The following is a 57,671-nucleotide window of genomic DNA, read 5'->3' as shown; positions in this document are numbered from 1 at the left end:
AATCCAGCATGTGGGCCGATAAGGTTTACTTATGGCTGCCCTTGCCGGCTCTTGCAATACGTTGCGCAAGCAGGGCAACGGTGCGAACCGTATGGTCGTCCGATGACGACATCCACCGGGCATAAAAGCGTAGCGTGTCGGGCGCGTTTTCGACATCCAGCACGCACAGCTTGCCTTGTGCTATTTCTTCGGAAATCACGGCGGGCGCAATGACGCTCGGTCCGATTCCCCTGCACGTCATCTGAACAATCGTGCTCAAGGAACCACAACCATAGATTCGGGGCGCCCTGATGCCGGCTTGCGTCAGCAAGGTCTTGACCGATTGGTACGGGAGGCTGGCCGAAGGGTAGGTGATGACCGGATGCTTGCCCAATTCGGTGACCGACACCCTCCTGCCATGCAGTTTCAAGGCGGGGCTGGCCACCCAGGCAAGCTCGTAATCGCATAAGTGCAGGGATTCTTCTTTCCCGTCATGCGACTCGCCCACAAGCAAGGCGAGATCGATTTGATGGGCAGCCAGCTGGCTGCTGAGTACATGGGTTGTGTCCACGTGTATTTCGACAACCAGAGCGGGGTATTTTTGATGCAGCGCTTCAATGAGGTGGTGCAGCCACGTTTGCACTAGCGTTTCGGCGGAACCCAGGCGCAATGTGCCGCGTACCGCGTTTTGGGCCTTGGCTACCGTAAGCATCTCGTTGCGCAAGGCAAGCATGCGCCGGGCATGGGACAGCAGCTCCTGACCCTTCTCTGTCAGCTTTATACCGCGTGCGCCCCGTTCGAACAGTCGAACGGCCATGGCGGCTTCCATCGCCGCTATCCGTTGCGAAATCGCGGGTTGGCTGGTATTGAGTTTTTCCGCAGCGGCACGAAAGCTGCCTAATTCCGCAACCCAGACGAAGGCGTCAATTTGCTTGAAATCCATTGAATTATTGATTGGCCCTGCCCCTCCACAAATTCATTGCCAGGCTGCTTTGTGTACTCACGACCTCAGTCGAATTTCAGGATATCGAATGTGAGGCGGTTTTGCTCGTCGCGCGAGACGCTATACCCCAGACGCTCATTGATGGAATTATCGGGATTGAACGTCAGGACAACCGGCTTGATCTCTTCAATCTCTTTTTCTGTGACATACGCGGAATTGCAGATGATGACCTCATCGCCGCGCTGGCAGGTGCGCGCCGCGGCACCGTTCAGTATGCAGCAGCGGGACCCGCGCAGGCCGTAGATGACATAGGTGCTGATGCGGGCGCCGGAGTTCTTGTTCCAGATGTCCACGAACTCCATGGGCAGGATGCCCGCGGCTTCGCAGTGGTCGGGGTCCAGGGTGATGGAGCCATGATATTCCAGGTCGGCACCGGTGACACGGATCCCGTGCAGCTTGCCGCGGACAACTTTTCTCACTTTCGTTTCTCTATGGGGATACAGGCGGGTATTGTAGTTATTTTTGAGTCATCCGCCTTGCTCGTGCCACGCGCGCTGGGCGGACGCATGAAGAAAGGACCAGGCCACGTAGCGGCTTTTTTTCTGACCCTGTGCCATTTCCACAGTCCGCACGAATGGAGCGCCGACTTTCTTGAGATCGCGTAAGACCGCTGGAAGGTTGCTTTCTTTGGATACCAGAGTGCTGAACCAGTAGACTTGATCATGCACCTCACGACTTTCCTGAATCAGTCGTCGTATGAAGAGAGCTTCGCCGCCCTCGCACCAAAGTTCAGTGCCCAGGCCGCCAAAATTCGATGACTGCGGCTTATTTCCAGGACGTGTTTTTCCCAGGCCTCGCCATTTGCGTTCAGAGCTGTTCTGGGCGTCGTAGGCCGAGGCGTGGAAGGGCGGGTTGCACATGGTAAGGTCGAATCGCTCACCGGCATTCACCACACCCGCCAATATATGGTCGGCGGTCTTTTGACGCCGTAATTCGATGGCATCGTCAAGTTGGTGATTGGAAGCTATGATGGATTTGGCTGATGCCAGCGCTACGGGGTCGATATCCGAACCGACGAATCGCCAGCCGTACTCCGCATGACCGATGAGCGGATAGATGGCATTGGCGCCGACACCGATGTCCAGTACGCGCACTCTTGGGCCGCGAGGTATGCAACCGGCGTTGCTGTCTGCCAGCAAATCAGCCAGGTAATGGATATAGTCGGCGCGGCCAGGAATGGGCGGGCATAGATATCCCTTGGGTATGTCCCAGTGGCCAACGCCATAATGCGCTTTCAGCAGCGCTCGATTCAAGGCCAGGACCGCGGCGGGGTCTGCAAAGTCTATGCTGGGCTCGCCAATCGCGGTTGCGATGACGAAGGCGGACAACTGTGGGCTATTGGCGGTCAACACGCCAAAATCGTATCGACCCTGGTGGCGATTGCGGGGATGTAGCAAGGCGGCTCGGGGATAATAAGGTTCATAAAAAAAGCCCGCTCGAAAGCGGGCTTTGACCAACCTAGTTATATTTAGATAACTTGGATGTTCTTGGCTTGTGGGCCTTTTTGGCCTTCAGCTGCTTCGTAAGAAACACGTTGGTTTTCTTCGAGCGACTTGTAACCTGTGCCGACGATGTCGGTGTGGTGAGCAAACAAATCTTTGCCACCGGCTTCAGGCGTAATAAAGCCGAAGCCCTTTTCGTTGTTGAACCATTTAACAATACCAGTTTCTGTTGCCATTTCTTGCGATCCCTAAAAAGACGAGCGACATGCTCTGCAAAAGACTGTCAAGGCGTGGAGATATGAGCAAAAAAGTACAGTTTTTTCTGGTACTGGTTTGTGCTAACTTCAACGAACTTGAAAACCTAAGCAGGAATGTAATCCCTTCGGAGCATAATGTCTACTCGGAAAAGCTACTTTTCGTTATCAAGTCGTAAAATTTACAACGGTCTCGGCTTTAATCGTTATTCATACGGATTCATCACTCTTTCCAAGGCCGGCATAAGGCTTGGCTTTACAAGGGTTTCAGGTGTGATTTCACGCCAGTGCCTCCCGGACTTCATCATCGCTGACCTGGGGAAAGTCCTGATACCACAATCCCACCGCTCGAAATATTTCCGGCGTGGCCAGGCAGATCACATCGTCCGCCTCTTGCCGGATCATTTCGCACGTTTCGCTGGCAGCTACAGGCACGGCGACCACAACGGCCCGAGCCAGACGCCGTTTGACGCTGGCGATGGCGGCACGCATGGTTGATCCCGTGGCCAGGCCATCATCCACCAGTATCACGGTGCGACCTTCTATAGTGCTGGAGGGCTCGCGGCGATAGAGTGCTTCCCGCCTGGCCAGTTCCTTTCGCTCCCTGGCCATCACCGCATCAAGGGCTTGCGCGCTGACACCCATGGTCTGTATGACTTCGTCATCCAGCACGGTGACACCGCCGCTGGCGATAGCTCCCATGGCGTATTCAGGCTGTTTCGGCAGGCCGAGCTTACGTACGAGCAAGACATCAAGGGGTGCACGCAGCAGGCTGGCCACTTCACGAGCAACCGGTACACCGCCACGGGCCAGTCCAAGAACCAATATATCGTCACGCCGAGCGTCGCCACGCCGAGCGTCGCCACGCCGGGCGAAATGATCGACCAATGCCAGACCCAATTGGCGGCCCGCGTCTTTACGATCTTTGAAAAGTGCGCGCATAGGCGAACCTCTATGACTTGGTGCATATGCCGGCGCAAGCGGCCGTGCTGGGCCAGCGTGGTGCATGGCCGTGGTTTCCGGAGGTGCCGCAAGCCATGGGACTCATGCGGCGCCATTGGAGCTTTCGCTTGCGCAGACATAAAGGATAGCACTGCATGCCACACTTTACTTCGGTTCGCCAGCCGCGTGCCGTGCGCGCAATTGCTCGTCCGGCAATCCGCGCGAGTCCGCTACGGTAGACCATGCGGTTGATTTCCGTCTTTATTCCCCAGCCGGTCAGCGATACGCTGTCGGTTAATGGCCAGGGCTTCTTTCGTAGGTGCCCAGTCTCCCCACAATTCAGCGGGAATGTCGGCATGGGACTCTTGCAGCGATGCGGTGAAGTTGGGCGTGTAACCTCGACGCTGCATCTCACTCACCAGTTCGGTGTGACGCCGTGCCAGGTAGCCCAGACGTGTGTAGAAAAACAGAACGTGGCCTTTTCCGAGCGTGTACAAGTCAATTTTCTTGATGTCTTTACGCTCAGCCGCCTTTCTTGCAAGCGCGAACACGCGCGGCAATTCCCGGTATTCCGCAATAAGATGCTCGCGGCTAAGCTCTTCGACAGGAACGCAATTGATCCGCGTCATGGTGTATTCCTATTCGCGATGAAGACGTCTTTTTTATGGACGGCGGCACGAGCCGCTATTGCGTGATCGATATGGATTGAGTCCGGTGCCTAGTGGGGCAGAGGGCTTGTGCATCTTGCCGCGCCTACCTTGCTCCATAATCGGTCGTGCAATGGCAGCAACAGGACGTTGCAAATCGGTTCGAGGACGGCGGCCATCCCGCCAGTCGCCAATGAGCCGGTAAATGCATAGGTGACGCCAAAGGCGACCGACATGTGCAGCATGACCTGGCTGGTCTTTTGAGCGACTATAAACATGAGAAACTCCACAATCAACTAAGCTTTGATGATAATGATTATCATTAGTCAGGGACAGTTGATTGTGTGTATTTGTTTGATAGCGTCAGGCTATGCCACTTTATTTCTGTATGGCTTCGATCTGAATCAACAGGCGTACGCGGTCAGGAACGCCCATGTCTATACCCCAGTTCATGCTCCAGTCGCTGCGTTTGATGTCGGTTGTAAAGTCTCCACCGCAGACATATACCTTCAAGACCGGCTGATCGTAGCAGTTGAAATTGCTTGCGGCCAGCGTTACCGGCGCCGTCTTGCCCAACATGGTAAGTTCGCCAGCGACGGATTTGAGCTTGTCGCCGTCATAGCGAAAGTCAGTGCCGACGAAACGGGCCTGCGGAAATTTTGCGACGTTAAAGAAATCGGCACTGCTCAAGTGTTTGTCGAAGTCGGGCGTGCCAGAGCTTACGGAACCGGTATCGATGACGATTTCGGCCTTGCCTTTGCCTGCCTGGCGGTCCAGTTCCACGAAGCCGTCGACCTTGTCGAAGCGGGCGCGCACGGTGGACGTGTTGAAGTGCTTGACCTCGAAATTGACGAAGGTGTGCGTGGGTTCAACCTCATAGCGGACCGCTGCGGCCGATGCCGTGCCAGAATGGAGGGCGGCTAGTGCTGCGGTCATTGCAATAATGGCTTTTGACAGAAAAGTAGGCATGTTGGTCCTCGGCAAGAAAACAAGTGTCAGGGATGCTCGCGCTGCAGGTATTGCAATTTGTCCTTTACGGTTGCCCACCGTTCATGGTTGGGCAGGGGCGACTTGACGCGCAAAATACGTTTCCACCCGGGATTCTGCGACAATTGGCGGTTGATGTCGATGAAATGCTGTTGATGGCCGGGAATCTCGTGATCGCTGACAATTGCGTTCACCGGGCACTCCGGCACGCATATCGAACGTCTATGCATTCATCGGGGTTGATCACCAGGTAGTTTGGGCCTTCCATGAAGCAGTCCATGGGGCAAACGCTGACACAATCAGTGTACTTGCACTGAATACACGCCTCGGTTACCACGAACGTCATCTTATTTCCTGTAGGTAGATACCCTAGGATAACATTCCTGGCAGGCCGGGCTTATCGGGCATAAGTGACCAAGTCGGGATGGTCGACGTTGGCCAGGATTTTTCCGACCCGTTCCTGCCAGGCGGCGGCAAACTGGCGTTTTTCATCGGGGTTGGCCTTGCCCGCGAGGATTTTTTGCAGCATCGGCATCAAGCCCGGTGCGGCGGGCACTACGCTGGCATTGAAATTCACGCCTACCTTGGTTCCAGTATCGCGTCGCTGAAACTGGATTTCGGCGCCAATCGGCGCATTGAACGACATGAGGTTGCGGCGGTCGTATTTGCCCGCCAAACCCTTGAATCCGCTGTCGGTGGTGGCCCCGGTCATAAAGCCCACGACGTTGGCCATGACACCCGTGACTTGATGCAATTGGTCGTCACGGAATTCGACATTTATGTCGCCTCGTTGCGGATACTCGTCTCCGTAAAGATGTTCGAGGGCCTTGATGGTCATGAGGTAGGCGCCGGCCACGGTAGGGCATGAATGCCCGGCCAACTTGACGATATCGGTGTAGGTGTATTCGATGAGTCCTTTCTCGGCCGCTCCCAGAAGCTCGGCGAGCGGGTCGTACATGGTCAGGCTGATGGCGGTCTCGAAGAAAAGAGGATAGCTCATGGATGTTCCCGTGGCGTGAAGAGAGGGTTTGTCAGAATATAACGACTATGGCCGCCCGCTTGCTGATTGCCCGGATTGGCGGTGGGGACAATGCGGGTTTTCATCCAGGCGTGCGTGCGATCCAGTTGGTCTTGGGCGTTGCTCGTGATAAGGTGAATGCTGGCCTTACCCAGCAACGGACAGACAACTAAACTACAGGAGATTCATCATGGCTAGTGTGAATAGTTTCGGGTCTCGCGGCACGCTTGACGTCAACGGCAAGCCTTATGAAATTTTCCGGCTCAATGCCCTTGCAGGACCTGGACTGAATGTGGCTAGCCTGCCGTACAGCCTGAAGATCTTGCTGGAAAACCTGCTGCGCACAGAAAATGGCACCGACATCACAGGCGACGATATCCGGGCGCTGGCCGCCTGGGACGCCAATGCAGAACCCAATCGCGAAATCGCCTTCACGCCTGCACGCGTTGTCTTGCAAGACTTCACAGGTGTGCCGGCCGTAGTCGACCTGGCCGCGATGCGCGAAGCCATGCAAGCGCTGGGTGGCGATGCCGCCCGGATCAATCCATTGGCTCCGGTCGAACTCGTCATTGACCACTCGGTAATTGTTGATACATTCGGATCCAAGTCGTCGTTCGAGCAAAACGTTGATATCGAATACGGACGCAATCTCGAGCGCTACCAGTTTTTGCGGTGGGGACAGAGTGCTTTTCATGACTTCAAGGTTGTGCCGCCGGGCACCGGCATCGTTCATCAGGTCAATCTTGAGCATCTATCGCGTGTGGTCTTCACCCAAGAAAACGACGGCGTGGTCAGCGCTTACCCCGATACCTGCGTGGGAACCGACTCGCATACGCCCATGGTCAATGGCCTGGGCGTCGTTGCATGGGGAGTGGGCGGGATCGAGGCCGAAGCCGCCATGCTGGGCCAGCCCATTTCAATGTTAATTCCACGTGTCGTAGGGTTCAAGCTTACTGGCTCATTGCCGGAAGGGTCCACGGCGACCGACCTTGTCTTGACCATTACAGAACGCTTGCGTCAGCACGGGGTTGTCGGGAAGTTCGTCGAGTTTTATGGCCCTGGCGTAGCGGCGGTGCCGTTGGCCAACCGCGCCACCATCGGCAATATGAGTCCGGAATACGGATCCACCATCGCCATTTTCCCGATCGACGATGTGACATTGCGTTATCTGGAGCTGACTGGACGTAGCCCAGAGCAGGTAGCTCTTGTCCAGGCATACGCCAAAGAACAGGGACTTTGGCACGATCCCCAGGTGGAACCGCGCTATTCCGAAAGGTTGGAACTGGATCTGTCCACCGTAGTTCCGTCCATCGCCGGTCCCAAGCGGCCCCAGGACCGCATATCGCTGTCGGAATCCAAAAAGGCTTTCCGCGGTGCTTTGGCCACCTTCGTGGATGAACCCAAACAGAAGCCGCAGGGATACGATAAGGAAGTGGCAGAGTCCTTTCCAGCTTCGGACACTCCATCGCGCAGCGAGTCCGATTCCCGGTCGCCCCAGCCTACTGACCATGTGGACGAAGCGCCTGTCAGCGGCCTGCGGGCACGCGACCCCATCTCGGTCACTTTCCCCGACGGTTCCCATGGCCAGATAGACCACGGTTCGGTAGTCATTGCGGCAATCACATCTTGCACCAATACATCGAATCCCACCGTCATGCTTGCCGCCGCCTTGCTGGCCAAGAATGCTGTCAATAGAGGCCTTAGCCGTCGTCCATGGGTCAAGACCAGTCTTGCGCCCGGATCCCGCGTGGTCACCGACTACTACGACCGTGCCGGGCTGACGCAATATCTGGACGCCCTCGGGTTCAATCTGGTGGGTTATGGCTGTACCACGTGTATCGGCAACTCGGGTCCGCTGATTCCGGAGGTCAGCGCGGCGGTCAACGAACACGATCTCTCCGTCGTGTCGGTGTTGTCCGGCAATCGCAACTTCGAAGGTCGTATCCATGCCGAAGTAAAAATGAATTACCTGATGTCGCCTCCCTTGGTGGTGGCGTATGCCTTGGCAGGCACCATGGACATCGACCTGTTCAACGACCCGATCGGCACCGATGGGGATGGGGAAAATGTTTACCTGAAAGATATCTGGCCGTCGGCGGCCGACGTAGCGGCGGTCGTCGAATCGTCGATCGTGTCCGATATGTACAAAAGCGGCTACGCCGATGTCTTTGCCGGCGACGAACGATGGCGCCAGTTGCCCACGCCCAAGGGGGACATTTTCGACTGGGACGCCACGTCGACCTACGTGCGCAAGCCGCCTTACTTCCACGACATGCCTCGTAACCCCGAGCCCGTGTCCGATATTGCGGGTGCGCGCGTACTGGCCAAACTGGGCGATTCGGTCACCACCGACCACATCAGCCCTGCGGGCTCCATCGCCCGCAATTCGCCCGCGGCCAAATACCTCACCGACCATGGCGTGGCGCCGGCAGATTTCAACTCCTACGGATCGAGGCGGGGGAATCACGAGGTGATGATCCGCGGCACCTTTGCCAATGTCAGGTTGCGCAATCAATTGGCGGTGGGCACTGAAGGTGGCTATACCCGGGATTTCACGCAGGATGGCGGCCCTGTCGTTACCATTTTCGAGGCATCCAGTGCCTACCTGGCAGCAGCCACGCCACTGGTTATTCTGGCGGGCAAGGAATACGGATCAGGTTCGTCTCGCGACTGGGCGGCCAAAGGTACTGTCCTGCTGGGAGTGCGCGCCGTCATAGCCGAGTCCTATGAACGCATCCATCGCTCGAATTTGCTGGGAATGGGGGTGCTGCCGCTGCAATACGTGCCCGGCGAGCATGCACAATCGCTGGGGCTGACGGGCGAAGAGGTGTTTGATATCGTCGGGATCACCATCCTGAACGAGGGGCGCATACCTTCCACCGTTAAGGTCAGGGCGGGTGACGTCGAATTTGATGCTCTGGTGCGCATTGATACGCCAAGCGAGGCTTCGTATTATCGCCACGGTGGCATCATGCAATACGTGTTGCGCAATTTGCTCGCCAGGTAGGTCTGGACCAAGGCGTGACGCCTACGGACTTGGTCTGGTCAGATAATAGATCAAGTCCAGCTCGGGGCTGTCATGACCATGGCGGGTCAGTACTGCGGTGATTTGGCCGCGGTGGTGTCCTGTCCCGAACTATACCTGCGTCACGCTTTCCGGCGCCACCGGTGCGCCGGTCCGCCGGTTAGAATGGCGCCTTCCATGCAGCAGGGGAAAATATGAATATCGAAGAACGCCTTATCGACATCGAAATCAAGCTGACCGGCCAGGACGATTTGACGCAGGAGCTAAACCGCGTGGTTTACCAGCAGCAAAAGCAGATCGACGAGTTGCGTCTGCTTTGCACTGCACTCATTAAGCGGCTTGGCGAGGGCGGCGGCGATGCGGGCGACCCCCATCCCGATGCCGGCAGCTACACGCAGGAAAAGCCGCCGCATTACTAACCAGCGGGAACACCGGATTAACCGGCTGCTATACGAGTCATTTCGCTTTTATGCACACAAAACAGGCAGCATCCTGGTCTGAGCTACTTTCGGGCCGCAACGGTCTGCGGTCGTTGGCGTTGTCAGGTGGCGTCGCGCTGCATGCCGTCAATGTTTACATCGTCACTACCATACTCCCTTCGGTCGTGCAGGACATCGGCGGATTGGAATACTACGCCTGGAACACCACGCTGTTCGTGGTCGCATCCATTCTCGGATCAGCGTTGTCGCCCAAGGCGATGGATTCCTTCGGCCCGCGAAGAGCGTTTCAGCTGGCCATTCTCGTTTTTGTCATCGGTACGGCGGGCTGCGCGTCGGCGCCTTCCATGCCCTGGATGCTGCTGGGCCGCAGCGCGCAGGGCATGGGCGGTGGTCTCCTGCTGGGACTGAGCTATTCGTCGGTCCGCCTGGTGTTCGAAGAGCGCCTTTGGTCGCGGGCCATGGTGCTGGTGTCGAGCATGTGGGGCGTGGCCACTTTGTCGGGGCCTGCCATAGGCGGCATATTTGCCCAGACGGGGCACTGGCGTTTGGCGTTCTGGATGGTGTTGCCCCTTGCCGCGGTGCTGGGCTGGCTGGTGTCTACCCAGGTTGTCGATCATACGCCCGTCAAAGACAGACCGGTCGAAGCACCGTTGGGCAAGATCTCTTTACTGGCCGTATCGGTGCTGATGGTATCGGTGGCCAGTCTTTCGCCGCAGCCCGTCTGGAATGCCGTTGGAATTGCGGCGGGCTTGCTGATGACCGTCCTGATTGCATGGGCCGACAAGCATGCGCGCGTCAGGCTGTTTCCGGAGGGAACGTATTCCATGCATTCGGCTCTGGGCAGCTTGTATGCATGCATTTGCCTGCTGAGCGTGGGCGTGACCACCGAAATATATATTCCCTATTTCTTGCAGATTATCCATGCCAAGACGCCGCTGGTAGCCGGCTACTGGACTGCCTTGATGTCGGCCGGATGGACGCTGGGTTCGTTCATCAGCTCCAGCAGGTCCACGGCGACGGTAAATCGCCTTATTGTAGGGGGGCCCGTTCTGTCGGCCATGTCGCTGCTGATGCTAGCCTATGTCATGCCGTCGACCAGTTTGTCATTTGGAGGGTACGATTCCGAGTGGTTGATTCCACCGTTATTGGGCGTCGGTCTGGGGGTGGGTCTTTGCTGGCCCAATTTATTGACGCGAGTGTTCAAGTCGGCGCCTCCCGGGCAGGAGAACATTGCATCGTCGGCCATCACTACCTTGCAACTGTACGCCATGGCAATGGGTGCCAGTTTGGCCGGCATGGTCACCAACGCAGCGGGATTTATCGAGCCTGGAGGCATTGAAGGCGCACGGCACGCCGCCCTCGCGTTGTTTGCAGTGTTTGCATGTGCTCCCGGGCTGGCTGCTTTCTTTAGCCGCGGCGCGCGTCGGGCGGCAGGCGTATAGCGCGTGCCGCTCGGCCGCGCCTTGTCGCCGTCAGGCTTTCAACAGACGAAAGAGCTCTGGATCGGGGCCATCCCGGCCATCGGGCCGGTCGAGGCGTGCAATGGCGGCCATGTCGTCGTCATTGAGGGTAAAGTCGAAGATCCGCCAGTTCTCTTCCAGGCGGCTGGGGGTGACTGACTTTGGAATGACCATGTTCCCAAGTTGTATATGCCACCGCAGCATCACCTGAGCCACGGACCGTTGACGCTTGCGTGCAATGTCGTTGAGGGTGGGGTCATCCCACAGACGGCCGCGGCCCAGAGGGCTCCACGCTTCGGTGACGATGTCGTGTTCTGCATGGAATTCGCGCAGCTCGGCCTGTTGAAATTGCGGGTGCAGTTCGATTTGGTTGACGACGGGCAATACGCCTGTCTGGTCCAGCAATTGCTCGAGGTGGTTGACGTTGAAGTTGCAGACCCCTATGGACTTGGCACGCCCTTCATCACGAAGCTGGATCATGCATTCCCAGGCGTCGACAAAGAGTCCGACCTTGGGAACCGGCCAATGAATCAGATAAAGATCGACATAGTCGAGCCCCAATTTTTCCAGGCTCTCTTCGAAGGCGACTTTGGTGCTATCGTGGCCGTGGCGATCATTCCATAACTTGGTTGCAATAAAAAGTTCTTCACGTTTGACGGACGATTCGGCAATACCGCGGCCCACACCTGCTTCATTGCCATATATCGCCGCTGTATCGATGGAGCGGTAGCCGATGTCGATTGCTGTTTTCACGATCGAGCTGGCAATATCGTTTTCGACTTGCCACACGCCCATTCCCAACTGAGGGGCGCTGCGCCCGTCATGAAACGATACGGTCTTCTGGCTGCTAAGCATGTTGATTCTCCATGGTTGCACAGGAAGCATGGCGCTGCGATCGTGACGAGGCCACGATGCCATGCGGTACGGATGGGTCGAACTGGCCGGCCGGCGGTTTAGTCTATAGTTGATCCTGATTGATTATACGGTGCTTGTCAGGCGGCAAAACCTTCAACCCGCTCCGATTGCGATGTTCAATTTAAAGGGAGTAAAGAAATGAGTGTGCATAGCGAGGCACGGCGCATCAGCGTGCCGCAGCTCATGGCGTATAAAGGCCAGAAAAAGATTGCGGCGCTTACAGCCTATGGTGCGCCCTTTGCGCGCTTGCTTGACGACGTGCTCGACATGATCCTGATCGGTGATTCGACGGCAATGGTTGCCTATGGGCTGCCCAATACGCTGTCGATCACGGCCGACCAGTTGGCGGCGCATGCGGCAGCAGTCGTGCGGTCGACCAGTCATGCCTGCATTATTGTGGACATGCCCTTCGGCAGCTACCAGGAATCGCCGCAGCAGGCATTTTCGAATGCGGCGCGAGTACTGGCGATCAGCGGCGCCGACGGCATCAAGCTGGAAGGCGGCGTGGCTCTTGCCGACACCACGCGGTTTCTCGTCGACCGCGGAATTCCGGTTCTGGCGCATGTGGGTCTGATGCCCCAGTATGTGAACACCATGGGTGGATTCAAGGCGCAGGGCATGAACGATGAGTCGGCCGAACGCATATTGGAGGATGCGTTGGCGCACGAGAAGGCAGGGGCGTTCGGCGTGGTCCTTGAGGGCGTCGCCGAGGCTTTGGGACGGCGGATCACCGAAAGCCTTGGAATTCCTTCCATCGGCATCGGCGCTTCGCCTGCCTGTGACGGTCAGATACTTGTCACGGAAGATATCCTGGGCTTGAGCGGGTCGCGCATACCCAAGTTTGCCCGGCAATATTCCGATGTGGGCGCGGTGATCCGATCTGCGGTGGAACACTACGCGGCCGACGTACGCAACGGCACCTTTCCCGCGCTTGAAAATTGCTTCGGAGTCAAAAGGCCGGAAACGCCACAGTGACTATGCGGATTGTGTAAGATAAATATAATAATAATTTCAAAAAGTATAATATGCGTCTGATGCAATCCGCATTCACCCTTATCCGGCTTTTGATTGATTTATGGAAATCCGCCAACTCGAGGCATTTGCCGCAGTTTATTCCGCGGGCAGCGTAACTTCGGCCGCACGGGTGCTCGACCGTTCGCAACCTGTCGTCAGTCGGCAGCTGCAAGACCTGGAGCACGAATTGGGCTTCGTGCTCTTCACGCGAACCCGCCCCCAAGTCACACTGACGGCTCAAGGGCGTGAATTCTACGAAGAAGTGCACAATGTGCTGGCAGGCTTGCAGCAACTCGACACCCGGACGCGTGAAATCGCCCGAGGCCAGCCTCGGCCGCTGCGTCTGGCTGCCAACATGTCGTTGTGCACGTCGCTCGTGGCGGAAGTTGTGGGCAGACTGGAGCGCATCAACCCTATCTTCGAAGACAAGATGCAGATCGAAGTGGCGCACCCCGCCGAAGTTGCACGCCTTGTGGAAGACGGTTTGGCGGATATCGGCATCACGAGTCTTCCTATCGATCTGGGCCGCTGCCATCTGCATTGGTCAGGCCAGGCACCTTGCCTGGTGGCGCTGCCTGCCGGTCATCCCCTGGCGGGCAACGACGTCATCAAGCTGGCCGACCTGGGTTCACATACCGTGATCTCCCTGTCAAATGCGTCCGGCTTGCGACACCGCCTGTCCACGGCCCTGCTGCAAAACGCGGGAGCTAACCCGAGACGACATATCGAAACGTCTTCATATATGAATGCCCTGGCGCTGGTTCGCGCAGGCGTTGGAATAGCGCTTATGGACCCGTTCACATCGACCGCTTTTGCTCCGGTAGGCGTGGTGTACCGGCCCTTCAATGCGCACATTCCCTACATGATGGGCGTCATCACGCATCGCGACCGGGTTTTGCCCGAGGAAGGGCAGCGTCTTATTCAAACCATGTGGGACTACGCCAACGAAAGCATTCCCGACTTTGCACGCGGCGACCTCAGCGGCTTGCCGACAATTCCGCAACCGGTCCCGCTGTCTTCAGATCGGGTTAGTGATACGCTTTAGGCCGTAACAGCACTATTGCCCTTTCATGACCAGTATCATTCTTTCAAACCCTCAGGGTTTGCTCGCCCTTGAACAACGCCTGGCCCAGGATCTCGCCTGGCTCGACCTGCCTGCCAAGGGATGGGTGCCCGCAGGCATGGTTAACGGTCAGCCTCTGCTCGAAGTGGCGATCGTCGGCGCTGGTATGGCCGGCCTGGCTGCGGCCGCCGCATTGGGCAACCTGGGTATGGTTGCACGCGTGTTCGACAGCGCGCCCGAAGGTTTCGAGGGACCCTGGGCGACCACTGCCCGTATGGAGACGCTGAGGTCCCCAAAACAACTGACCGGCCCGGCGCTTGGCTTGGCGGCTTTGACGTTTCGTGCCTGGTACGAGGCGCAATTCGGGACCGACGCATGGAATGACCTCGACAAAATTCCCCGCCTTCTATGGATGGACTACCTGCGTTGGTACCGGCGTGCAATGAAGATCGATGTTCGCAACGAGCACGTGGTGACCAACATAGTTCCCTTTGCGGACTACGTCGAACTGCAGATGCGGACGCCGTCAAGAACATTATCGGTGTATGCGCGGCGCGTGGTGCTTGCCACAGGGCGCGCCGGCCTGGGCGGCGCAAGCGTTCCGGAGTTCATCCAGTCCGCCTCGCGTGAACGCTGGGCGCATTCGTCCGACCCGCTGGATTATTCCATGCTGAGCGGCCGGCGTGTCGGCGTTGTCGGCGCAGGCGCTTCTGCCATGGACAGCGCGGGCACCGCGCTGGAGAACGGTGCGGCACGCGTGGATGTGCTGATACGCCGTAGCGATATTCCGCGCATCAACAAGGCCAAGGGAGCCGGAAATCCTGGTTTCATCCAAGGGTATGTCGACCTTCCTGACGAATGGAAATGGCGCATACGGCATTACATCAATGCCCAACAGGTGCCACCTCCGCGCGCAAGCGTATTGCGCGTGACACGGCACGCTCATGCCCATTTTCATCTCGGTTCGCCTGTTCTGCGGGTCATTGATCAAGGGCAGACGCTACGGGTCGAAACGCCCCGCACAAACTTTGAACTGGATTTCCTTATCCTGTCCACCGGATTCGTGATTGACTGGCATAGTCGGCCGGAATACGCAACCATTGCTCCGCATCTGCGAGTATGGGGCGACCGCTACACGCCCACAGAAGGTGTGGACGACCGCGAACTGCTCGACTCGCCAGATCTGGGTCCCAGTTTTGAATTCCAGGAGAAACACAAGGGCGAGCTGCCGGGTTTGTCGCGTATCCATTGTTTCTGCTACCCGGCAACACTGACACACGGCACGGTATCGGGCGATATCCCGGCCATCAGCGATGGCGCTACGCGTCTGTCCCAAGGCATAGCCAGTTTGCTATATGGGGAAAATATTCAGGAACATTACGCGCAACTGCTCGCTTTCGACGATCCGGAAGTCTTTGGCGACGAATGGCGTGTTGCCGGATAAGGAAGGAAAATCATGAACGATACCAACAACGCGTCGCCCGGCGGCGACCTGATAGACCGTGTGGTGGGTTTGACACCAGACGACACCCTCCATGCAATGCGCCATGTGCGCGAAAAAGTTGCGGTCGCCACACAGGGCAGTTATGAGCTGTTTTTTGATCCCGCGGCCAGCGGTTTGACTATCCATGAAAGGCTGCTGGTGGCGTATCAAGCTTGTGTCCTTTCCGCAGCTCCTGGCCTCGAGCGCCATTATCTGGACATGCTTCGGCAGTATGACGTCGATGCGGCCATTCTGGATGCCGTGGCCCGGAATCGGTTGGAGAACTTGCAGCCGGGCCGTCTGCCCGCGCTACTGGCGTTTACCGCCAAGCTCATTCTCAAACCGATCGAAGGTGACCGGGCAGCAGTGCAGGCACTACAAAGCGCCGGCATTGCCACGCCCGATATCATTACGCTTGCTCAATTGATTGCCTTCCTGTCTTACCAGGTCCGCTTGGTCGCAGGCCTGCAGGCCATGAAGGCGCTGGGGTCGCAATCATGAATGACGTGATCAGAATCAAGGGATACACCAACGAGACGCTGGACTGGAAGGCCTGGCTGGACGTGGTCGACGTAAACACAGCAACACCTCAGCAAATTGAGGTGCTGGAAATGAGCCACCCCAAGGCCAAGGAGTCTGATTACTACCTGCTGCTTGCGCATCAGCCAGCCATACTGAAACAACGTTCCGAGGCCTATAACGCCATCATGTACGCGCCCGGCGGACTGGCTCGCGCCGAGCGGGAACTGGGCGCACTGACGGTGTCGCGGGTCAACGGTTGCGTGTATTGTGCATCGGTGCATGCACAGCGCTTTGAACAGTTGGCCAAGCAGAACGAAACCGTCAGGCAGGTATTCGAGGACCCCTGCACGGCGGGAACCGGCGAACGCCAGAAGGCAATAGTGCGTTTTTCCATACGACTCACCCTCGAGCCCGGGCAGATTGGACCTGATGATATCCAGTCGTTAAAAGATGTAGGCATGACCGATGCCGAGATCCTGGACCTTCTGCATGCCAGCTCGATTTTTGCCTGGGCCAATCGCCTTATGTTGAATCTGGGCGAGCCTCTGCCGGCCGCGCCTATGCCGGCCACGCAGTAAGGCGCCGGTTCAGCTATCCAGCTGGCTTAGCATCTGCACTCCGGCATGCGGGCCGAAACGTTCGCACGCCCGGTCCAGGCACTGGACGGCAAATTTCAAAAACAACGAGGGTTGTTGCTGATATTCGGCCTCAGCCTGTGCCAGACGCAAATCCTTGCGCAGCATGCCCAGTGTGAAGGTGACGTCGCCACTGCCCTGCATCATGCGCTCCGCGTAAGCATTGAACAGCATGCCCGAGGCCGTGCCTTTGCTCAGCGCGTCAGTCAGTAGGCCGAGATCGAAGTTACTGGAACGGGCCAAGGCGATGCCTTCCGCCAGGCCCAGGAAGGTGCCGGCGATGATTGTTTGGTTGACAAGCTTCATACGGTAGCCGGACCCTGCCGGGCCGCAATGGATGGCGCGTTGGCCCAGGCTCTCCAGCAGCGGTCTGCATTTTTCAAGGATGGCGGCGTCGCCGCCTATGAAGAGTGTCAAGGTGCCTTGCGCGGCGCCGGCAACGCCCCCCGTAACAGGTGCGTCCATGAATCTGGCATCCCGCGCGGCGACCAGCTTGGTCAGCGTCGAGGCAGTTTTCGGCGCCACGGTGGTCATGTCAATGTATACCGAATCGGGCTGCATGCCAGGCAGCAATCCCTCATAGACAGTTTCGACATCGCGCGTATCGCCGAGTATCGTAAACACAGTCTGGCAACGCTGTGCAAGTTCGCGCAAATCGGTTGCCACTTTGGCGCCCTCTTTGCGCAACGTGAGCGTCTGCTCCGGGTTGCGGGCCCACACGTACAGGGGATGGCCTGCCTGCAACAGGCGCCTGGCCATGGGCGTACCCATTTTGCCCAATCCCACCCATCCTATCGTTTCAGACATGGCAGCCTCCCAGGATTCATGCGATTACTGGATATGAATATCGGCGTCCTTAACGACTTTATTCCACTTCTTCAACTCGTACGCAAGCAGGTTGTCCAGGTCATGAGGCGTGCCGCCCAATGTAGCCGCTCCCATTCCGGCCAGCTTCTGTTTGATTTCCGGATCTTGCAGGATTTCGTTTAGCGCTTTGTTCGTACGCTCGATGATGTCGGCCGGCGTGCCTTTCGGCGCGAGGAGGGCGAACCAGGTTGCGGACAACAATTCCGGATGGCCTTGCTCTTCCATGGTTGGTACGTCGGGCAAGGTGCTGGAACGCTCGGTTGCCATGATGCCCAGCGCCTTGACGTTGCCGGCCTTGACGTGGCCCACGATACCTGGGACAAGCTGGAACATCGATTGGATCTCGCCTGAAATCAGATTTGTCGTAGCCTGGCCCGGTGCACTGTACGGCACGTGTACCATGTTGGTGCTGGTCGCCGCCATATAGAGCTCGCCGGCCAGGTGCATGGAGCTTCCGTTGCCCGTCGAGCCGAAATTCACGACTCCGGGGTGTTTCTTGACGTAATCGGTGAACTCCGCAAGATTGTTGACCGGCAGCTCCTTGCTCACAACCAGGATGTTGGGTACGTGAGCGATAAGGCCAATGGCATCAAAACTTTTCTGAGGATCGAAAGGCAGTTTCTTGTATAGGCTTGGGCTGACCGCCAATGTTCCGGCCCACGAGAACAGGAGCCGCGTACCGTCGTTGGGGGCTTCGGCGGCAATCCCGGCGCCGATATTGCCATTGGCACCAGGATGGTTTTCGACGATGAAGTTGCCTTTGAGCTTTTGGCTTAGCTGATCGGCAATGAGACGGGCAATGGTGTCGCCTGTTCCGCCCCCGCCCGGACTCGGAACAATGATCTGGACTGGTTTATTGACGGGCGGCCAGTCGGCGGACAGGGCAGGGGTGGAGAATGTGGCGGTCAGCGCAATGACGCCGGCCAAACCTGCAAAAATTCTGCGCATGATGTAATCCGAAGAGTTGCGAAAATATTCAGCGATATTGATCGACGTTAAGGACCAATGCTCACTTTAATATAAGAAGCCCTAATTTATCATGCCAATGAGCTATATAAAGTGCGTCGTTTATATGCTCATGAAATGTGCATATATGGATTTGCTATGACGTCGCACCCTGGCGGGCTGCAAATGCTTTTTTAAAGAAGGATATGTCCGTGAAGTACTTTACTCCTGAAATCATTATGATCCTTTGGGTTGTTGGCGCCGCTTTACTGGGTTTCATCGTGGCTGTCTTGATTGCGCAGCCTCGATCGCGTACCGCTCGCGACGCATTGGCGCGGGCGCAAGAAGAAATTGCGCACCTCGACCGTCAACTGGCAAGCAGCGACTCGACGATAGTGGGCCTGCGTGAGCGCCTTGAGGACACCAGAACCGATGTCGCCATGAAAGATGTGGAACTGGATGCTCTGCGCCAGCGCCTGGTCAGATTAAGCAACGAGTTGACGGAATTGCAGGCGGTGCATTCGGAGAGACTGGCCAGCTTCCAGGAAATGAAGGCATCGTTCGAGACGTCGAAAGTCCAGTTGAAAACAGAGTTTCAGAATCTCGCCAATGAAATCCTCGAAGAAAAAGGCAGAACATTCGCAGAGAACAGTCAAAATTCGCTCGATGTCATGCTCAGGCCGTTTCGTGACCAGATCGATGGCTTCCAGAAGCGTGTAAACCAAGTCCATGACGAGACTCTGCGTGGCAATGTCTCGCTGGGTTCCGAAATAAAGCGTGTGCTGGAAGTGGGCCTGAAAATCAGTTCGGAAGCCAATACCCTGGCCAGCGCATTGAAGGGCGACAAGAAGACCACAGGCAATTGGGGAGAAGTGCAGTTGGAACGCACACTCCAGTTGGCCGGGCTCGTGCCCGGCGATCATTATCAGGCGCAGGCCCACTTCAAGGACGACCTGGGCAATAACCGTCACCCGGATTTCGTCATCAAGCTGCCCGACCTCAAGCACATGGTGATAGACAGCAAAGTTTCGCTGGTCGACTATGAACGCGCGATTTCGGCGTCCAGCGAGGCCGAGATCCAAGCCGCACTCGATGCGCATGTCAAAGCGGTACGCAACCACATCGACGATCTGAGCAAGAAAGACTACAGCAATCTGGTCGGCATGCGCAGCCCAAGTTTTGTGCTGATGTTCATGCCCATAGAGCCTGCGTACATTGAGGCCATGAAGCACAACAGAGACCTTTTCGATTATGGCTATCGCCATAATGTGATCATGGTCTCGCACACCACACTGATGCCCATACTGAAAACGGTTGCGAACCTCTGGATGGTTGCACGAAGCAATGAACAAGCCCATGAACTGAGCGCCCGCGCCGGCGAGATCTATAACCAGGTCGTCGTGGTCGCGGAACGCTTGAAGAAACTGGGTACCAACCTTGATACCGTGAGCAGGCAGTACAACGAAACCGTGAAGGCGGTGGCTGGACAACAGGGACTATATGGCAAGACCTCGCGCTTCAACGAACTGTCTTCCAAGGCGAACAAAACCATGCCGGTTCTGGAACCACTGCATGCCGATTTCGAAAACGAGAGGCTGGAGCTTATCGGTGCCGCGGGCGCAGTGGATACGATCGAGACACGGCAGGCCGATCAGGATGCCGTCACCGATTGACTTTTATTGGACGATACGCCGGTTCACAATGACGAGGTTACGTTACGCAAAAACAATGGTTTCGGTTTTCCGCAGTCGATATACTCAGTACTTCTTTCGCATCTGGGTGATACAGCAATGCCGGAATCTTTTACGACACGACCTGAGCTGCGGGGCACTTTTGGGATGGTCTCGTCCACGCACTGGCTGGCATCGCAGGTGGCGATGGGCGTCTTGGAGCGTGGTGGGAATGCGTTTGACGCCGCGGTTGCAGGCGGTTTCATGCTTCAGCTTGTCGAGCCGCACCTGAACGGTCCGGGCGGCGAGGTGCCCATCTTGATTTGGAGCGAAAAGGAACGCCGCATGCGCGTGATCTGCGGCCAAGGGCCGGCCCCTGTGCTGGCCACACCTGCCTACTTCCGCGCCAAAGGACTCGATCTCGTGCCTGGTACGGGCCTGCTTCCTGCAACGGTGCCTGGTGCTTTCGGAGCCTGGCTGGCAATGCTGCGCGATTATGGCACGTGGGAGCTCGAGGACGTACTGGCGCCTGCGATCCAGTACGCGAACAGTGGATTCCCCTTGGTACCCCGCATTGTGCAGGCCATCATTGCCGTAGAGACCTTGTTTCGACAGGAGTGGAAGAGTTCCGCGGAGGTGTGGTTACCTGGCGGCCGTGTTCCATCGTTGGATGGACTTTTTCGAAATCCCGCCCTGGCCTCGACCTATACGCGCATCGTGCAGGATGCGAGCGCGACGGGCATCGACCGGGAATCAAGGATAGACGCGGCGCTGGACCTTTGGTACCGCGGTTTCGTCGCGCAGGCGATCGATGATTTCTACACGAATGAATCGCTGCGCGACTGCACGGGTGACCAGCACACCGGTCTGCTTCGTCTTTCGGATATGGCCGGTTGGAAGGCAAGCTACGAAGAGCCGATATTTACAGAATTCGGCCGCTACACGGTTGCAAAATGCGGACCCTGGTCGCAGGGTCCTGTCTTCCTGCAGCAACTGGCTATGCTGCGGCACATGGACATTGCGACGTACGCGGCCGATTCAGCCGAGTTCCTGCATCGCACTGCCGAAGTGGCCAAACTTGCAATGGCGGACCGCCTGGCCTGGTATGGCGATCCCGATCATGTCGACGTCCCGATATCCACCTTGTTGTCGGATGAATATGCCCTTGAACGGATAAAAGCAATCGGTGCGCAAGCGTCCACATCGATCAACCCGGGGCATCCGCTGGGGCGCACACCCGTCATGCCTGACCTGCAAGCGGCCGAACGTGCGTTGGCCGGCTTCGATGGCCGCTACGGCGTCGGCGAACCGACTTTTGCCGCCTTGCCGCCAGTCAGTACCTGGGCGGAGCGCGAAATATTCGTCGGCGATACTTGTCATTTGGACGTTATCGACCGACACGGAAACATGGTGGCCGCGACGCCATCCGGAGGCTGGCTGTCTTCCAGTCCGGTCGTGCCGGGCCTGGGCTTTTCCATCAGCACACGCTTGCAAATGACGTGGCTGGATGAAGGTACGCCGGGCTATCTTCAGCCGGGGAAACGTCCCAATACGACACTTTCTCCCGGCATGGCGTTGCGTGACGGCGAACCCTACATGGCTTTTGGTACGCCCGGCGGCGATCAGCAGGATCAGTGGACGGTGTCGTTCTTCCTTCGCCATTGCGCTTTGGGCATGAATCTGCAGGAAGCCATTGACGCTCCATCCTCGCATATAGAGCATTATCCGGCTTCCTTCTGGCCCCGGACGGTCAAAACGAATCGCTTGGTCGTCGAGTCGCGTTTTCCAGCTGAAGCATTGCAACGGCTGCGTGCTGCAGGTCATGATGTGGTGGTGGGAGGGGCATGGTCCGAAGGCCGGATCAGCGCATGCACCCGCGAACCGGCGCAGGGCGGCGGGCTGCTTCTACGCGCTGGTGCGAATCCTCGAGGAATGCAGGGCTATGCGGTGGGCCGTTGATTTCCGACGTCGCAGTCTATTTCAGATCCTGATTCATCCGGTCTTTCTCAAAAAAGGTGTGCAAAATGCTTGATTCCTTACGCAAATTCTTCTTTGTCGGGCTGGTTTTGCTGGGTGCTGTCCCGACAGCCTATGCCGCCTGGCCGGAAAAACCCATCACGCTAGTGGTTCCATGGGCTGCGGGCGGCTCCACGGATATTCTCGCTCGCCTTCTCTCCGAACAGCTTTCGAAAGTGCTGGGCCAGCCTTTGGTCGTCGAGAATCGGTCCGGTGCTTCGGGCAATATAGGGTCCAGCCTGGTGGCCAAGGCCAAGCCGGATGGCTATACGCTTCTGGTAGGTTCCATGAGCACACACACCATGAACCAGGCGCTGTACAGCGACATGCCGTTCGACGGAGTGAAGGACTTCACTCCTATCGCGAAAGTCGCGCTTGTCACCAATACGATGGTCGTCAACCCGTCCATTCCTGCCAATAATGTGGCGGAGTTCATTGCGTACGCAAAAACCCGGCCGGGTCAGATTGCCTACGCCTCGGCAGGAGCCGGATCCACCAACCATCTCAGTGCCGCCATGTTTGAAAAGGCCGCCGGTATCGAGATGCTGCATATTCCCTATCGCGGCGGCGCTCCTGCCGTCGTGGACACCGTGGGCGACCAGACCAAGCTGCTGTTTACGGCCGGTACGCAGTCGCTTCCTTTCGTCAAGGACGGCAAGCTGAAGCTGATGGCAGTGACCGAGGCCCAGCGCTCGCCCATGTTGCCTGATGTACCGACTGTCGCAGAGACGCTGCCCGGCTATGAGCTCGCAGTGTGGTATGGCGTCTTTGGCCCGGCGGGCATGCAACCGGAACTCGTGGCCCGCTTGAATGCCGAAATAAATAAAGCACTGAAAAGACCGGAGGTTATTCAGAAAATGGAGGCAATGGCGGTCCAGGTTCTGGAAAGCACTCCCGAGCAGTTCGCGGCCGATCTTGCGCTCGACGCCGAGAAATACAGCAAGATCGTACGCGATCTCGGCATCAAGATTGAGTAGTGCAATCCATGCCATTCGACGATCTGAAACTATTCGAGGGCCTGGATGCCGTCGCGCGAGCGGCACGTAGCAGGGAGCCTCAAGAGCTGTTCGCTGCCGTCGATCAGTATGCTTGCCAGTTTCTGCAGCATAGCCTGTGCACCGTGAACCGCTACGATCCCGCCACCCAGCGCGTCATGCGGCTCTATAGTTCCAATCCCACTGCCTATCCTGTGGGCGGCAGCAAGGAAAAGGCGGGCACCGATTGGGCAAGGCAGGTACTGATCGAGCAGCGCATGTTCGTGGGGGAGGACGAGGCCAGCATCAGGCTATCGTTCGACGATTTTGAGGCCATCCGGGCACTGGGTCTGCAGTCGGTGATCAATGTGCCGGTTGTGGCGCGCGACATTTGCCTGGGTACCATCAACTTCCTGATGCAGCATCCTGGCATACATGCGGCCCAGATCCAGGGCGCGCGGTTGGCGGCGTTATTGGCGACACCCGGATTCATGACCGTACCCACGCCTGAAGATGGTCGGAGCAGCTCGTGAACGCATGCGCCCGGACGAGCAAGTGATGAAACTCGTTTATGCTTGTTGTCTTTCTGTTTGACGCTCGCCTGACCTCCATGACCGACATTTCCCTTGCTCACATCCCCATCGATAATCCATTTCTCGAGCGACTCGGCATCCAGCTTGCCCAGTGGTCTCCCGGATATGCCGAGATGCGCCTGGACACTTCCGCCGACCTTGGCAACCGCACAGGCCGTATTCATGGCGGTGTAATTTGTACCTTGCTTGATTCAGTATGCGGATATTGCGGACTTTATTCCGCCCCGGGCGACCCCGTATTGCGCAGCCTGACACTCTCGCTCACCACGAATTTCGTCAGCAGCGGCGAGGGCACCACGCTGGTGGCGAAAGGCTACATCGTGCGCAAGGGGCGTAGCGTCTTTTTTGCGCGAGCCGAGGTGTGGCTTGATGATATCGAACTGCTGGCAACGGCTGTCGGGACATTCAAATACGTGGGCGCCTGATTTTCCATCTCGTTCAAGGGTAATCCCTAGGATTCTGTTGCTCAGAACACTGGCCAACAAGGGTAGGATGTCTTTTTTATCCGTGGCCGTGGTTTTGCCGCTGCCCAAGGGTAAACGACTGCCGGTCCCGAGCGCGTTCGGGCCACCCCTAAAAGTCCATCAGGAGAAGAAAATGGGTTCGTTTTTTACCGTCTCTTTCAGCAAGCGGCTGGCGTTGACCACCAGTGCCGCCGCCATATTTGCAGCGCTCGCAGCGCCACTGCCAGCGGCAGCCCAGCAAAAGTTCGTCAGTATCGGTACCGGTGGCGTTACGGGTGTCTACTACGCTGCAGGGGGCGCAATCTGCAGACTGGTCAATAAAGACCGTAAGGAACACGGTACTCGTTGCTCCGTGGAGTCCACGGGTGGCTCGGTGTTCAACATCAATACCATCAAGGCCGGTGAGCTTGACCTCGGTGTGGTGCAGTCCGATGTCGGCTATAACGCATACAAAGGAGAAGGGCAGTTCAAGGAAGCCGGTGGCTTCCAGAAACTGCGTTCGGTGTTTTCGATTCACCCCGAGCCGTTCACAGTCGTGGCCCGAAAAGACGCCAACATCAAATCGTTCGATGATTTCAAGGGCAAGCGCTTCAATGTCGGTAATCCTGGTTCCGGTACCCGCGCTTCGATGGAGCAATTCCTCAAGGCAAAAGGGGTGGACCTGAGCTTCTTTTCGCTGGCGTCGGAATTGCGTCCGGATGAGCATGGTCCGGCCTTGTGCGACGGCAAGATCGACGGCTTCCTGTATGGCGTGGGTCATCCATCCGCCAACATCCAGGACCCGACCACCACTTGTGGCGCGCAATTGGTATCCTTGACCGGTCCAGTGGTCGACAAACTGGTTGCCGACTTCCCATACTATGCCAAGGTGACAATTCCCGCGGGCCTGTACCCCAACAATCCCCAGGAAACGAGCACATACGGTGTGCTGGCCACCTTCGTTACATCCGCAGACGTACCTGAAGAAACCGTCTACCTGGTGGTGAAAGCCGTGTTCGAAAATTTCGAAGATTTCAAGAAGCTCCATCCGGCGCTTGCGAACCTCGAAGCCAAGGACATGGCAAAGAACGGCCTGTCAGCCCCGCTGCATCCTGGTGCCGAGAAGTACTTCAAGGAAAAAGGCCTGCTGTAAGGTTCAGGGCGCGAATTTAATAACAGGTAGAAAGGGCGCCCATATGGGCGCCCTTATGGCTATACCTCACGGAAAAATGCATGACTAGCACAGTGACCAACCACCCCGATCATACAAATGCGAAGCTCGAGCAACTGGTTGCCGACGTTGATCGAGGCGGCCGTACGGTAGGCGGAATAACAGGTGCCGTCATTTTTTCGGGCGCTGTCCTGTGGTCGCTATTTCAGCTTTGGTACGCCTCGCCGCTGCCCTTTACGTTCAATTTCGGCATCCTCAACGATACCGAGGCGCGCGCCTTGCACCTGGGCATTGCCATGTTCCTGGGCTACCTTGCTTACCCTGCGCGTAAAAGCTCACCCCGCGACCGGATGCCTTGGTACGACTGGGTTCTTGCGCTGGTTGCCGGGTTTTGCGGCGCCTATCTGTTTTTGTTCTACAAAGAGCTCTCGACGAGACCCGGCATTCCCACGGCCATGGACATTAGCGTGGCCGCCGTCGGGCTTGTGTTGCTGCTCGAGGTAACCCGCCGTGCGCTCGGCGCACCCATGGCGGTGCTTGGCGCCATATTCATTCTTTATGTCTTCCTGGGCCCATGGTTGCCCGATGCCTTGTCGCACCGTGGCGCTTCACTCGAGCGTATGGTGTCCCATATGTGGCTGACAACCGAAGGCGTTTATGGGGTGGCCCTGGGCGTATCGGTTTCGTATATCTTCATTTTCGTCCTGTTGGGGTCCCTGCTGGATCGTTGCGGGGCCGGCAACTATATGATGCAGGTTTCTTTTGCCATGTTGGGCCACTTGCGCGGCGGGCCGGCAAAGGTCGCCGTGGTGTCATCGGCCGTCAACGGGCTTGTATCCGCATCCTCGGTCGCCAACGTGGTGACGGGCGGCATTTTCACCATTCCTCTCATGAAGAAGGCAGGCTACGGTGGTATTCGCGCGGGCGCGATCGAAACCGCATCGTCGGTGAATGGGCAGATCATGCCTCCGGTAATGGGCGCTGCCGCTTTCCTGATGATCGAGTACGTCGGCATTCCGTATACCGATATCATCCGCCACGCCTTGTTGCCGGCAAGTATTTCCTACATTGCCTTGTTCTACATTGTCCATCTGGAAGCGCTGCAGCTCGGTATCCAGCCCATGATGTCGGCCGGCAAGCCGCGTACTCTGCTTCAAAAGCTGGCAGGCTGGGGGATGGGCATTGCGGGGACTTTCATCGTGATGGGCCTGATCTACTGGATAGGCGTAGGCGTGCAGGCGGTGGCCGGCGCCGCTGCCATGTGGATCCTGACCAGCTTGCTCGTCGGCTTATACCTTTGGCTATTGCGTATCGCCGCCAGCCATCCCGACCTTCCCACTGAAATCAATATCACCAGTCCGACGCGACCCGAGACGTGGCCGACGGTGCGTTCGGGCTTGCACTTTCTGATACCTATCGGCATTCTGGTCTGGTGTCTGTCGGTAGAGCAGTTATCGGCGGGCCTGTCGGCGTTCTGGGCGGTCGTGGCCATGGTGGTGCAGATGCTGACGCAACGGCCGTTGGTGGCTTGGTTCCGCAAACAGGCTGTTGCCCCAGCTATAAGTGTCGGGGTACACGACACCGTACATGGCTTGCAGGACGGTGCACGAAATATGATCGGTATCGCCATTGCCTGCGGGACGGCCGGGCTTATCGTGGGTGCAATCACGCTGACTGGCCTGGGCTTGCGCATGACGGCATTCGTCGAAATGGTCTCGATGGGCAATGTATTGATCATGCTTGTCTTTACCGCAGCGGTATGCCTGGTGTTGGGCCTGGGCATGCCGACTACTGCGAACTATATCCTGATGGCAAGCCTGATGGCGCCCGTGGTGGTCGAACTGGGAGCGCAAAGCGGTATTGTCATCCCCTTGATCGCCGTGCATATGTTCGTGTTTTATTACGGAATCATGGCCGACATTACACCGCCGGTAGGGCTGGCCACTTTTGCTGCTGCGGCCATATCGGGTGAAGATCCGATCAAGACGGGCATCCAGGGCGTCAAGTACGCCATGCGCACGGCAGTATTGCCTTTCATGTTCGTCTTCAACCCATTGCTGCTGCTGATCGATGTCGAGGGGTGGGGCGAACTCATACTGGTTGTGGGCGGCGCCACTTTGGCGTCGCTCACTTTTGCTGCTGCCACCATCAGATGGATGCGTGTCAAGTGTACGTGGATGGAAGTGGTCCTGTTGCTGCTCGTCACGTTCATGCTGTTCCGGCCCGACTGGTTCATGAATCATCTTTCGGCCAAATATCAAACCCGGCCGGCGGCCGAATTGCTTCAAATCGCCGCCGCCATGCCGGACAAGGGGCGGCTGGTGGTGGTGCTCGAGGGCATGACGCTGGAGGGCGACGATCTGCAAAAAACAGTCGCGGTGCCTCTAGCGGCTTTACCCGAGGGCAGTACCGCCCAGGGCGATACCGCTGGAATGCAAAGGCTGACTGTCGCCGGACTGACCGTCATGCTCATGGGCGACCAGGCACAGATTGCGGCGGTACGATTCGGCAGTCAGGCCCGCCGTGCCGGCTGGGAGCAAGGCTGGAACATTACTGAGATCAAGGTTCCCAACCCGTCCAGGCCTTCTGAATTCTGGTTCTATATACCGGCTTTCCTTATTCTGGCGCTCGTTTGGTTCTTGCAGGGTCGCAGGTCGCGAGCGGATCGCACGCTCCTTCCGGATGCCGCCTAGGAAAATCTTTTATTGGAACTTCCATGCCCGTTTCTTTCCTTGACCATGTGCAGCAGAAGACCCAGCAGTTGCGTGCCGACGGCTTTTACAAAACCGAACGCATCCTGGCGAGTCCGCAATCGGCTGAGGTGCAACTTGCGGACGGGCCCCGGGTTCTGAATTTCTGCGCCAACAACTACCTGGGCCTGGCCGACGACGAACGTCTTGTCGAGGCCGCCAAACGGGGGCTGGATGTTGCCGGTTTCGGGTTGGCGTCGGTGCGGTTCATTTGCGGCACCCAGACCGGTCACAAGCAGCTGGAGGATGCTCTGGCCGGTTTTCTTGGAATGGGTGACGCAATACTGTATTCGAGTTGCTTCGATGCCAATGGCGGGCTGTTCGAAGTGTTGCTGGATGAAAACGATGCCGTCATCAGCGACGCCCTGAACCATGCGAGCATCATCGACGGCGTGCGTTTGTGCAGGGCAAAGCGTTATCGCTATGCCAATAACGATATGGCTGAACTGCGTGCGCAGCTGCAAGCGGCCGATGCGGCAGGCGCTCGTCATAAGCTCATTGCGACAGACGGCGTATTTTCCATGGATGGAGTCATCGCCGACCTGAAATCCATCTGCGACCTGGCCGACGAGTTCGGTGCGCAGGTCATGGTCGACGATTCGCATGCCGTGGGGTTCATAGGCGAGCATGGCCGGGGCACACCAGAGTATTGCGGCGTCGAGGGTCGTGTGCATATCCTGACCGGCACCCTGGGCAAGGCGCTGGGCGGCGCCTCGGGCGGCTATGTTGCCGCGCATCCGTCGGTGGTCGAGCTATTGCGACAGCGCTCGCGCCCCTACTTGTTCTCGAACACGCTCGCGCCGGCCATCGTGGCAGCATCATTGTGCGTCTTGACGCTGCTGCAGAGTGATGAAGGACATGCTTTGCGTCGCCGCATCCAAGACAACGGTCAGCGATTTCGTTCGGCACTGTCGGCTTGCGGGTTCGACCTAGTGCCTGGCAAGCATCCAATCATTCCCGTAATGCTGGGTGACGCCGCTCTGGCGGGGCGAATGGCCGATGAACTCCTGCAGGAGGGGGTGTATGTCGTCGGATTCTCGTATCCGGTCGTGCCCAAGGGCCGCGCGCGCATACGTACGCAGATGAGCGCCGCCCATACCGTGGAACAGATCGACATGGCGGTGGCCGCGTTCGAGCGTGTCGGCCGTCGGTTAGGTGTTGTGGCGTGACGGAAAATTCCTGAAATAATCAGTCTTCACGCCTATCTGGAGCACACTATGCGAGCCCTCGCTAAACTGGAACCGGCTGTCGGTTTGACGCTGACCGACGTCCAACGGCCTGTCGTTGGACACAACGATGTATTGATAAAAATACGCAAGACGGCGATTTGCGGTACCGATATCCACATCTGGAAATGGGACGACTGGGCAAGCAAGACCATACCGGTTCCCATGCATGTCGGTCATGAATACGTGGGCGAAATCGTCGAGATCGGACAGGAGGTCCAGGGCTTCACGATCGGTGACCGGGTATCGGGCGAAGGGCACATTACTTGCGGCTTCTGCCGCAATTGCCGCGCCGGCAGGCGGCACTTGTGCCGCAATACGTCGGGGGTCGGCGTCGATAGGCCGGGAGCATTTGCCGACTATTTGGCCATTCCGGCATTCAATGCGTTCAAGATACCGGACGATGTCTCCGACGAACTCGCTGCCATTTTTGATCCTTTTGGCAATGCGACGCATACGGCCCTGGCCTTCAATCTGGTGGGCGAGGACGTGCTTATCACCGGCGCGGGACCTATCGGCGCCATGGCTGCTGCCATTGCCCGCCACGTCGGTGCCCGCAATGTGGTCATTACCGATGTCAACGATTATCGGCTCGATCTTGCCCGCAGGATGGGCGCTACGCGCACGGTAAACGTCGCGAGGGAATCTCTGCCCGAGGTCATGGCCGAGCTGCACATGGCGGAAGGCTTCGACGTCGGCATGGAGATGTCCGGCGTGCCCAGCGCCTTCAGTTCCATGCTGGATCAAATGAATCACGGGGGCAAGATAGCAATGCTGGGCATCCTGCCCGCCGGGTTCGGGATTGACTGGAATAAAGTCATCTTCAAGGGTCTGGAAATCAAGGGCATATATGGCCGGGAAATGTTTGAAACCTGGTACAAGATGGTGGCCATGCTGCAAAGCGGGCTTGATTTGTCGCCCATCATTACGCATCGCTTTGTCGCCAGCGATTACCGTGCCGGGTTCGAGGCCATGCTTTCGGGTCAAAGCGGCAAGGTAATCCTTGATTGGGTGGCGTAGAAATTGACAAGCAAGCGGCGTGGTGAAACAACGCGCGATGCGCCTTTACCGGTGCGCTTCGGTGTTGCGCCCAGCCGTGTACACCTGCCGCGGGGAACGTGGCCGACATTGCTGGACTTTCTGCTGGAACGGTTCAAGCACATTCCGGCGGACATCCTGCGCGCGCGTCTGGAGCGCGGCGACATTGTGGATCAGGATGGTACGGTCCAGACACTGGCCAGCCCATATCGCGCGTTGCGCTGGCTTTGGTACTACCGCGAAGTGCCAGACGAAGAGTCCGTGCCTTTTGATCTTCCGGTGTTGTTCCGCGATGACTTCCTGGTGGTGGCCGACAAGCCGCATTTCCTCGCCAGTACGCCAGGCGGGCGTTATCTGCAGGAGACGGCTCTGATACGATTGCGCAGCCAGCTTGACCTGCCCTTGTTGAGCCCGTTGCACAGATTGGACCGGGATACGGCCGGAGTGCTGCTGTTTTCCACAGATCCTCAATTCCGCGGCGCGTACCAGTCGCTGTTCCAGCACCGGGAGGTCCAAAAAGTGTACGAGGCGGTTGCCCCATTACGAGATGACCTTGATTTGCCGATGGTGTATCGAAGCCGCCTGGAGCCGCGCGCCAGCCACTTCACCATGCATGAGACACCGGGTGCGGCCAATAGCGAGACTCATATTGAACTGATCGGGAATATTGCACGTCGTGAAGGACTCGGGCATTATCGGCTCAGGCCGCATACCGGACGCAAGCATCAGCTGAGGGTCCACATGAGTGCCCTCGGTATTCCGATATGCAACGACGGTTTCTATCCCGAACTCCAGGCCTACGCCGATGCGGGCGACTTTAGCAGCCCTTTGCAGCTGATCGCGCGCACCATCGAGTTCAAGGACCCGTATAGTGGCGGCTTGCGCCGCTTTGAAAGCTTGCGCAGGCTGGCCTACCAGGAAGAACCAGGCGTTGCATAGCGTCCAGCGTCGTATCGGATCGAGGCGGCCACCGGTGCGCCGGTGCGCCGGTGCGCCGGTGCGCCGGTGCGCCGGTCCGCCGGTCCTCCGGGACGATCAGTACCGATCGAAATAAGACTGGATTGATTGCGGATCGCGAGTGTTGTGCAAGGCCAGCATCAACAATATCCGCGCCTTCTGGGGATTCAGGGAGTTGCCCGACACGAGCCGCAGTTTGTTGTCCGTCTTGCTCTCCGAGACGACGCCCGAGCCGACGCGTGTGGACCGTACGCAGACGACATTGCCTTTGAGCGCCAGGTGCGCCCCTTTTTTCACGGACGTCGAGATGCTTCCATTGCCGGTTGCTGCGATAACAATCCCTTGCACGCCAGCCTTGATCGATGCTTCGTAGAGGTGCAGGCCGGCGTTCTGGTGATCGTAGATGATGTCCACCGACGGCAGGGATTTCACGCCAGTCACGTCGAACTCGGACTGGGTCGTATGCCGGGTTGTCGGGGTCTGGAAGATATGGATCTTTCCGTTATGGATCTGGCCGAGATAGCCCTGGTCATGAGAGCGGAAGCTGTCAGGCTGGGTGCTATGGGTTTTGCTTGTGTAGCGGGCGGCGGAGATCTGGTCGTTCATCAGGACAAGAACGCCGTGTCCATGGGCCTTTTTGCTCGCCGCCAACAATACGGCGTTGAACAGATTCAATGGTCCGTCCGCGCTGAGCGCCGAACTGGGTCGCATGGCCCCCACCATGACTACCGGTTTATGGCTTTTTATGGTGAGATTCAGAAAATAAGCCGTTTCTTCAAGCGTGTCCGTTCCGTGTGTGATCACCACGCCATCGACCGCAGGGTCGGACAGTTCTTTGTTGATCCTTCCTGCAAGCTTCAAGAGCATCTTGTTAGTGATGGCATGGCTTTCCACGTTGAAAACCTGGCTGCAGCGCAGCCGTGCTACCGCGTTGAGCTCCGGTATCGCCGTCAGGAGTGTATCGATGCTCTGTGTAACGGTGTAGTCGTTTAGCGTGGTCGCACTACCGGCCGTGGCGGCGATGGTGCCGCCCGTGCCCAGCAAGACGACACGCGGAAGAGGAAGCATGGTCATTTATGATACGCGTAGCCCAAGTTGCCGCATTATCCCGCAGCAAGGGGTCCCATGGCAATGCTGGACGGTATAGTGCGGCGTGCCGCCGCACTAGGAATAACTCGGGCGTCGGCGCAGATCGGCCGGTGGGCATTTTATCTGGGCGCGGTATTTCGATACCGTGCGCCGAGCCACCACTACCCCTTCGCGCGCGAGTTTGCGTGCCAGAACCACATCCGACAATGGCTCCTTGGGATCCTCCGCATCGATCATCTCCTGGATCAGCGCGCGCACGGCCACCGCCGAGCAGGTCCCGCCCGACTGAGTGGCCAGCTCCCGCGAAAAGAATGATTTGAATTCATAAATACCACGCGGAGAAGCCAGGTACTTGTTGCTCGTGGCCCGCGAAATCGTCGATTCGTGCATGCCCAGTTCATCGGCAATTTCGCTCAACATCATGGGACGGAGGGCGATTTCGCCATAGTCGAAGAAGGTTTGCTGGCGCGCCACGATAGCCTGTGCGACCAGTTGTATGGTGCTCTTGCGCTGTTCCAGGCTGCGCATCAGCCAGCGCGCTTCCTGCAGCGCCTGGGCCATGAGAGACCGGTCACCATAGCGGCTCTGGCGAAAGAGTTGCGCATAGGCGTTGTTCAGGCAAGCACGCGGCGTTGCCTCTTCGTTGGACGTGGCCACCCAGAGTCGACCTACTTTACGGACGATGGCGTCAGGTATCACATAGCACGACGGGTCCACTGCTGAATACTGGCCACCGGGGCGCGGCGACAGCGTCCGTATCAGCATGCACGCTTCCTGGATGGTCTCTTCGGTACACGACAGCGCCTTGGCCAAGCCCGCGTAATCGCACCGACCCAGCCTTTCGATCGCTTCATCCACAATGCGCAAGGCCATCGCCTTACCTGGCTCATGGTCCGGCAGGGCGTTCAGTTGCAGGGTGAGACACTCCGGCAGATTGCGGGCTGCCAGGCCGGGCTGGCCTAGCTGTTGCACGAGTCGCAAGGCAATCTCCCATTCATCGTTGCTGACTGGGGGCGTAAATTCCTGAGCGCTCGCCAACTCTGAAAAGGGCACGCGGAGGTAACCGTCATCATCGAGAGCCTCGATGATGAACTCGGTCAAATAGCGTTCCCGCTCGCTCAAATGGTAGCTGCATAGATCGGCACGCAGCGATTCCTGGAGGCTCCCGGTGCTGCGTGCCCATTGTCCCACGTCGCTGTCCGGTCGATCGGAATTCCGTTGAGTAGGATAGTCGCCCGAATAGGCTGGGGCGTCAGTCAGGCTGCTTGCCAGGTATTCCGTTTCGGGCGGCGTCACGTCCTGTCCGTTGTCGGCGTCGACATACTGCGCCGGGTCCGCGGCCACCTCATTGTCCATCAGGGACGGCGTGTCTTCGAATCCGTGGTCCGCTAAGCCTGATTTCTCGTCGGAGGCAACGGGATCTTCAGGCTCTTCGAGGAAGGGGTTGTTGGCAATGGCTTCGGCCACTTCGCGGCTGAAGTCCAGCGTGGACATTTGCAGCAGTTTGACGGACTGTTGCAGGCGTGGGGTAAGACTGGTCTGCTGCCTGGCTTGCAGTTCGTAGGTGATCTGAGTCAATTGCGTCTCCTTGGTTTGTTCGAACCTTTTGAGCTATACGGTTAAGAGGACGCAATGCTCATGCCAGGTCGTGTAACTAAGCGCTTCAGCGGGTATCAACTTCATATATGCCGTACTTCTCTTGCGCGACGTGCGATATCAGTCGATGTAAGTGAATTGTGAGCCATGGATAGCCTGTTCTTGTGCGCCTTTCACTTCCCGCATGGCGGTCCAATTTACCGATGCGTGTAAGAACTTCCCGACGCTTCATGACGCACCGCGCGCTAATGCTCGCTCTTTCGGCACATGATTTGCTGCCACGGGTGGCCGCAGACGTTTGTGCCAACAATCGAATTACGAATGGTATGAGGAGCGTGTGATGAACAACGAAGATCAACGACACCATGGAAAACGCAAGTGCAAGCAGGATGGGCGAGACAAGGAACGTATGCGCGAGGGCCATCTTGGCCCGCGCCGGTATCCAGGCGTGCACGCCACCGAGCAAGGCGAGTCATTGAGCAGTCGTAGCGCTGATCCGGGGCAAAGCAGTTATGGGGGATTTGCAAACGAAGATCCGGGTTTCCAGCGTCAGCAGTTGGAACACGCCCAAGGCGCACGCGAGCGCATTCTTCCTAAAGGATATGTGCGTTCGGATGAACGTATTTACGAAGACGTGTGTGAAAAGTTGAGCCATAGCGGTCTCGACGTTTCGGAGGTGTCGGTCAGTGTGGCGCAGGCGAAAGTGACATTGGAAGGCACGGTAAAGAGCCGGCGCGTCAAGCATGCCATCGAGGACTGCGTCGATGATTGCACTGGCATCTCCGATATCGATAACCGCATCACCGTGCAGCGCGTCTAGGCAGGCGTCCGCAAGCGGGCGCACAAATGTGCCGGCATCCATTGGTGGAGAGGAGAGCATCATGCGAAGAGTTGCCATTGTCAGTGAGCATGCATCGCCAATTGCGCAGGCTGGAAGCGTGGACAGTGGCGGCCAGAATGTATATGTGGCTCAAGTCGCGCGACAGCTTGCGGCACAGGGGTATGCCGTTGATGTCTTCACCAGAAGGGATAGTTCCCGATTACCCCACGAGATGGAATGGGGGAAGGGCCTGCGAATTATCAACGTCCCGGCCGGCCCCGCGCGCTACCTGCCCAAGGAGGAGATGCTTCCATACATGGGGCAGTTCGGTGAATTCATGACGCGCTATTTTGGCAGGAGCAGCCATTCCTATGACCTTATACATGCCAACTTTTTCATGTCAGCCATGGCTGCGCTGCCGGTAGCCCGACGATACGGGCTGCCTTTGGCAGTGACCTTCCATGCCCTTGGCCGCGTCCGTCGCCAGCACCAGGCCGACGCCGATAAGTTTCCCGATACGCGCTTCGCGATCGAAGACGAAGTGGTGCGCTCTGCCGACCGCATCATCGCCGAGTGTCCGCAAGACAGGCATGATCTCGTCGAGCTTTACGGGGCCGATCCGGATCGCATCAGCATGATTCCTTGCGGATATGATCCACAGGAAATGTGGCCCATGGAAATGGCTACAGTCCGATCTTCATTGGGATGGGACAAGAAAGCCTTTTACATTCTGCAGCTCGGACGCATGGTGCCCCGAAAAGGCGTCGACAATGTGATCCGCGGGATGAGTCGCTTGCGCAAAGAGTATGGTGTGGACGCCCGGCTATGCATCGTAGGAGGCAACACCACCGCTCCACTGGAAGAGGCGACGCCGGAGCTCGCCCGTTTGAAGGCCGTAGCGCGGGAGGAGGGCGTGCTGGACTTTGTCGAGTTTACCGGTCGTCGTGGTCGTAACCAGTTGCGTGCTTATTATTGTGCCAGTGATGTGTTCGCGACCACGCCCTGGTACGAACCATTCGGCATTACTCCGGTGGAAGCGATGGCGTGCGCCAGGCCGGTGGTCGGGTCTGATACTGGCGGTATTCGCTACACCGTCGTGGACGGCGTCACCGGCTTCCTGGTTCCGCCGAAGGATCCTGGCGCGCTTGCGGAGCGCTTGGCTCGCCTGGCGCAAGACAGCAGTCTGTCTTACCGGATGGGCAGGGCCGGTGCGCAGCGTGCAGAGCGGCTGTTCAGCTGGCGCTGCGTGGGTACACAGTTGGCAGACGTGTTCGAAAGCCTTTGCGGGGGGGCGTTTGCGCAGCGGTCCGCGCGGCATTGGGAGGCGGGTGATCGTCTCATCGCCTGACCCCGTACACCATCGATTACGCAAACATGACAGTCAAAATGAGGGAATACGATGGATGCCTATGATTACCAGACAGTGGCCGGACGTTCCGTCTTGGTCACGGGAGCAGGGCGCGGCCTTGGCGCGGCGATATGTGAATCGCTAGCGGCCGAGGGTGCTCATATTATCGTAACCGACATCAACGAGTCCTCCGCCAAAGCTGTTGCCGAACGCATCAATGCGTCTACAGGCCACGCCTGCGCTTTCCAACTCGACGTGGGCGATGAAGAACAGGTGCGCCGGGTGCTCGACGGCAGCGTCACATTGTTCGGCCGCCTGGACGCGATTGTAAATAATGCCGGCATTGATGTGACGTTGAGCATACGGGAGCTCACCACTTCCGACTGGGAAAGAGTCATGCGCACAAACTTGACGGGCCCGTTCCTTTTGGCAAAGTACGGGCTGGCCCATTTGGCGCCTGGTGGCCACATCGTCAATATTGCATCCACGGCCGCGCGTCGTGCGTGGCCGAACGCTAGCGTATATCACGCAAGTAAATGGGGCCTCATGGGGCTATCGCACGCCCTGCATGCCGAGTTGCGTTCGTCGGGCATCAAGGTGTCGGCAATTATTGCGGGGGGAATGCGCACGCCGTTCCTTCTGGACCGGTTTCCCGATATAGACCAGGGGACGCTGCAGGATCCGTTGAATGTGGCAAGGGCTGTGAAATTCGTGTTGACGCAGCCGCCTGAAACCGTGATCCCCGAGGTCATGGTTCTTCCCATGAAGGAGACATCCTGGCCATGACAGCCGCAATATTCCTGGACAAGGATGGGACTCTGCTCGAAGACGTTCCCTACAACGTCGATCCGGGCAAAATGACCTTTGCACCGGGCGCAAGGTCGGGGCTGGGCAGGTTGGGAAAATTAGGCCTTCCCATTTTCGTCATCACCAACCAGCCCGGGATTGCTCTGGGCTGCTTCACGACGGACGATCTGGCGCCCATGGTGGCGCAGTTGGGCGACATGTTCGCGCAGGCCGGTGCGATGTTGAGCGGGTTCTATTATTGCCCTCACCATCTCCTGGGAACGGTAGCCGTGCACGCGAGGATCTGTGATTGCCGCAAGCCCGCCCCCGGCCTGTTGTTCCGTGCCGCGACAGAACACGCAATCAATCTCCACAGTTCCTGGTTCATCGGCGACATCCTTGACGACGTTGAAGCGGGTCGGGCGGCAGGCTGCAAGACCGTGTTGATCGACAACGGCAATGAGACAAAGTGGGAAATTAATGATCGACGGCAACCCGATCACATGGCGCCCGATCTTGACGAGGCCAGCGACTGGATATTCCATTGGTACGCCGTGCAGTCGGTATTCGCGCCGGACCGAACCATACGAGGTGCAAAGCATGGCAACCCTGCCTGACTGGAACGATGCCAGGCGCATTCTGTGCGTACGCCTGGACAATATGGGTGATGTGTTGATGAGCACTCCCGCCATCCGCGCCATGAAAACATTACGGCCGAATGCAAGGTTAAGTTTGATGACGTCCCGCTCCGGCGCGCTCGTGGCCGATTTCCTGCCGGATGTGGACGATACGATCGTGTACGACGCTGCATGGGTGAAGAACGGCTCCCAGGGAAATGAAGACGACATTGCCGCCATAAAAGAACTCGCCCGCAGACGATTCGATGCCGCCGTCATCTTTACGGTCTACAGCCAAAGTGCCTTGCCGGGTGCAATGATGTGTCATTTGGCAGGGATTCCCTTGATTCTGGCGCATTCCCGCGAAAACCCATATCGCTTGCTAAGTCATTGGGTCCGCGAAACGGAACCTCAGCAGGGGGCCAGGCATGAAGTCCAGCGGCAACTCGACCTAGTGGCGTCGGTTGGGGCACATAGCACCAACACGCGTTTGGCATTTTTGACGCGCCAAGCTGACCGGCGTTCCATGCTGCAGGTACTGCGTGCCAGCAACGTGCCGAACGCTGGCGATTGGATTGTGGTGCACTGCGGCGCCACGGCGGAATCCCGTCGTTATGGTGCAAACGGTTTCTCGAGCATGCTGTCGCTGCTTGACGCGGGTGGACGGCCAGTCCTGCTGACGGGAAGCGCACATGAACGCGAACTTGTCGACCGGATAATCGCTGGCACCCAGGGCATGAACCAGTTGGTCAATCTCGCCGGCCGTCTGGACCTCGGGCAGTTCGGCTGCCTGATACAGGATGCTTCGCTTCTCATCTCGAATAACACAGGTCCTGTGCATATTGCCGCCGCAGTACAGACCCCCGTCGTCGATCTCTATGCCTTGACGAATCCCCAGCACACGCCATGGCAGGTCGAGCACCGTGTCCTGTCTTGCGACGTTCCATGCAAATATTGTTATCGCAGTGTATGTCCCTATGGCCATAACGCCTGCCTGACCGGAATCGCCCCAGAAGAAATCGTGCAGGCTGCATACGAATTGCTGGGTGGCCGCGAGGCCCTGCGAACCATGAATGGCGGAGCCACCACATCGGAGGGTATATGCGCACATTAGGCATCAATGCTGCATTTCACGATTGTGCGGCGGCGCTGGTTTGTGATGGTAAGGTGTTGGCCGCCGCGGAGGAGGAGCGCTTCACTCGCATCAAGCACGGGAAGCGGCCAGTCCCTTTTTCCACTTGGCAGCTACCCTATAACGCCATTGACTACTGCCTGTCCGTAGCCGGCATCGACCTGCGCGACGTCGACCATATCGCTTATTCGTTTGCGCCGCGGCTATTGCAGGATAGTCTCGCACCGGGCAACAGGATCGTCCTTCCGCTGGAGCCTTCGTCGGCGGGACATGCGCAAGGCGCTGGGTCACCGTGGGATCCCTTGTTTCTGTCCTACATCGTCAACGCGCCGCGCCAGTTGGCGGACGGCGCGCCACATCATTTGCAAGCCCGGTTTGCCAGCGCCGGCCTGGCCCGCATTATGGAACGCTGGCAATTCCTGGAGCATCACCTTGCCCATGAGGCCAGCGCTTTTTTGGCCAGCCCCTACGAAGAGACAGCCGTTCTAACCATGGACGGACGTGGTGAGCGGACGTCGACAAGTTACGGCCACTTTGAAGGCGGTAATTACAGACGGCTCAGGCAGATCGATTTGCCTCATTCGTTGGGATTGTTATACGAAGAGGTGACACGATACTTGGGATTTCTCCATTCGTCTGATGAGTACAAAGTGATGGCCCTGGCCTCATACGGCAAGCCAGCCTTTACAAAGGACTTCCGGGAAGTTATCAAGGCCGACGGCGATGGCGGCTATTCCACGTCTGCGCCCCAGCTTGAAAAACGCTTCGGTCCACCTCGCACGAAAGGGCAGGAATTTCAGCAGAAACATATGGACATCGCCCATTCTCTGCAGCAGGTGCTGGAGGAAACGATATTGCGGATGGCAGAATGGCTGTACGAGAAGACCGGCTCCCCGAACCTCTGCATGGCGGGCGGCGTCGCGCTCAATTGCGTGGCAAATGCCCGGTTGGCCAACGACGGTCCATTCCAGAATGTGTGGGTACAGCCGGCAGCGGGCGACGCCGGTACGGCGCTGGGTGCGGCGCTTTGGGTGGATTTCGAGAAACGGGGAGAAGGCAGCCGTGGCTGGATTATGGACCATGCATATCTTGGGCCAGCGTATTCGGATTCCGAAATCGAGGCTTTCCTGCGCCGCTCACAGCTTGCCTACCGTCGATTGAAGAACGTAGCCGAAGAAACGGCCGATCTACTGGCACAGGAGAAGATAATTGGCTGGTTCCAGGGACGAATGGAGTTCGGGCCGCGTGCACTGGGTGCCCGTTCCATCCTCGCTTCGCCACGCGATCCGGCCATGCAGGCCAGGTTGAACGAACTCAAAGATAGGGAAGACTTCCGGCCCGTGGCGCCCCTGGTCATCGAAGAGCAGGCGCAGGAATGGTTCGATGCCGGCCGGAAAAGCACCATAGTCGCGCCATTCATGCTGTTCGTATACAACGTTCTGAAGGAAAAGACCAATCTCATTCCGGCAGTGTGCCATATCGATGGAACGGCACGTGTGCAGACTGTGAACAGCATGCAACATGGACTCTTGTATGACCTTCTGCGCGCATTCGGGGAAAGAACCGGAGTGCCAGTGCTGGTGAATACATCGTTCAATACGCGGGGCGAACCCGTGGTGTGCAGTCCCCGGGATGCGCTCGAGTGTTTCTGGACTTCGCCGCTTGACGCGCTCGTGATAGGAAGTTATCTGGTGGAGAAGGCGCGATGACGGGGCTGCCGTCCACCGGGTTGCCGGCCACCGGGCTGCCGGCCACCGGGCTGCCGGCCATATCGGTAGTGGTTCCGACGTACCAGCGACCCGACTTGCTGGAACGCTGTCTGGAAGCACTTGTAAAGCAGAGTCTGCCTGGCGACGTTTGGGAGCTCCTGGTGTGTGATGACGGTCCGAGTGTCCAGACCGAGGCATTGGTACACGATATCGCCCAGCGTGCAGATGGCCGTCCTCCGGTGCGCTATCTTCCGGTCATTGGTACGCAAGGTCCGGCGGGTGCCCGGAATGTCGGCTGGCGTGCCGCGCGAGCGCCCATCATTGCGTTTACCGATGACGACACCATACCGGAACCGGATTGGCTCAAGACAGGCCTGGAAACAATGGATTCCGGCGTGGACGCCGCCGTCGGTACAGTCCTTATGCCCTTGCCGGAGAAACCGGGTGACCTGGAGCGCGATGCGGCACGACTGACCCACGCCGAATTCGTTACTGCCAATTGTTTCGTCAGACGCGACGCGCTTGAATCGGTGGGCGGCTTCGACGAGCGTTTTACGCTGGCGTGGCGTGAAGACTCCGACCTGCATTTCGCTTTGCTGGAACGGGGCCTAGTGATTGCGCCGGCATTGGGCGCGACTGTCGTACACCCATTGAGACCCATGCGATTCGGGGCCAGCCTGGGCATGCAAAAGAAAGTGATGTTTGATGTCTTGCTTTATAAAAAATTTCCACGGCTGTATCGGCAGCGGATACGCAGTGGCCCGCCCTGGCTTTATCTCGCCATTTGCGCCAGTTTGCTGACCATGTTGCTTGCGCTACTGATGGGGCAATTCGAGTTGGCCGGATCCGCCGCCGGAATCTGGGGATTGCTGACCGCGTATTTTTTCATCTGGCGGCTACGCCTCAGCGCCTGCACCTTGCCGAATATCGCCGAAGTTCTGTTTACGTCCCTGTTCATCCCGCCTCTTTCGATATTCTGGCGCCTGGTGGGCGCCGCCCGGTTCGGTAGAGGTTTGCCATGACAAAAGGGACGGGTATTTGGCACCCAGCGCCACGCAGCATGGCCGTATTCCGTGCCTTGAACCTGGGCGACCTGCTTTGCTCGATCCCGGCATTCCGGGCGTTGCGGCGAGCTTTGCCTGACACGATGATTACGCTGATAGGCCTGGAGAGCGCCATACCCATCGTGGAGCGGTTCCAATCCTATATCGATGAGCTGGTACTGTTTCCCGGAGATCCCTCTTTCCCGGAACAGCCGGCGCGCATGGAGAGGATGCCGAAATTCCTTGACCGGCTACGCGACAGGAAATTTGACCTTATTCTGCAGATGCATGGGTCTGGCGCGCGGTCTAACCAGATCGTCCAGTGCATGAACCCGCGTCGCTGGGCGGGCTTTGTCCCCGATGATGGCCAGCAAGAACCGGGGCGCTTGATGACGTGGCCGGACGATCTGCCTGAAATTCACCGGTATCTGGCACTTCTGTCGTACCTCGGACTGCCGGCGTCGGAAGATGCTCTCGAGTTCCCATTGAACGATGACGATCGCAGCGAGGCCGATGCGGCGGCCATCCAGGCAGGTGTCGACCTCGATCGTACGATTTTCATTCATCCTGGAGCGCGCATGGCTTCTCGTCGATGGCCTCTGGAAAGTTTTGCCGGTGTCATGCAGGGTTTGGCGAAGCAGGGCTGGCAGCTTGCCGTGACCGGTGGTCCCGACGAAGATGAGTTGACCGCGGATCTTATTCAGCGCGCTTGCGTTCCGGCAGCAAATTTTTCGGGGAAAACATCATTGGGCGGGCTGGTCGCCCTGTTACAGCGGGGTCGCATGATCATTTGCAATGACACCGGCGTCTCTCACTTGGCCGCGGCCGTTCGTCTTCCCAGCATCGTCATTGCTTCCGGTAGCGATGTGGCGCGGTGGGCTCCTCTGGATACGCGCTTGCATCGAGTGCTTCACGTCCCGATGCCATGTCGGCCATGCTCGTACTTCGAATGCCCGATTGGTCACCCTTGTGCGCTCGGTGTCAGCGCGGATCAGGTGATGGAGCAGGCGCAAGCGCAACTTGGAACAACATATGAGTAGCCTAAATTCCCCACGTGAATGTGTGCTGGTGGCCGGAGGCGCGGGTTTTCTTGGCTCGCATCTGTGCCGACGCCTGCTACACGAGGGCCATCATGTCACCTGCGTGGATAATTTCCTGACAGGCAGGCTTCACAATATCGCTTCCATGGCTGATCACCCCAATTTCCTGATGTTGCGTCACGATGTTATTGAGCCTTTGCGCTGTGATATCCGGCCGACACAGATCTATAACCTGGCCTGTCCGGCATCGCCTCGACATTACCAGGCCGACCCTGTGCATACGCTGCGTACCTGTGTGGATGGCGCATTCAACTTGCTGGAGTTTGCCCGGCAAAGCGGTGCACGGATTCTTCAGGCGTCGACCAGCGAAGTGTATGGCGATCCCCATGTGCATCCGCAGCCAGAGGAGTATCGGGGCAATGTAAATGTTGTGGGACCGCGATCGTGTTACGACGAAGGCAAGCGCTGCGCGGAGACGCTTTTTTTGGATTATGGCAGGCAAAACGATGTCCATACCAAGATAGCGCGTATTTTCAACACCTTTGGGCCCAGTATGGCGCAGGGCGATGGCAGGGTCGTATCGAATTTTATCGTCCAGGTTCTGACCGGCGAGAGGATGACGGTATACGGTGATGGAAGCCAGACGCGTGCGCTTTGCTACGTGGACGATATGATAGAGGGTCTGATGCGGCTGATGAATAGTGCGGACGACTTCCGCGGTCCGGTAAACCTTGGGTCGCCTCGTGAAAGCACGATATTGAATATTGCATACCGCATACGGCGCTTGGTAGGGTCGGACGTGCCCATCGAGTTCCTGCCTTTGCCGGCGGATGATCCCGTCCGGCGTTGCCCCGACATAACGGTGGCGCGCCATCACCTTGACTGGGAACCGAAGACTGATTTGGATACTGGCCTGAAGAAGACGATTGCCTATTTTTCAGAGCTGATGGCGGACGTGTCAAACAGCCATGCCGCTAGCGAAATTCTTCCAGCCGATTGTAAAGTGTCTTCGGACTGATGCCCAAGGCGAGGGCGGTGCGCCGCTTGTCGCCCGAATAATGTTCGAGCGTGGCCATGATGATTGCGCGCTGGGCCGAATTTAACGACGTACCTATCGGGATCTTCAGGTAGCCTTGCTTGACGGAAGGCATGGCGGTACGGATCGGTGCGCCCATAGGGGCAACGTCGACGACATCGTCCGCGAGAATGAAGGCGCGCGTGATACTGTTCTTAAGCTCGCGAATGTTTCCCGGCCAGTTGTAGTCTTCAAGGTGTGCCAACGAGCCGGGCGAAAAAACTTTGTTGGCTTTTTCCTGCTCGTTAAGTTCGTCCAGGAAACGTTGTGACAAATAGGCAATGTCGGACTTGCGCTCCCGCAGCGGGGGTACCCGTATGGGAAAGACTGCAAGGCGGTAAAGCAGATCGGACCGGAAGCTGCCGCTCTGGACCAGTTCCCGGGGATCACGATTGGTGGCCGCTACAATGCGCAGGTTGACGCTCAGTTGTTCGGAGCCGCCGACGCGATGGTATTGCCCCGATTCCAGCACCCGTAACAATCGAACTTGCATCGTCAGGGGCATTTCGGTGATTTCATCCAGGAACAGCGTGCCCGGATGGGCTCTTTCAAAACAGCCCATGGTGGTGGCTGATGCACCTGTGAAGCTGCCTTTTTCGTGACCGAACAATTCGCTCTCGGCTAGGGAAGGGCTTATGGCTCCGCAATTTATGGCAACGAAAGGGGCGTCACGCCGCAGGCTGCGTTCGTGTACGGCGCGCGCAACGATCTCCTTGCCTGTGCCGCTTTCTCCAATGATCAGCACACTTGCATCAGTGGGTGCAGCCTTCACTATGGATCTTGCAAGCTCAAACGCAGCCGGTGAGCGGCCAAGGACTTTCGACGAAGGAATCATGGAAAAAAGTCTAATCGCAAATTATGGGTGTCGGCACATTTTCGCATAATGTTTCCAAATACATTGATCCTTACGTTGCGTTTCATAAAAACCGCGTACGATAACTACTAAAACTGTTCCATAGGCGCTAGGCCGATGACTCCAGGAGCCCTCGCGACGCGCCTGAATATGGCACGCTGACGCGAAGGCTCGGTAACCTTACTAGGAAGCTACTATGCCGCATCTCCTGATCACCGATGATGAAGCTTCCATTCGAGACTTGATCGCCGATATTGCGAGTGACGAAGGGTACACGGTAGCGCATGCCGCCGACATACGCCAGGCGCGTATCCAGATTGAACGGCAAAAGCCGGACGTGATTTTGCTTGACATGCAGTTGCCCGACGGCGACGGCATCGAATTCTGGTCAAATCTTGAGCTTCCCGATACGCAGGTCGTTTTTATTACTGGTTACTCCAGTGTCGATAGCGCGATCAAGGCGTTGCGCTGCGGCGCCGTCGATTATCTCTTGAAGCCGGTAAGCTTGCGACGATTGCGTGGTGTGCTGGCCGAACTGAAGGCGCTACTGCAAAAGCAACCCACGCCCGGATCCACCGATTGCTTCGCGAGGATGGTGGGAAATTCGCGTGCCATGCAGCTACTGTGCGCCCACATTGAGAAGGTAGCGCCTACTCAGGCGACGGTATTGCTGGTTGGTGAGAGCGGTACCGGCAAGGAACTGGCCGCAGAGGCCATACACCTTGCCAGTCCTCGTCATCAGAAGCCTTTTATGCCGGTCAATTGCGGAGCAATTTCTCCCAATCTCATCGAGAGCGAGCTGTTCGGTCACGAAAAGGGCAGTTTCACCGGCGCGGACCGCCAGCACAAGGGTTACTTCGAACGCGCCTCGGGCGGAACGCTTTTCCTCGACGAGATCACCGAAATGTCCATGGAATTGCAGGTTCGCCTGCTCCGTGTACTGGAGACCGGCCGCTTCATGCGGGTAGGGACGCATGAAGAAATCGCGGCCGATGTGCGCGTCGTGGCGGCGACCAATCGCAATCCCGAGCAGGCGGTCGCCAACGGTACATTGCGCGAAGATTTATACCACCGTCTCAGTGTCTTCCCGCTGGAGTTGCCGCCCTTGCGCGATCGCGATACCGACGTTCTGATCTTGGCCGAACATTTTCTCAACAAGCTCAATGTCGAGGGCAAGACAAAGAAAACTTTTTCACCCGCGGCTCTCAAGGCCATGAGCGATTATTCATGGCCAGGAAATATCCGGGAGTTGCGCAACTTTGTTTACCGCAGCTACATCCTGGCCGACACAGTCATCCATGGGGATTTCAACACTTTCGAGCTGGAATCGCATTCGGCTGGCTGGGGTTCAGAGATAATGGTGCCGGTCGGTGTGCCGCTGGCCGACGCTAATAAACAGCTCATCCTGGCGACACTCAAGCAGTGTGGAGGGGTCAAGAAGGCGGCCGCTGAAATGCTGGGTATAAGCCTCAAGACACTCTATAACCGTCTGGAAGAGTATGGCGCGGCCGGCGACGTCGACGAGTCTTCTTCATTCCGTTAGACGGTGCAAAGTGCGAACCGGCGAATGTGCCTTCCCGGTAGTCCTGGCTCTGGCACGAAATATGCTGTTCATGTCCAGTTCATAAGGGCTGCGACGACATGAAAACTCAGCTAGAAGGCCGCGCGACAATTGTCGTGCTTACACACAACAGACGCATGCAGGTCCTAGGTACCTTGGATTACCTCCATCGCTTGCCAGGAAGGTGGCCGATAGTCGTGGTTGACAATGGATCCACCGACGGTACACCGCGCGCGATTGCGACGCGCTTTCCTTCCATCATGTTGATTCGCGCCAATCGCAACATGGGGGCGGCAGCGCGCAACTTCGGCGTGGCCTATGCACAAACTCCTTACGTCGCCTTTTGCGACGACGACACGCAATGGGAGCCCGGCGCTCTGGAGCGGGCGGTGAGCCTTCTCGATAACAGTCCTTCCGTTGCAGTAGTGAGTGCTTGCGTTCAGGTGGGCGCCACCCGAAGGCCTGACCCGACATGCCTGTCAATGGCGCAAAGCCCGTTGGCCAGGGAGCACCTGCCCGGACCCCAATTGCTTGGGTTCATGGCCGGCGCCTGTGTCATGCGGACCAGCGCATTTTACGAAGTGGGCGGGTATTGGCCGCCGCTATTCATTGGTGGCGAGGAGGCGCTCATGGCGCTGGATCTCGTCGAGCGGGGGTGGCGTATCGTATACGCTGATGACGTGATAACGCGCCATTTTCCTTCGCTCTCCAGGGATACCCGGCTGCGCGAGCGACTGCTGATTCGTAATGCGATTTGGGTCGCGTGGATGCGGCGACCCTTGCGTGCGGCCTGGCACGAAACAAACGTCCAGTGGCGTGCCGCTCGTGAAAGAGGCATTGCGTGGCCCACGATGGTGCAAATGATACTTGGCTTGCCGCGGGCGTTGCGATACCGCAAGGTCATATCACCAGCGGTCGAAAGCATGCGTGCCCTGCTCGATATCACTGCGGGGAGCCCCGGGACAGCAGGTTCTCAGAATTCCGACCGCCGGACGGCCTGATTTCCCTCAAAAGTCTTTGTCCGCAGGCACGACGTTTGCTCTAGATTGCCTACATGCCTGTCGGCTGACTTTTGGAGAACAATGTGGTGCTACGAATTCTGGCGGTTACCTCTGAGGCCTTCCCCCTCGCAAAGACCGGCGGTTTGGGCGATGCGGTGAGCGGGCTTAGCATGTCTGTCCAAGAGGGTGGCGCACAGGTTACTTTGTTGTTGCCTGCCTACCCGTCAACGATGTCCCATGTAAGCCAGGTGTCGGTCGTTTCGGTACTGGATGGCCTTCCGGGAGGCGATGCAACGTTGCTGTCCGCCTATTGTCCCGAGCTGGGCCTGCCTGTCCTGCTGCTGAAAAACGATGCTTTATACGAACGTGCCGGTTACTACGTAGATCCGGACGGAATTGAATACGCCGACAATGCGCTGCGATTCGCCGCCTTGTCGCATGGTGCTGCGCGGATTGCGCAGGGGCTCGAAGGAATACCGCGTCCTCATATCGTACATGCTCACGACTGGCATACCGCATTGACGCCATTACTGATGCACCAAATGAAGGTTACCGACATCAGGACCGTACTTACCTTGCATAACGTGGCATTTCAGGGTGTCTTCCCTATGGCCAACGCCGACGCCCTGGGCATTGCACCACAGTACCGCACGGATGAAGGAATGGAGTATTGGGGGCAGCTCAATTTCCTTAAGGCGGGTATCCGGTATGCGGACCTCATTACCGTGGTGAGTCATAATTACGCAAGGGAGATACTGACGCCCCGATTCGGTTGCGGATTGGAAGGCGTGTTGGCGACGCGCAGCAGCGATATCATCTCGATTCCGAATGGGATAGACACGAAGCTATGGAATCCGCAGGCCGACCCCTATTTGAGGGGAAGGCCATTCAGTGCAGATCACCTTTCCAACAAGGCCTTATGCAAAAGTGATCTTCAGCGCAGTTTCGGCTTGGTTGAAAATCCCCGGGCAACCGTCATGGCGATGGGTAGTCGTTTGACCTCGCAGAAGATGGCCGATCTTGCCGCCAATGCGATCCCAATGGCGCTTGATGCTCATACAGACTTGCAGGTTTGCATAATGGGTATGGGGGACCATGCGCTAGAAGCGCGGCTCAGTCAGCTGGTCGGGCGCTATCCGGGGCGGTGCAGCGTATCCATCGGATTCGAGGAAGCGCGCGCTCACTTATTGCATGCCGGTGCGGACATGCTGTTGCACGGAAGCAGGTTCGAGCCATTTGGTTTGACGCCGCTCTATTCGATGCGTTATGGCACCATCCCGGTTGCATCCCGCGTTGGCGGTATGGCCGACACGATCGTGGATCCGGGTGCGGGCCAGGCTGCGGGAGCCATGCATGCTGCCACCGGCGTATTGTTCGACGGCGAAAGCACGGACGATATGGTTCGCGCCATTGCTCGCGCAATGGGCTTGCGCAGCTACCCGGCAATTTGGCGGGCCATGCAAATGAACGGCATGAGGGCCGACTTCAGTTGGGCCAAGACGGCACCGGCTTACCTCAGCGCCTACCAGTCCTTATGCCCCGCTGTTGGGCTCGAGCGTATACCGGAACGGATATCCGGGCGTTTGTCGGAACGGATGCCAGAGCGTCGGCGCGCGACGACCGGATTCGTTGGGCAGGCGAATCGGGCGAATCCCGGCGTGCTTGCAGCGCGTAGCGGCGCTGCCGCCGGTACGACTGGCAAATTGAACAGGCTTCGCGAGGGCGTGTCTTTGGAACCCATGGGCCCACACCGAGCCTCCGCGGCGTGAGATCATGGTGAGAATCTATTACGTCTATCCTGAATCGGCGGCCGAGACGCCTGGCCTGACCGGCACTCAATCCTGGGACGCCGCCTGCCAGCGAGCCAGTTCGATGGGGTTCGACACCATCCTGATACCCCCCGCATGGTCCGGGGGCAAGCGTCATCTGCGGGGCATTCCTGATGACCCGGATCGCAGCTCGATTCAGGGATTTGCAAACGACGAAACGACCGCGACGCTGGCCGAAATGGTGGAGCATTGCAGCCGCTACAAGCTGGCCCTGTACATGGACTTGGTGCTTGACCGGGTCTTGGCGGATGGCAGGCTGGCGGCTTCTCATGCCGATTGGTACGGGAAGCCCAGCGTAACGGTATTGGATCCGCGGGGTGAGCTCCAAACTGGCTTCCTGCGGATCAAATTGCATCATGCTCGCGTCGATCCGGAGCTGGTTAGCTGGTGGGGCGCGCGATTGCAGGAATGGGCAAAGGCCGGCGTTGCCGGGTTCCGCTGCCTTGCTCCGGGCGCTTTGCCCGCCGCGGACTGGAAAGAATTGGTCACGCTGGTGCATCGACAATCGCCTGAATGCAGTTTCATGGCATGGACGCCGGGCATGACACCCGACCAGCTTGCACGCTTGGCGCCAGCCGGTTTCGAAGCCGGTTTCCTCTCTTTGCCGTGGTGGGATTATCGTTCGTCCTGGCTGGTGGAAGAGCATGCACGCCTAAGCGGGTTCGCATCCGTGGTTTCGCCGATCGAAGATCCGGACAGCCGGCATGCTCCCTCGGCAGGCTGGCGCCAGGGTGGACATCAGGCGGCCGTGCGCACGTTGTGGACCGCCGCCTTTACGGGTGATGGAGTCCTGATGCCCATGGGTTTCGAGGAACTCGCCGGCCAGCATGTCGTAAGGGAAGTGAATCGATGGATCGGGCAGAAACACGTTCGTCACGCCGCCTTGTCCATGCTGTCCGGTCCTTTGGCGGAAGTTACGGCGCTTTTTCGCAAAGGATACGCCGCAAAACTGTTGCTGGTGAACCCTGACGACGCGAAGCAAGTCGACGTGCCGTGGAGCGCCGTGCGTTCGCGTCTACCGGACACTTATACCGTCAGCAACGGGGTGGGGCAGACTTTACCTGACACCCTGGCGCCGGCGGGCTGCAGCGTGCTCGTCGCCGTGCCAGCGCTGATGGTGAAACGCACGACGCATTCCGCCAGCGAGCAGCGCAAGTCCATCAGTGCAGCGCTACGCTCGCCCCGAATTGCCATAGAGAACGTCAGCCCCCAGGTTGACCAGGGACGTTTTCCGATCAAGCGGACCATAGGAGATTCTGTCAGCGTCGAGGCGGACGTCCTCATGGATGGGCATGATCACATTGCGGCACAGCTCCTGTGGCGTGCGGCCGATGAGGCCGAATGGCACGTTGTATCCATGCAGCACGCGGGCAACGATAGGTGGACAGCGCAGTTTGCGCCGCAGCGTATAGGACGCCATTATTACCGTATCGACGCGTGGTTCGATGAGTGGCGCACGTATTGCAATCAATTGGCCAAGAAATCGGAAGCCGGACAGAACGTGTCTCTGGAAGTCGAGGAGGGCAGGCGACTGGTCAGCTCGGCATTGGAACGTGTGCAAGACGACAAACCGCTTGCAGCGGATGCGCTCGTGTCCGTGCTTGATGCCATAGGCAAGCCCCAAAGGATGGCAACGCGGTCGCGTCGCAGCCGCGCATCCAACAAGCCGACCGACCAAGGCGTTTCCGTGCCTCAATGCAATCCCGACCAGGTGCGTACTTTGCTGTCCGAGGAGCTGTCCACCGCCATGCAAGCGGCCGACAGACGGCCGTTCGAAACGGCAAGCGATGTTCTTTTTCCGATTACTGTTGAACGGCGCCAGGCTTGCTTCGCAAGCTGGTATGAATTGTTTCCCCGGTCACAAAGTGCCACGCCCGGGCGGCATGGCACCTTTATCGATGTGATTGCACGATTGCCCGCTATACGCGATATGGGCTTCGACGTACTGTATTTTCCGCCTATCCATCCGATAGGGCTGCGTAATCGCAAGGGCAAGAATAACTCACTGCAGGCCGGACCCACTGATCCTGGCAGCCCCTATGCCATAGGCTCGGCCGAGGGTGGGCACGATGCTATCCATCCGGAGTTGGGAACGCTGGATGACTTCCGTGAGCTGGTTACGGCGGCGCAAGAGCACGGGCTGGAAATTGCCCTGGACTTTGCCATCCAGTGTTCCCCCGACCATCCATGGCTCGCTGAGCATCCGGAATGGTTCGATTGGCGCGCGGACGGCACTTTGCGTTATGCGGAGAATCCACCCAAGCGCTACGAGGATATCGTAAATCCAGACTTCTACAGCGCCTTGGCGAGTGCTCCGCAGCAAGCCGCGCTATGGCGTGCTTTGCGTGATGCCGTGCTTTTTTGGGCGGATCAAGGTGTGCAGACATTCCGCGTCGACAACCCTCACACCAAGCCCTTGCCGTTCTGGGAGTGGATGATAGCGGACGTGCAGGCGGCGCATCCGGGGACAGTCTTTCTATCCGAAGCATTTACACGGCCAAAAATGATGTATCGGCTTGCCAAGGTGGGCTTTTCGCAGTCATACACCTATTTCACCTGGCGTAATGCCAAGAAGGAACTGACCGACTATCTGCTCGAGCTCAATACACCTCCCGTTGCCGACTTCTTTCGACCAAACTTTTTTGTCAACACGCCGGACATCAATCCTTACTTTCTTCAGACGTCGGGGCGAGCTGGCTTCTTGATACGTGCGGCGCTGGCCTGCACGACTTCGGGATTATGGGGCATGTACAACGGTTTTGAGCTGTGCGAGGCGTTGGCCGTACCGGGTAAAGAGGAATACCAGGATTCCGAGAAGTATGAAATCCGCTCCTGGGACCTGGATCGTCCCGGCAATATCGTTGCCGAAATCACACGATTGAATCAGATCCGGCGCAGCAACCCCGCCCTGCAGTCTCACCTGGGAATACGGTTTCACAAGCTAGACAACGATCATGTATTGTTTTTTTCGAAAACTACGCTGGATCGCGACAATATCGTGCTTGTGGCGATCAGTCTGGATCCGCACGCGCGGCAGTCAGGAATGCTGGAACTGCCAATGTGGGAGTGGGACCTGCCTGACGACGCGACGATCTCTGTGCAGGACGTTTTCGATGACCATCGTTTTACCCTGCATGGCAAATATCATCACGTGGAATTGACGCCGGAGCGTCCCTTTTTTGTGTGGCGCCTGGTTCGTCCAGGTTGAAGTTTCTTTGCGCACGCCATCAGGCCGCCGCGAACAATGAATTGGAAAGGGAAGCTTTATGGCTGGGTCAATAAAGAGCAAGACAGTACAGCAGAATGAACCACTCTGGTACAAGGATGCCGTCATATATCAATTGCATGTGAAGTCATTCTTCGACGCGAACAACGATGGCAAAGGAGATTTTCCAGGACTGATTTCCAAGCTTGATTACATTGCGGAGCTAGGCGTCAATACGGTGTGGCTATTACCTTTCTACCCGTCGCCGCGCCTGGACGATGGTTACGATATCGCCGAGTATCGCAGCGTTCACGAAGATTACGGAACACTGGCGGATGTGAAGAAATTCATCCGCGAGGCCCATCTACGAGGCTTGCGCGTGATCACGGAACTCGTGGTCAACCATACATCGGACCAGCATGCGTGGTTTCAGCGAGCACGGCGTGCCAAACCTGGATCGGCTGCACGCGATTTCTATGTCTGGTCCGATAACGACCAGGCCTACTCCGGCACTCGCATTATTTTTTGCGACACGGAGAAGTCCAACTGGAGCTGGGATCCCGTGGCGGGAGCCTATTTCTGGCACCGCTTCTATTCGCACCAGCCCGATCTCAATTACGACAACCCGCGCGTGTTGAAGGAGGTCATCAACGTCATGCGGTACTGGCTGGACATGGGCGTCGATGGACTACGCCTTGACGCCGTTCCGTACCTGGTGGAGCGTGAGGGGACCAATAACGAAAATCTTCCCGAGACGCACGCGGTGCTGCGCCAGATACGCGCCGTGATGGACAGCGATTATCCCGACCGTCTCTTGCTGGCCGAAGCAAATCAGTGGCCGGAAGACGCACAGGAGTATTTTGGGAATGGCGACGAATGCCACATGTCATTCCACTTTCCTCTAATGCCGCGCATGTATATGGCAATCGCGCGCGCCGACCGGTTTCCGATCACGGACATCATGCAGCAGACGCCGGAGATCCCGGATAACTGTCAATGGGCCATTTTCCTGCGCAACCATGATGAATTGACGCTGGAGATGGTGACCAGCAGCGAGCGCGACTACTTGTGGGAAGTCTATGCAGCGGACCGTCAGGCCCGCATCAACCTTGGCATACGGCGGCGGCTGGCGCCCTTGCTTGAGCGTGACCGGCGGCGTATCGAACTGATGAACAGCCTGCTGCTGTCCATGCCCGGCACGCCAGTGCTGTATTACGGTGATGAACTGGGCATGGGCGACAACATCCATCTGGGAGATCGCGATGGGGTACGTACCCCGATGCAATGGACGGCGGATCGCAATGGCGGATTCTCCAGGGCGGACCCGGAACGACTGACCTTGCCCGTATTGATGGGGCCTCTTTATGGATACGAGGCTGTCAATGTGGAAGCCCAGCAACGCGATCCCCATTCCCTGCTGAACTGGACGCGCCGCATGCTGGCCAAACGACAACAGACCCATGCCTTCGGTCGAGGCAGTCTGCGATTCCTCTTCCCGGGCAATCGCAAGATATTGGCCTACATGCGTGAACACGACAGCGTCGTGTTGCTTTGCGTGGCAAACCTCTCCAACGCTTCGCAGCCCGTGGAACTGGACCTCTCCGGCATGGCGGGCAGGGTGCCCATCGAATTGCTGGGTGGTACTCCCTTTCCCACAATAGGGGAATTGCCTTATTTGTTGACGTTGCCTCCGTATGGATTCTATTGGTTCGAACTGAGCGCCAGCGCATCGCCTCCCAGATGGCATGCCTCCTTGCCCGAACAGATGCCTGAATACGCCACCCTCGTGGTGCGGCGGCGCGCTGGGTACGAGCTGATGGAAGGATCCCGCAAAGTGCTGTGCAATGAGGTGCTGCCTCTGTACTTGTCGCGCCAGCGGTGGTTTGCCGGGGACAAACGGATCAAGTCGTCGAAAATCTCGTATATCGTTCCGCTACCCGGACAGACCGATTTCTTCCTGGCGGAATTCCAAGTCGAGGTCGATAACCGCCCCAACAGCTATTTCCTGCCGCTGGCGTTGTTGTGGTCAGAAACCGTAGCGCCCATGCCTCAGCAGTATGCGCTGGCGCGGGTGCGTCGAGGGTCGGAACTTGGCCTGGTCACCGACGCATTCTCTGTGCCGGATTTTGCCCTGGCGGTTCTGGACAACATGCGCGAGCAACGTGAGATTCCCTACGAGACTTCCCAGGGTCGGTACACCTTGTATTTTCAAGGTGAGCCTGGCTTGAAAAACATCGAGTGGCCCGCCGAGATGGACATCGAATGGTTTCATGGAGAGCAGTCCAATAGTTCACTGAGTCTGAGCGACAAGGCTATCCTTAAGCTGGTACGCCATGTGTCGCCGGGTGTGCACCCGGAAGCCGAGATGACACGCTACCTGACGCGACGGGGCTATGCCAACTCAGCGGCATTGCTGGGCGAATTGCAACGGGTCGATGCCGAAGGGACTCCGCACACGCTGGCCCTGCTGCATGCGCGTGTTGCCAACCAGGGCGACGCGTGGGGCTGGACGCAGGATTATCTCAAGCGTACGCTTGAGAACGCGGCGCTGACGGGAGAAAGCCAAGCGGATTATGAAGAGGAATTGCATGGTTATTCCACAGTGGCGGGAGCCATAGGACGCCGCCTCGCGCAGCTGCATACTGTGCTCGCACAACCCAGCGATGACCCGGCTTTCATGCCCGAACCTGCCACCGCTGGCGATGCGAAAGCTTGGGCCAAAGATATACGCAATATGTTCAGCAAGGCCTTGAAGTCCTGCGCCGCAGCCAAGGATTCGTTATCGGAGCAGGCCAACAGCCATTTGGATGAATTGGGGGATAACAGCGCTGCATTGCTGAATGAAGTCGAGCGACGCGCGCAGCTCTCGGTGAAAATGCTGCGTACCCGTATACACGGCGACTTCCACCTGGGCCAGGTCCTGATAGCACAGAATGATGTCTACCTGATCGATTTCGAGGGCGAGCCGGTACGTCCATTGATTGAACGGCGCAGCAAGAGCAGTCCATGGCGCGATGTTGCGGGCTTGTTGCGCTCATTCGACTATGCCACAGCGGCATTTCGGGCGGCTCAGCATACGGTGTCGGATGCGACGTTGCATGCTGAGGCCGACACGCCCGGCGATTCCACCACGGTTACGGAAACCCCCGCCCTAGGTCCCATTGCGTCGCTGCAGCATCATCAGCAGGAATTGTTGGAGCAGTTTTGCATGACGGCAACCAGCGCGTTCCTGGAGGCCTATTATCAGGAACTGGAAGAACCCAGTCTCGAGTCGCCCTGCCGGGATGTCGAAAATCCTGACGCGACCGTTCCCCTTGCGCAAGATCGGGCGGTTCAACGACAACTGCTTGACTTGGCGCTTTTTGAAAAGGCCGCTTACGAAATCTGCTATGAGGTTGCCCACCGTCCGGATTGGGTCGCCATTCCGCTGGCCGGCCTCGTTCGCGTTGCCAGGCGACTGCTTGCGCCCGCTGATCAAGGAAGTTCCACATGATAGAGCTATTGAGTGTTCACTCGCACCAGACCGGACAGGATGCCGGCACCGATGACTACAGGCCCTTGCTGGGTGAGTTGGACCTGCACCTGGTGGCGGAAGGACGGCACTGGCAACTGGCAGACTGCCTGGGGGCCCATGCAATGGCCATCGATGGCACCAGCGGCGCCCGGTTCGCGGTGTGGGCGCCGAATGCACAGCGCGTGGCGGTGGTGGGCGATTTCAATTCATGGAACGGCAGACGCAATCCCATGCATCTGCGGCCTGAATGCGGCGTATGGGAAGTCTTCATACCGGGTGTTGCCCCGGGGGAGCGGTACAAGTACGAGATAATCGCCCGCGATGGGACGCTGCTGCCCCTCAAGGCTGATCCTCTGGCGCGTCAGACCGAAATGCCGCCGGCCACAGCGTCAGTCGTTGCCGATCCTGCCGAGTTCGAGTGGACGGATCAGGCATGGATGGCAGGCCGCGGGAAGCGCCAGCAACCCGACGCCCCGATGTCGGTCTATGAGGTGCACTTCGGGTCCTGGATGGCGGGCGACGGTGAGCACAGTACGTGGACGGGCATCGGCAAGCGATTGATCGAGTACGCTACATTCATGGGGTTCACGCATCTGGAATTGCTGCCTATCACCGAACATCCGTTTGGCGGATCATGGGGATACCAGCCACTGGGCATGTATGCGCCTTCGGCGCGTTATGGCGCCCCCGCCGATTTTGCGCGATTCGTCGATGATTGCCACAACGCCGGCCTGGCCCTGATTCTGGACTGGGTACCAGCTCATTTTCCCTCCGATCTGCATGGCCTGGCCGACTTCGATGGTACGGCGCTCTACGAGCATGCCGATCCCAAGCAGGGCTTTCATCCGGACTGGAATACCCTTATCTACAACATGGGGCGCAATGAGGTCAGGAACTTCCTGCTCTGCAGTGCGCTGGAGTGGCTGAAGCGCTATCACGTCGACGGTTTGAGGGTCGATGCGGTGGCCTCCATGCTGTATCTGGACTATAGCCGCGAACCGGGGCAGTGGACGCCGAACCGCTATGGAGGACGTGAGAACCTGGAAGCGGTGGACTTTCTTCAGCAGCTTAATTCGATCGTACCCGAACAAAGCCCCGGGGCCATCATGATTGCCGAAGAGTCTACCGCCTGGCCTGGTGTGACAGCAAACCCGGACACTGGTGGACTAGGGTTTCAGTACAAATGGAATATGGGGTGGATGCACGACAGTCTGCGCTACATGCAGCACGAACCCATACACAGACGCTTCCACCACCACGACATGACGTTCAGCATGGTGTATGCGTATTCTGAACGATTCGTCTTGCCGCTTTCGCATGACGAGGTGGTGCACGGGAAAGGATCGCTGCTTGGCAAAATGCCGGGCGACCGTTGGCAGCGTTTCGCCAATCTGCGCGCATATTTTGGCTATATGTGGGGGCATCCGGGGAAGAAGCTGCTTTTCATGGGTGCGGAACTGGCCCAGGAGCGTGAATGGAATCACGATACCCAATTGGATTGGGCTGCGCTGGATGATATCCATCATGCCGGAGTGCAGAAGCTGGTGCGCGACCTTAATGCCTTGTATCGCGTCAGCCCCGCGCTTTACGGCAGCGACAACGATCCGCAGGGTTTCGCGTGGATCGTAGGTGACGATCAACAGAATAGTGTGTTTGCGTTCTTGCGCAAACATGGCGACGCCTACGCGCTCGTCGTCAGCAATATGACACCGGTCCCGCGCAATGACTATCGCGTCGGCGTTCCCATCGCGGGACGATGGGTGGAACTGCTCAATACGGATGCCGATCTGTATGGCGGAGTGAACATGGGAAATGGTGGCTCGGCGGTGGCGAGCGATCATCCCATGCATGGACATGGCCAGTCTCTTGCGCTTGTGCTGCCTCCTCTTGCTACCCTGATACTTGCACCTGAAGGATCACAATCATGAGTTTCGCCTTGGCGGACAAGCTCGACCCCGGCCTGCCGTATCCACT

General features: G+C 57.9%; 49 protein-coding genes and 1 pseudogene (1 of these 50 only partly in view). 34 read left to right on the top strand and 16 right to left on the bottom strand.

What is annotated here, in order from left to right:
• Positions 1 to 25: 25 nt before the first annotated feature.
• The 10 genes and pseudogenes from CR155_RS07395 to CR155_RS07350 form a co-directional block, all read right to left on the bottom strand.
• The gene (locus CR155_RS07395) at positions 26 to 922 is read right to left on the bottom strand and encodes a LysR family transcriptional regulator (protein WP_102069353.1); all 897 of its coding nucleotides are present in this window, start codon (positions 920 to 922) and stop codon (positions 26 to 28) included.
• Between the two features lie 65 nt (positions 923 to 987).
• Positions 988 to 1,401 carry an aspartate 1-decarboxylase gene (gene panD, locus CR155_RS07390; RefSeq protein WP_102069352.1) on the bottom strand — a complete coding sequence of 138 codons (414 nt, stop codon included), beginning with the start codon at positions 1,399 to 1,401 and terminating at the stop codon, positions 988 to 990.
• A gap of 48 nt (positions 1,402 to 1,449) precedes the next feature.
• Positions 1,450 to 2,379, bottom strand: coding sequence for a 23S rRNA (adenine(1618)-N(6))-methyltransferase RlmF (gene rlmF / locus CR155_RS07385; protein WP_233213999.1), 930 nt, complete (start codon positions 2,377 to 2,379; stop codon positions 1,450 to 1,452).
• 71 nt (positions 2,380 to 2,450) lie between these two features.
• A complete protein-coding gene (locus tag CR155_RS07380; protein ID WP_073102334.1) occupies positions 2,451 to 2,660 on the bottom strand; it encodes a cold-shock protein in 210 nt (69 codons plus the stop codon).
• Between the two features lie 297 nt (positions 2,661 to 2,957).
• Complete coding sequence (locus CR155_RS07375) at positions 2,958 to 3,620, bottom strand: phosphoribosyltransferase (protein ID WP_102069350.1); 663 nt, start codon at positions 3,618 to 3,620, stop codon at positions 2,958 to 2,960.
• A gap of 230 nt (positions 3,621 to 3,850) precedes the next feature.
• Positions 3,851 to 4,249 carry a pyrimidine dimer DNA glycosylase/endonuclease V gene (locus CR155_RS07370; protein WP_102069349.1) on the bottom strand — a complete coding sequence of 133 codons (399 nt, stop codon included), beginning with the start codon at positions 4,247 to 4,249 and terminating at the stop codon, positions 3,851 to 3,853.
• 89 nt (positions 4,250 to 4,338) lie between these two features.
• Entirely contained in the window at positions 4,339 to 4,545 is a 207-nt protein-coding gene (locus CR155_RS07365; protein ID WP_102069348.1) for a DUF2061 domain-containing protein, read from the bottom strand.
• A 100-nt stretch (positions 4,546 to 4,645) separates the two neighbouring features.
• Complete coding sequence (locus CR155_RS07360) at positions 4,646 to 5,236, bottom strand: YceI family protein (RefSeq protein ID WP_233213997.1); 591 nt, start codon at positions 5,234 to 5,236, stop codon at positions 4,646 to 4,648.
• A gap of 26 nt (positions 5,237 to 5,262) precedes the next feature.
• A pseudogene (gene fdxA / locus CR155_RS07355) lies at positions 5,263 to 5,600 on the bottom strand (ferredoxin FdxA).
• Between the two features lie 51 nt (positions 5,601 to 5,651).
• Entirely contained in the window at positions 5,652 to 6,254 is a 603-nt protein-coding gene (locus tag CR155_RS07350; RefSeq protein WP_102069347.1) for an FmdE family protein, read from the bottom strand.
• A 208-nt stretch (positions 6,255 to 6,462) separates the two neighbouring features.
• On the opposite strand from CR155_RS07350, the gene CR155_RS07340 reads away from it, so the two are divergent.
• The 3 genes from CR155_RS07340 to CR155_RS07330 all read left to right on the top strand — a co-directional run bounded on the left by CR155_RS07340 (position 6,463) and on the right by CR155_RS07330 (position 11,179).
• Positions 6,463 to 9,279 carry an aconitate hydratase gene (locus CR155_RS07340; protein ID WP_102069345.1) on the top strand — a complete coding sequence of 939 codons (2,817 nt, stop codon included), beginning with the start codon at positions 6,463 to 6,465 and terminating at the stop codon, positions 9,277 to 9,279.
• Between the two features lie 212 nt (positions 9,280 to 9,491).
• Positions 9,492 to 9,716, top strand: a complete 225-nt coding sequence (locus tag CR155_RS07335) for a SlyX family protein (RefSeq protein ID WP_102069344.1) — start codon at positions 9,492 to 9,494, stop codon at positions 9,714 to 9,716.
• A 50-nt stretch (positions 9,717 to 9,766) separates the two neighbouring features.
• Complete coding sequence (locus tag CR155_RS07330) at positions 9,767 to 11,179, top strand: MFS transporter (protein WP_102069343.1); 1,413 nt, start codon at positions 9,767 to 9,769, stop codon at positions 11,177 to 11,179.
• A 30-nt stretch (positions 11,180 to 11,209) separates the two neighbouring features.
• On the opposite strand, the gene CR155_RS07325 is transcribed toward CR155_RS07330, so the two are convergent.
• Positions 11,210 to 12,052 (bottom strand): aldo/keto reductase, encoded by an 843-nt coding sequence (locus CR155_RS07325; RefSeq protein ID WP_102069342.1) that lies wholly within the window; start codon positions 12,050 to 12,052, stop codon positions 11,210 to 11,212.
• A gap of 198 nt (positions 12,053 to 12,250) precedes the next feature.
• Between CR155_RS07325 and panB the strand changes: the two genes are divergently transcribed.
• The 5 genes from panB (at position 12,251) to CR155_RS07300 (ending at position 16,772) form a co-directional block, all read left to right on the top strand.
• Positions 12,251 to 13,087 carry a 3-methyl-2-oxobutanoate hydroxymethyltransferase gene (gene panB, locus CR155_RS07320; protein WP_102069341.1) on the top strand — a complete coding sequence of 279 codons (837 nt, stop codon included), beginning with the start codon at positions 12,251 to 12,253 and terminating at the stop codon, positions 13,085 to 13,087.
• 100 nt (positions 13,088 to 13,187) lie between these two features.
• Entirely contained in the window at positions 13,188 to 14,171 is a 984-nt protein-coding gene (locus tag CR155_RS07315) for a LysR family transcriptional regulator (RefSeq protein WP_102069340.1), read from the top strand.
• 25 nt (positions 14,172 to 14,196) lie between these two features.
• Entirely contained in the window at positions 14,197 to 15,633 is a 1,437-nt protein-coding gene (locus CR155_RS07310; protein WP_102069339.1) for a flavin-containing monooxygenase, read from the top strand.
• Between the two features lie 12 nt (positions 15,634 to 15,645).
• Complete coding sequence (locus tag CR155_RS07305; RefSeq protein ID WP_102069338.1) at positions 15,646 to 16,173, top strand: CMD domain-containing protein; 528 nt, start codon at positions 15,646 to 15,648, stop codon at positions 16,171 to 16,173.
• Complete coding sequence (locus CR155_RS07300) at positions 16,170 to 16,772, top strand: peroxidase-related enzyme (protein ID WP_102069337.1); 603 nt, start codon at positions 16,170 to 16,172, stop codon at positions 16,770 to 16,772. Before CR155_RS07305 ends, CR155_RS07300 begins: the two co-directional genes overlap by 4 nt.
• A 9-nt stretch (positions 16,773 to 16,781) precedes the next feature.
• On the opposite strand, the gene CR155_RS07295 is transcribed toward CR155_RS07300, so the two are convergent.
• On the bottom strand, positions 16,782 to 17,636 hold the full coding sequence (locus CR155_RS07295; RefSeq protein ID WP_102069336.1) for an NAD(P)-dependent oxidoreductase: 855 nt from the start codon (positions 17,634 to 17,636) through the stop codon (positions 16,782 to 16,784).
• A gap of 24 nt (positions 17,637 to 17,660) precedes the next feature.
• Positions 17,661 to 18,644: a Bug family tripartite tricarboxylate transporter substrate binding protein gene (locus CR155_RS07290; protein ID WP_102069335.1), complete on the bottom strand. Its 984-nt coding sequence runs from the start codon at positions 18,642 to 18,644 to the stop codon at positions 17,661 to 17,663.
• Positions 18,645 to 18,853: 209 nt separating this feature from the next.
• Here CR155_RS07290 and CR155_RS07285 point away from each other — a divergent pair, with 209 nt between their 5' ends.
• The 10 genes from CR155_RS07285 to CR155_RS07240 all read left to right on the top strand — a co-directional run bounded on the left by CR155_RS07285 (position 18,854) and on the right by CR155_RS07240 (position 31,461).
• Entirely contained in the window at positions 18,854 to 20,314 is a 1,461-nt protein-coding gene (locus tag CR155_RS07285) for a DNA recombination protein RmuC (RefSeq protein ID WP_233213996.1), read from the top strand.
• 117 nt (positions 20,315 to 20,431) lie between these two features.
• Positions 20,432 to 22,270: a gamma-glutamyltransferase family protein gene (locus tag CR155_RS07280; RefSeq protein WP_102069476.1), complete on the top strand. Its 1,839-nt coding sequence runs from the start codon at positions 20,432 to 20,434 to the stop codon at positions 22,268 to 22,270.
• A 65-nt stretch (positions 22,271 to 22,335) separates the two neighbouring features.
• Entirely contained in the window at positions 22,336 to 23,304 is a 969-nt protein-coding gene (locus CR155_RS07275) for a Bug family tripartite tricarboxylate transporter substrate binding protein (RefSeq protein WP_102069333.1), read from the top strand.
• Positions 23,305 to 23,312: 8 nt separating this feature from the next.
• A complete protein-coding gene (locus CR155_RS07270; RefSeq protein ID WP_102069332.1) occupies positions 23,313 to 23,834 on the top strand; it encodes a GAF domain-containing protein in 522 nt (173 codons plus the stop codon).
• A 38-nt stretch (positions 23,835 to 23,872) separates the two neighbouring features.
• Positions 23,873 to 24,319, top strand: a complete 447-nt coding sequence (locus CR155_RS07265; protein WP_233213993.1) for a PaaI family thioesterase — start codon at positions 23,873 to 23,875, stop codon at positions 24,317 to 24,319.
• A gap of 172 nt (positions 24,320 to 24,491) precedes the next feature.
• Positions 24,492 to 25,490: a TAXI family TRAP transporter solute-binding subunit gene (locus CR155_RS07260; protein ID WP_102069331.1), complete on the top strand. Its 999-nt coding sequence runs from the start codon at positions 24,492 to 24,494 to the stop codon at positions 25,488 to 25,490.
• 80 nt (positions 25,491 to 25,570) lie between these two features.
• On the top strand, positions 25,571 to 28,201 hold the full coding sequence (locus CR155_RS07255) for a TRAP transporter permease (protein ID WP_102069330.1): 2,631 nt from the start codon (positions 25,571 to 25,573) through the stop codon (positions 28,199 to 28,201).
• 23 nt (positions 28,202 to 28,224) lie between these two features.
• Positions 28,225 to 29,427, top strand: a complete 1,203-nt coding sequence (locus CR155_RS07250) for a glycine C-acetyltransferase (protein WP_102069329.1) — start codon at positions 28,225 to 28,227, stop codon at positions 29,425 to 29,427.
• Positions 29,428 to 29,475: 48 nt separating this feature from the next.
• On the top strand, positions 29,476 to 30,504 hold the full coding sequence (gene tdh / locus CR155_RS07245; RefSeq protein ID WP_102069328.1) for an L-threonine 3-dehydrogenase: 1,029 nt from the start codon (positions 29,476 to 29,478) through the stop codon (positions 30,502 to 30,504).
• A gap of 3 nt (positions 30,505 to 30,507) precedes the next feature.
• Positions 30,508 to 31,461 carry a pseudouridine synthase gene (locus CR155_RS07240; protein ID WP_102069327.1) on the top strand — a complete coding sequence of 318 codons (954 nt, stop codon included), beginning with the start codon at positions 30,508 to 30,510 and terminating at the stop codon, positions 31,459 to 31,461.
• A gap of 96 nt (positions 31,462 to 31,557) precedes the next feature.
• On the opposite strand, the gene CR155_RS07235 is transcribed toward CR155_RS07240, so the two are convergent.
• Positions 31,558 to 32,553 (bottom strand): type II asparaginase, encoded by a 996-nt coding sequence (locus CR155_RS07235; protein WP_102069326.1) that lies wholly within the window; start codon positions 32,551 to 32,553, stop codon positions 31,558 to 31,560.
• A 90-nt stretch (positions 32,554 to 32,643) separates the two neighbouring features.
• Positions 32,644 to 34,146, bottom strand: coding sequence for an RNA polymerase factor sigma-54 (locus CR155_RS07230; RefSeq protein ID WP_102069325.1), 1,503 nt, complete (start codon positions 34,144 to 34,146; stop codon positions 32,644 to 32,646).
• A gap of 358 nt (positions 34,147 to 34,504) precedes the next feature.
• Between CR155_RS07230 and CR155_RS07225 the strand changes: the two genes are divergently transcribed.
• The 9 genes from CR155_RS07225 (at position 34,505) to CR155_RS07185 (ending at position 43,677) form a co-directional block, all read left to right on the top strand.
• Complete coding sequence (locus tag CR155_RS07225) at positions 34,505 to 34,984, top strand: BON domain-containing protein (protein WP_102069324.1); 480 nt, start codon at positions 34,505 to 34,507, stop codon at positions 34,982 to 34,984.
• A 61-nt stretch (positions 34,985 to 35,045) separates the two neighbouring features.
• Positions 35,046 to 36,332, top strand: coding sequence for a glycosyltransferase family 4 protein (locus tag CR155_RS07220; RefSeq protein ID WP_102069323.1), 1,287 nt, complete (start codon positions 35,046 to 35,048; stop codon positions 36,330 to 36,332).
• Positions 36,333 to 36,383: 51 nt separating this feature from the next.
• Entirely contained in the window at positions 36,384 to 37,118 is a 735-nt protein-coding gene (locus tag CR155_RS07215; RefSeq protein ID WP_102069322.1) for an SDR family oxidoreductase, read from the top strand.
• Positions 37,115 to 37,735 carry a D-glycero-alpha-D-manno-heptose-1,7-bisphosphate 7-phosphatase gene (locus CR155_RS07210; RefSeq protein ID WP_233213990.1) on the top strand — a complete coding sequence of 207 codons (621 nt, stop codon included), beginning with the start codon at positions 37,115 to 37,117 and terminating at the stop codon, positions 37,733 to 37,735. The genes CR155_RS07215 and CR155_RS07210 overlap by 4 nt, the downstream gene beginning before the upstream one ends.
• Positions 37,719 to 38,849: a glycosyltransferase family 9 protein gene (locus CR155_RS07205; protein WP_102069320.1), complete on the top strand. Its 1,131-nt coding sequence runs from the start codon at positions 37,719 to 37,721 to the stop codon at positions 38,847 to 38,849. The genes CR155_RS07210 and CR155_RS07205 overlap by 17 nt, the downstream gene beginning before the upstream one ends.
• Positions 38,837 to 40,576, top strand: a complete 1,740-nt coding sequence (locus tag CR155_RS07200) for a carbamoyltransferase family protein (protein ID WP_102069319.1) — start codon at positions 38,837 to 38,839, stop codon at positions 40,574 to 40,576. Before CR155_RS07205 ends, CR155_RS07200 begins: the two co-directional genes overlap by 13 nt.
• A complete protein-coding gene (locus tag CR155_RS07195; protein ID WP_102069318.1) occupies positions 40,573 to 41,598 on the top strand; it encodes a glycosyltransferase family 2 protein in 1,026 nt (341 codons plus the stop codon). Before CR155_RS07200 ends, CR155_RS07195 begins: the two co-directional genes overlap by 4 nt.
• Positions 41,595 to 42,659, top strand: a complete 1,065-nt coding sequence (locus tag CR155_RS07190; protein ID WP_233213987.1) for a glycosyltransferase family 9 protein — start codon at positions 41,595 to 41,597, stop codon at positions 42,657 to 42,659. Before CR155_RS07195 ends, CR155_RS07190 begins: the two co-directional genes overlap by 4 nt.
• Positions 42,652 to 43,677, top strand: a complete 1,026-nt coding sequence (locus CR155_RS07185) for a UDP-glucuronic acid decarboxylase family protein (protein ID WP_102069316.1) — start codon at positions 42,652 to 42,654, stop codon at positions 43,675 to 43,677. Before CR155_RS07190 ends, CR155_RS07185 begins: the two co-directional genes overlap by 8 nt.
• Here CR155_RS07185 and CR155_RS07180 read toward each other — a convergent pair.
• Positions 43,634 to 44,569, bottom strand: a complete 936-nt coding sequence (locus CR155_RS07180; protein WP_102069315.1) for a sigma-54 interaction domain-containing protein — start codon at positions 44,567 to 44,569, stop codon at positions 43,634 to 43,636. The genes CR155_RS07185 and CR155_RS07180 overlap by 44 nt on opposite strands.
• Positions 44,570 to 44,783: 214 nt before the next feature.
• Between CR155_RS07180 and CR155_RS07175 the strand changes: the two genes are divergently transcribed.
• The 7 genes from CR155_RS07175 to glgX all read left to right on the top strand — a co-directional run.
• A complete protein-coding gene (locus tag CR155_RS07175) occupies positions 44,784 to 46,130 on the top strand; it encodes a sigma-54-dependent transcriptional regulator (RefSeq protein ID WP_102069314.1) in 1,347 nt (448 codons plus the stop codon).
• Between the two features lie 98 nt (positions 46,131 to 46,228).
• A complete protein-coding gene (locus CR155_RS07170; protein ID WP_102069313.1) occupies positions 46,229 to 47,149 on the top strand; it encodes a glycosyltransferase family 2 protein in 921 nt (306 codons plus the stop codon).
• 83 nt (positions 47,150 to 47,232) lie between these two features.
• The gene (glgA, locus tag CR155_RS07165) at positions 47,233 to 48,918 is read left to right on the top strand and encodes a glycogen synthase GlgA (protein ID WP_102069312.1); all 1,686 of its coding nucleotides are present in this window, start codon (positions 47,233 to 47,235) and stop codon (positions 48,916 to 48,918) included.
• 4 nt (positions 48,919 to 48,922) lie between these two features.
• The gene (locus CR155_RS07160; RefSeq protein ID WP_102069311.1) at positions 48,923 to 52,186 is read left to right on the top strand and encodes an alpha-1,4-glucan--maltose-1-phosphate maltosyltransferase; all 3,264 of its coding nucleotides are present in this window, start codon (positions 48,923 to 48,925) and stop codon (positions 52,184 to 52,186) included.
• Between the two features lie 58 nt (positions 52,187 to 52,244).
• Entirely contained in the window at positions 52,245 to 55,676 is a 3,432-nt protein-coding gene (gene treS / locus CR155_RS07155; protein WP_102069310.1) for a maltose alpha-D-glucosyltransferase, read from the top strand.
• Positions 55,673 to 57,625 carry a 1,4-alpha-glucan branching protein GlgB gene (glgB, locus tag CR155_RS07150; RefSeq protein ID WP_102069309.1) on the top strand — a complete coding sequence of 651 codons (1,953 nt, stop codon included), beginning with the start codon at positions 55,673 to 55,675 and terminating at the stop codon, positions 57,623 to 57,625. Before treS ends, glgB begins: the two co-directional genes overlap by 4 nt.
• Positions 57,622 to 57,671, top strand: partial view of a glycogen debranching protein GlgX gene (glgX, locus tag CR155_RS07145; RefSeq protein WP_102069308.1) — the 5' portion only. 2,056 nt of this gene lie beyond the right edge of the window; the window shows 50 of its 2,106 coding nt (coding positions 1-50); it begins with the start codon at positions 57,622 to 57,624; its stop codon lies beyond the right edge, outside the window. The genes glgB and glgX overlap by 4 nt, the downstream gene beginning before the upstream one ends.

It is taken from the genome of Pollutimonas nitritireducens (assembly GCF_002849615.1).
Lineage (GTDB): Bacteria > Pseudomonadota > Gammaproteobacteria > Burkholderiales > Burkholderiaceae_B > Pollutimonas > Pollutimonas nitritireducens.
This window is presented reverse-complemented; position numbering and strand designations above follow the sequence as displayed.

Excerpts from the sequence above, each read along its gene's own strand:
- treS (WP_102069310.1), top strand. The coding sequence starts at position 52,245 with ATGGCTGGGTCAATAAAGAGCAAGACAGTACAGCAGAATGAACCACTC.
- CR155_RS07215 (WP_102069322.1), top strand. The coding sequence starts at position 36,384 with ATGGATGCCTATGATTACCAGACAGTGGCCGGACGTTCCGTCTTGGTC.
- CR155_RS07255 (WP_102069330.1), top strand. The coding sequence starts at position 25,571 with ATGACTAGCACAGTGACCAACCACCCCGATCATACAAATGCGAAGCTC.
- glgB (WP_102069309.1), top strand. The coding sequence starts at position 55,673 with ATGATAGAGCTATTGAGTGTTCACTCGCACCAGACCGGACAGGATGCC.
- CR155_RS07315 (WP_102069340.1), top strand. The coding sequence starts at position 13,188 with ATGGAAATCCGCCAACTCGAGGCATTTGCCGCAGTTTATTCCGCGGGC.
- CR155_RS07375 (WP_102069350.1), bottom strand. The coding sequence starts at position 3,620 with ATGCGCGCACTTTTCAAAGATCGTAAAGACGCGGGCCGCCAATTGGGT.
- CR155_RS07175 (WP_102069314.1), top strand. The coding sequence starts at position 44,784 with ATGCCGCATCTCCTGATCACCGATGATGAAGCTTCCATTCGAGACTTG.
- CR155_RS07350 (WP_102069347.1), bottom strand. The coding sequence starts at position 6,254 with ATGAGCTATCCTCTTTTCTTCGAGACCGCCATCAGCCTGACCATGTAC.
- CR155_RS07275 (WP_102069333.1), top strand. The coding sequence starts at position 22,336 with ATGCTTGATTCCTTACGCAAATTCTTCTTTGTCGGGCTGGTTTTGCTG.
- CR155_RS07205 (WP_102069320.1), top strand. The coding sequence starts at position 37,719 with ATGGCAACCCTGCCTGACTGGAACGATGCCAGGCGCATTCTGTGCGTA.
- CR155_RS07295 (WP_102069336.1), bottom strand. The coding sequence starts at position 17,636 with ATGTCTGAAACGATAGGATGGGTGGGATTGGGCAAAATGGGTACGCCC.
- CR155_RS07220 (WP_102069323.1), top strand. The coding sequence starts at position 35,046 with ATGCGAAGAGTTGCCATTGTCAGTGAGCATGCATCGCCAATTGCGCAG.
- CR155_RS07270 (WP_102069332.1), top strand. The coding sequence starts at position 23,313 with ATGCCATTCGACGATCTGAAACTATTCGAGGGCCTGGATGCCGTCGCG.
- CR155_RS07160 (WP_102069311.1), top strand. The coding sequence starts at position 48,923 with ATGGTGAGAATCTATTACGTCTATCCTGAATCGGCGGCCGAGACGCCT.
- CR155_RS07335 (WP_102069344.1), top strand. The coding sequence starts at position 9,492 with ATGAATATCGAAGAACGCCTTATCGACATCGAAATCAAGCTGACCGGC.
- CR155_RS07370 (WP_102069349.1), bottom strand. The coding sequence starts at position 4,249 with ATGACGCGGATCAATTGCGTTCCTGTCGAAGAGCTTAGCCGCGAGCAT.
- CR155_RS07265 (WP_233213993.1), top strand. The coding sequence starts at position 23,873 with ATGCTTGTTGTCTTTCTGTTTGACGCTCGCCTGACCTCCATGACCGAC.
- CR155_RS07250 (WP_102069329.1), top strand. The coding sequence starts at position 28,225 with ATGCCCGTTTCTTTCCTTGACCATGTGCAGCAGAAGACCCAGCAGTTG.
- CR155_RS07260 (WP_102069331.1), top strand. The coding sequence starts at position 24,492 with ATGGGTTCGTTTTTTACCGTCTCTTTCAGCAAGCGGCTGGCGTTGACC.
- CR155_RS07280 (WP_102069476.1), top strand. The coding sequence starts at position 20,432 with ATGCCGGAATCTTTTACGACACGACCTGAGCTGCGGGGCACTTTTGGG.
- CR155_RS07310 (WP_102069339.1), top strand. The coding sequence starts at position 14,197 with ATGACCAGTATCATTCTTTCAAACCCTCAGGGTTTGCTCGCCCTTGAA.
- CR155_RS07190 (WP_233213987.1), top strand. The coding sequence starts at position 41,595 with ATGACAAAAGGGACGGGTATTTGGCACCCAGCGCCACGCAGCATGGCC.
- CR155_RS07235 (WP_102069326.1), bottom strand. The coding sequence starts at position 32,553 with ATGACCATGCTTCCTCTTCCGCGTGTCGTCTTGCTGGGCACGGGCGGC.
- CR155_RS07300 (WP_102069337.1), top strand. The coding sequence starts at position 16,170 with ATGAATGACGTGATCAGAATCAAGGGATACACCAACGAGACGCTGGAC.
- CR155_RS07225 (WP_102069324.1), top strand. The coding sequence starts at position 34,505 with ATGAACAACGAAGATCAACGACACCATGGAAAACGCAAGTGCAAGCAG.
- CR155_RS07210 (WP_233213990.1), top strand. The coding sequence starts at position 37,115 with ATGACAGCCGCAATATTCCTGGACAAGGATGGGACTCTGCTCGAAGAC.
- CR155_RS07325 (WP_102069342.1), bottom strand. The coding sequence starts at position 12,052 with ATGCTTAGCAGCCAGAAGACCGTATCGTTTCATGACGGGCGCAGCGCC.
- CR155_RS07360 (WP_233213997.1), bottom strand. The coding sequence starts at position 5,236 with ATGCCTACTTTTCTGTCAAAAGCCATTATTGCAATGACCGCAGCACTA.
- CR155_RS07290 (WP_102069335.1), bottom strand. The coding sequence starts at position 18,644 with ATGCGCAGAATTTTTGCAGGTTTGGCCGGCGTCATTGCGCTGACCGCC.
- CR155_RS07170 (WP_102069313.1), top strand. The coding sequence starts at position 46,229 with ATGAAAACTCAGCTAGAAGGCCGCGCGACAATTGTCGTGCTTACACAC.
- CR155_RS07195 (WP_102069318.1), top strand. The coding sequence starts at position 40,573 with ATGACGGGGCTGCCGTCCACCGGGTTGCCGGCCACCGGGCTGCCGGCC.
- CR155_RS07380 (WP_073102334.1), bottom strand. The coding sequence starts at position 2,660 with ATGGCAACAGAAACTGGTATTGTTAAATGGTTCAACAACGAAAAGGGC.
- CR155_RS07365 (WP_102069348.1), bottom strand. The coding sequence starts at position 4,545 with ATGTTTATAGTCGCTCAAAAGACCAGCCAGGTCATGCTGCACATGTCG.
- tdh (WP_102069328.1), top strand. The coding sequence starts at position 29,476 with ATGCGAGCCCTCGCTAAACTGGAACCGGCTGTCGGTTTGACGCTGACC.
- panB (WP_102069341.1), top strand. The coding sequence starts at position 12,251 with ATGAGTGTGCATAGCGAGGCACGGCGCATCAGCGTGCCGCAGCTCATG.
- CR155_RS07305 (WP_102069338.1), top strand. The coding sequence starts at position 15,646 with ATGAACGATACCAACAACGCGTCGCCCGGCGGCGACCTGATAGACCGT.
- CR155_RS07180 (WP_102069315.1), bottom strand. The coding sequence starts at position 44,569 with ATGATTCCTTCGTCGAAAGTCCTTGGCCGCTCACCGGCTGCGTTTGAG.
- CR155_RS07330 (WP_102069343.1), top strand. The coding sequence starts at position 9,767 with ATGCACACAAAACAGGCAGCATCCTGGTCTGAGCTACTTTCGGGCCGC.
- CR155_RS07340 (WP_102069345.1), top strand. The coding sequence starts at position 6,463 with ATGGCTAGTGTGAATAGTTTCGGGTCTCGCGGCACGCTTGACGTCAAC.
- CR155_RS07200 (WP_102069319.1), top strand. The coding sequence starts at position 38,837 with ATGCGCACATTAGGCATCAATGCTGCATTTCACGATTGTGCGGCGGCG.
- CR155_RS07185 (WP_102069316.1), top strand. The coding sequence starts at position 42,652 with ATGAGTAGCCTAAATTCCCCACGTGAATGTGTGCTGGTGGCCGGAGGC.
- CR155_RS07395 (WP_102069353.1), bottom strand. The coding sequence starts at position 922 with ATGGATTTCAAGCAAATTGACGCCTTCGTCTGGGTTGCGGAATTAGGC.